This window comes from Massilia aquatica, assembly GCF_011682045.1.
In the GTDB taxonomy this organism is placed as follows: domain Bacteria; phylum Pseudomonadota; class Gammaproteobacteria; order Burkholderiales; family Burkholderiaceae_D; genus Telluria_A; species Telluria_A aquatica.
In genome coordinates this window covers 1-56,393 of the sequence record NZ_VVIW01000019.1, presented here as the reverse complement: position 1 = coordinate 56,393, position 56,393 = coordinate 1, and the positions used below count along the sequence as shown (strand labels likewise).

Sequence of the window (56,393 nt, the reverse complement as noted above, 5' to 3'; positions counted from 1 at the left end):
GGCCTCGGGCACTGACGAGGCCGCTCAGCGAGTGCATTCGTCGCGCGCAACGTCGGCCGGTCTGGCACGCAAGGCGCCCTGCCCGCACACCGATTAGCGAGGCGGCAACGACTTGGCGTCGCTCGTCAATCTCTGCGCGCGCTGCGTGTTCAGGTCGGCCACGCAAGCGAGCCGGCTGCTCTCGTGTGAATTGCCGGCAGCGCCACCGGCGAGCGAGGTCGCAAAGCCGCACTGCGCGTCACGGTAACGCGCGAACGCCGTGTTGGCTTGCTTGAGTCTCGCCCTCGCCGCCGTGACATACCCCTCATCCTCATCCCATTTGCCGAGCGCCGCGAGCGCCCCGGCTTGCGCGTTTTTCAGCAAGGTGGCGCTTTTCCACGCATGCATGCCGAGACACTCCCGTATATCGGCCTGCGAGAATTGGTCGCATGTTTCCATGGCAGTTTTGACCGACTCCGGCGCGGCGGCGCGTTCGCCCGCCTGGCATACCGGGGCCATGCCCAGCGCCATCAACAAATACGTCGTCAAGAAGCGCATTGCGCTTTCCTCTCGTTCAAATACGTTGTGCACATGGCGCGCTCTTGCGCACCCGCGTTCCACGCCAGCGCGCATCGATCAGCCGAGCTCTTCCCAAGCGTCCTGCAACGGGCTGACAAGCACATCTTCCAGCAAGGCTTGCCGCGTCAGCCAATCGCTGATCAGGGTCCGATGTTCCTCGCCCAAGGGCGCCGATCCCGCGCCCGCCGACACCCAGCCACGCAAGGCGTCGCTCAAGCCGCCACCGAAGACCAGGCCATTGCCTTCGATCGCAATGTCGATGAAATCGTCCATCATCGCGAACAGCTTGTCGCGGTCCGGTACGCCGCGAAAACGCGCTTCGACGGCAAAGGTGAACTCCTGGCATTCACCGATATAGTGTTTTTTCCCTTGGCGCTGGTTGAGGCGCTCGTTGGCACGAAGCATCTTCTGTTCTCCATCTGGGCCATTGGCATGGTTCCCGGCGCACTGCGCCCGGTCCAGGCTCGCACAGCCTTGTTTGAGGATACGCCGGTTGATGGCGTCCACACTACGGGTGTCTGGATGTTGCAATTGCAGAAATCCAGAACGGCGCTGTCCGGCGAGTTGCCCGGGCCTTGCCGCCCCTTCTCCTCGTCATGCATGAAGTTTCTTCTGAGACATCACCAAAACAACAACCCCTTGCACGCATTTTATCGGAATTGACAGAAATACCAAGATTCAATATAAAACAGCCACATCGGCGTGGCTTATTCGCTTGACACAGTGTCCGTCTCGCGCGCCAGTTCCTGCGCGCGTTGCAGGTTTTTTCGGGCCAGGCAAGTGAGCCGGGTGGTATCGCGCGCATCGCCGGCGCCGCCGCCGATGGTGGCCATGGCGAACGCGCATTGATCCACGCGGTACGCGGAGAATGCCGCGCTCGATGCCTTGAGCCTGGCCCTGGCCTGCTTGACGTTTCTGGCCTTGCCATCCGGCCGGGCGATGGCGGCGGCCGCTTTTGCCTCGGCCTTCTCCAGCGCCAGCGCGCTGCTTTTGGCCAGTTTGGCAATGCACTCGTGCTTGTCCGCCATTGAATAGGAATCGCAGTCGTCGAACGGGTCGAACCGCTCAGGCGCGGCGGCGCGCGCTGGCAGCACAAGCAGTAGCGCGCACAGAAGCATCAGGGCGATATGAGCGGCGCCATGGCGCAGCGTAATGAAATTTTGCACTATTCGAGCTCCGAGTCGGAAGGCAGATCGTGCGTATTGCGCGTCAGTTCCAGCACGCGTTCGGCATTCATGTCAGCCAGGCAAGCAAGCCGGCTGATGTCGCGGGTGTCGCCGTGCAGCGCGGCGAGATAGGCGCACCTGGCCGCGCGGTAGCGCGCAAAGGACGCGCCGGCGGCCCGCATCCTGGTCCGGGCAACATTTTTATAGCGGTCGTTTTCGAACCACTGAGCGATTTTGGCGAGTGCATCGGCCTCGGCCTTCTTCAACGATACCGTGCTCTCGGCAAGCAATTTGCGGAAGCACTGGCGCCCGCCGGTGTGCGAAAACTCACCGCATTTTTGGGCTGCAACGGCGTGTGTTGCCACTGCGGGCGGTTGGGCCGCCGTGGCTTCGATGGCGACGAGTGCCGCCGTGAAACAGGCCATGAATACAAGGGCGGATACGGTACGCATGTTCTGCTGATTCCTTTTTGTACGATTGCGTACTGATGTGATTGCGCGTGACATGCCAGCGCAAAGCAAGAATAGCACCTGCCATGACAGAAATGCCAACATTTAGAAAACTGGGAATCTCCCCGCACTATGGCAGTGTCAGCTAAAACGCCTTTACTACACATAAATGTTGTATTTTTGCATAATATTCGATGGGCCAGCGTCATAACTTAACCAAGTCTCTGCTTGTTGATTGAGCAATAAGTCCAAGCGCGTCATACTGTATGTCCGCAGCACACAAAGTTGCATTAAATTATCGGGAAAAACATGTTCATCATCTGGGGCAAACGTACGTATGGCGCGGTCGACAAAGTCGGCACGACGACGGTAAAAACCGTTTTCGGTCACCTGTATTACCTGCCGCTGATCCCGATGAGCAGCCATTACGTCGACGCCAAGAGTGGCACCTCGTACGAACTGACCAGCATGGATGGGCGCTCGATCCTGTGCGCCTACCTGCGCATCTGGATGCCGCTGGCGTTCGTGATCGCCCTGATCGCGTTCGACGTTTTCGAGACGGTCGATGGCATGTTGGGCAAGGTAATCTGCGGACTCATCATGGCCTTGTCCGCCGCCGCCGCGATCGGCTCCTATATTTACGACAAAAAAGTCGTTCGCAAAGAGAGCGCCCAGGTACGCGACATGATGCAGCGCCATTTCGGCGTGGCCCTCGATCCGTACCGCTGCCGCGCCAGTTTGCAGGCCGACATCGACGAGCGCGTCCGCGCGCAGAGCAACGACCCGCTCGACCCGTCGTGGTACACGCGCACGCTCGACGACGCCGTCAGCCAGCCCTTCCTGGTCGACCTGGCCGTGCTGCGCGCCCGCTGCGACCAGCACGATGGCACGCTGCAAACCCGTGCCCTGCAACGCCTGCCGGGCGCGCGCAAGGCCGCCTGATCGCCCTGTCGGCGGGCGCCGCCACGCGCCCCGCCTTGCCCGCATTGCCCGCATTGCCCGCCGCAGCGTTTAACCCCTTTTTGTCCGCTCCCCCGTTTACCTGACGCAAGGATGCCACGCTCCTGGCCGGCCCTGCGCCGTTTCAAACAATCACCAAGGATCACATGACTGCCCTCACCTCCGCCGCGCGCCTTGCCGGCTGCATTACCCTGCTGGCCCTGATGACAGCCTGTTCAAAAAAGGCCGAGGCCCCGGTGGAGCAAGCCGTGGAATTGCATGCGGAGGCTGCGCCTGCCGCCCCGCGAGCCAGGGAGGCGGTCTCGACCAACATGCCGGTGGGCAGCAACGAGGCCAAGCCAGCCCCGCCCGACACGCCCGACACGCCCGCCCCGAGCGTTACCACGGCCAGCGCCGCCCAGCAGCTGGCCGGCAGCGGGATTGTCTACAACGATGGCGAACGCAAGTTCATCCGCACCGCCAAAGCCAGCTTCCGCGTCAAGGATGTGTATGTCGCCGCGCTCGGCATCGAGGACACGGTCGCCAGCCATGGCGGTTTCGTGGTGAAAAACGATATCACCAGCAACACCTTGCGCATCGAGCGCCAGCCGGTCGACAAGGGCAAACTGATCGAACTGAAGGAATATGAGGTGCAGGGGCAGCTGACGGTGCGCGTGCCCAGCGCCCGAACCCAGGAATTCCTGCGCGCGATCGCCGGACACGTGGTATTCCTGAACGAGCGCAAATTCTCCGCGCACGATGCCCAGTTCGACCTGCTGCGCCAGTCGCTCGAAGCGATGCGCGGCCAGGAAACCCAGGCGGAACTGGGCGACACGCTCAAGGATGGCGGCAAGCTGGCGCAGCGCGCCGATGTCATCGCCCTGCGCGGCGAGGCCAAGGCCGCGCGCGATGCCGCCCTGCTCGCTAAAAAGGAGTCCGACGATCAGGTGGCGTTCAGCACCATCGAGCTGACGCTGAGCCAGCCGTCGCGCATGCTGCGCAGCGAGCTGGCCGATGTGGACAGCCTGTTTGAACAGTTGCAGCCGGGTTTTGCCAGCCGCCTGCAGGATAAACTGGCGCGCGGCTGGGACGGCGCGCTGGAACTGCTGCTGGCGCTGGCCGGCGTCTGGCCGCTGCTGCTGCTGGGCGTCCTGGGCGGCCTGCCACTCTGGCGCGCCTTGCGCCGCCGCAAAAACGGCAGCACGCCAGGCTGATGCCCCCGGGCCGGGTGCGGCTATTCCTGCGCGCCGCGCGGGTCCGGCGCCGGCACCGCCGGCCCCGGTATCTCGCCCATGAGCATCGGCGGCGGTGTTTCCGGCTTGGCATCCCCCTGGCTGCCGGGCATGGAGCCTGGGAATAGCACACCGACCAGCATATCCTCGGGCGCCGGTGCGCGCGCCGTACAGGCGGCCAGCGACATGGCCAGCAGCGCCGCCGTGGCCAGGCCGGGCAGCGCATGCCATGCGGGACGCGAGGCGGCCGACGGCGCGCCGCAATCGCTGGTCATCACGGTGCCATCGGCGCGCCGGTAAAAGCGCACGCACATGCCGTCCGCGCTGTGCGCGGCCACCAGCCTTGCCGCTTCCGCTTCGGGCATCGCCGACAGGTTGAAGACATGCTTGTCGCAGTCGCCGCAGTGGCGCACGCGCTCGTCCCCCTGCATGGCGTCCCACGAGGCGCTGCAGGGCGAGGCGATCGTGATGCGATGCAAGGCAATCACATTGGCGTCGTTGTTAAATTTTGGCATATCGCAATCCACATCTTGTCAGTAAGTTAATACCCACGCAAGACTGCGGGGCATGGCTGACCATGAAACGGCGCAAGCGCGACGGCGGGGTTAAACAACTGAAGAAATTTGAATCCGATCAGCACGTTGACGCGTATCTGGTGGTGCGCTCCCGCAATCCGGGTGATTTTTCATAAAAAACGAGGCCACCATGCACAACATCCCATTTACCAAACTCCTGCTTGCTTCCGCCATCGCCATGACCCTGGCCGCCTGCGGCAGCGACGACAACGACACCCCTGCCCCGCTGCCGCCGGTGGTGCAACCGGTGGTCGAAGCAGGCGACACGGTCATGCTGACCGCGGCCGGGCGCATCGTCTCGCTCAACGCCGACAACACCGTGCGCACGAATGTGGCGCTGTCCGGCCTGCAAGCGTCCGAAACCCTGCTCGGCATCGATTTCCGCCCGCTGGACGGCCTGTTGTACGGCGTGGGCAGCAGCGGACGCATTTACACGATTAATCCGAACACGGGCGCGGCGAGCATGCGTTCGATCCTGGCGGCGGACGCGGCCGACACCAGCGCGCCGTTCACGGCCCTGGCCGGGGCCGACTACGCGGTCGACTTCAACCCCGCCGCCGACCGTCTGCGCGTGGTCAGCGACAGCGGCCAGAACCTGCGCATCAACGTCGAGTCGGGTGCGACCACCACCGACGGCATTATCAACGGCGGCCCGGCAGCGGCGAAAATCACTGCGGCCGCCTACACCAACTCGTTTGCCGGCACCAGCGCCACCACCCTGTTCGTGATCGACGCCGCCGGCAGTACCCTGTACACCCAGAACCCGCCCAACAACGGCACCCTGAGCGTGCCGCTGGCGCTGGGCGTGACGGCCAGCGCGGTGGGCGGCTTCGACATCGACGCCCGCAACAACCGCGGCCTGGCGGTCCTGACCGTGGGCGGCAAGGCTGGCCTGTATGCGATCAACCTGGCCGCCAGCGCCAACCCGGCCACCCTGGTCGCCGCGCTCGACCTGAGCGATGCCGTCAAGGGCCTGGCCGTGCGCTCGCCGGCCGCGCCGGTGGTGCTGGGCCTGACCGATGGCGCCCGCCTGGTGTCGTTCAAGCCGCAAACCCCTGCCATGTTCGATACCGATGTCGCCATCACGGGCATGAACAGCGGCGAAAAACTGCTCGGCTTCGATATCCGGCCCAAGGATGGCTTGCTGTACGGAATTACTTCAAGCGCCCGCATCGTCACCATCGATGCCAAAACCGGTGTGGCGACGGTCAAGGCGACCCTGGTTGCCGACGCGGCCGATCTCACGCTGCCGTTCAGCGCGATCGCCGGCACCGCATTCGCTGTCGATTTCAACCCGCTGGCGGACCGCCTGCGCGTGATCGGCAACAGCGGCCAGAGCCTGCGCATCAATGTCGACACGGGCGCGACCACGACCGACGGCGCCATCAACCGCGCCGGGGCCGCACCGGTGGTCACGGCCGGCGCCTACACCAACAGTTTTGCCGGCACCACGGCGACCATGCTGTTCGTGCTCGATACAGCCAGCGACAACCTGGCGCTGGTCAATCCGCCCAACGACGGCACGCTGACCAATATCGGCGCGTTGGGCATGGATGTGATGGGGGACGGCAGCATGGATATCGCCGGCGGCGCCAACGGCCTGGTGCTGGCCGCCTTGCGCAGCGCGGGCACGGGGCCGGCCACGCTGTACCGGGTTGACGTTGCGACCGGCACGGCGCTGCCCTTCAATGGCACGGCCACGCCGGCGAACTCGGTGATCGGCTCGGGCAGCGCGGTAGTGGTCGATATTGCGGTTGTTTTGAAGTAAGCGCAGATGCGGCCGGGGCGCAGGCAGTTGCGAACTGTGGGAAAAGCTTAGCCCGCGCTCTTGTCGCGCTGCGGCAGGCGCCAGTCCTTGCGCACGAAGTGGCAGGTGTAACCGCCCGGGTTACGCTCCAGGTAATCCTGGTGTTCCGGCTCGGCATTCCAGAACGGACCGGCCGGCGCCAGCTCGGTCACCACTTTGCCGGGCCACATGCCGGATGCGTCGACATCGGCGATGGTGTCGAGCGCGGTCGCCTTTTGCTCCTCGCTGGCATAGTAGATGGCGGAGCGGTAGCTCATGCCGGTATCGTTGCCCTGGCGGTTCGGCGTGGACGGATCGTGGATCTGAAAGAAAAATTCCAGCAACTTACGATAGCTCATTACCTCGGGATCGAAGGTAATCTCGATCGCTTCCGCATGGGTGCCGTGGTTGCGGTAGGTGGCGTTCGGCACGTCGCCGCCCGAGTAACCGACCCGTGTCGATTTGACGCCAGGCATCTTGCGGATCAGGTCTTGCATGCCCCAAAAACATCCGCCGGCCAGGATTGCTTGTTCTGTTTTCATGTGTGCGTCCTCGTTCATCAAGTGATTGTTGCAACCAAGCATGCATTCAAGCATGCCTGTACCCGTCGTAGATGGGACGCCAGCGCGATATTGCAATAGTTAATGCCATGCTTCCGGTGCGGCGCAGTCGCCTGAGTTTGATAGAATCGGTTGCCAAGTTTCCAATCTTGCCAAGCTGCGCGCGAGACAGGCGCCGTCCCCATTCATGATGAAAGCGAGCGATGATCTCCACTGAAAAATCGACAGGTTCCGCAAGCGGCGCGCAAGCGCTGGGAAAATTGATTGCCACGTACGGCAAAAGCCGCTCGTTTCTGTTCGTCGGCTGGTTCATGGCGGCGCTGTTCGCCGGGGTCGGCTTGTTCGTGCTGTGGCTGACCACCCAAATCGGCCCCGATTTCCGTTTCACCGGCCCTGTGTCGTTACTGTACACGGTGGGATTCGGCTCGCTGGCGCTGGGCGCCGCGATCGCCATTATCTTCTGGCGCCTGGCGGCCTCGCAGCCGACATTTCATCTGCTCGAGAACGGCATTCGCGCCGGCGAAAATACCATCCTGTACCGCGACCTGGAAGACCTGTACCGCTTCTTTTACGGCGGCATTGGCTATCGCGCCGCGCCGGGTGCGCCTTGGACCTTCATCGGCAGCCGCATTCACCGCTTTGCCGAATTGAGCGAACGCTTGAGCAGCCTGCAGATCGAGCACCGCGGCGAGGCCTTGTACCAGCAGCTGCGCGCCGGAAAACCGGTGGTGTTCCGGTATTTCGAGGACAGCGTGGCGCAATCGAAAAGCATGGTCGCCACGCGCAATATGGAGTTCCCGACCTTCGACATGATCCTGAGCGCGGACCAGTTGCAGATCGGGCAAAAAAGCATCGACATCGCCCGCATCGCCGATATCAAGACCAATTTATGGACCGAGAAATCGAGCATTCTCGATGTCGATGGCAAGGTGTTTCACAAGATTCATCCGAGTTCGATTTTATCGTTCGAACTGCTGCATGCGTTGATCGCGCGGCTGCAGCAGTCGGTGCGGTAGGCGCTCAGCGCGTGCAGATGCCTTTACGATCGACCAAGACATGCGGCATCGAGTGTCCCGTCATCGGCTTGCCGATCAACTGCTGTAACCGGGCACCTTCTTCGCACTGCCGCCCGCCCTTGGCCGGCGCGGGCGCGACGACTGCGGCAGGCGGCTCGCTCGCGGGCGGCGCACCCATCAGCACCGTCGTGGGCGGCTCGGAAATTGCAGTCGCACCGGCGGTGGTCGACGCTACGGGCTGGACGTCGCCGGTGGAGCAGCCTGCGGCGGACAAGGCCAGCACCGCCACGCCGGCAAGGCCTGGCAGCCTGCGCCACGGCTGGCGCGCCGTGGCGCGCTCGCTGTCGGCGCCATCGCTGGAGACGACGCTGCCGTCGTGGCGCTTCTCCATCCGCACGCACAGCTCGCCGTTGAGGTTTTCCGCAATCAACGCCGCCCCTTCTACGGCAGGCATCGCGGACAGATTGAAAACGTTCTTGTTGCACCCCTCGCAGTGGCGGACGCGGACGTCGCCCGTCATGTCCTCCCACGACGCCGTGCACGGCACGGGAATCTCGACAAGGTGCAGGGCAATCGGCTGGTACGGCGGGCGGTCTGGTTTCATGGTCGGGTCCGTTTCGTTGAATGTACATCGGTACGCAATGAAACGGACGAGTCATGCAAACGGGGTTAAATCGCCTTCTCGCCGAGCAAAAACTTATTGCTGATGACTTTGAAGCTCACATCCGCGCTCAGGCATTTGAAAACCAGGCCTTCGCGCTCGGTGCCGGCCTTGAGCGCGCTTTTGGCTTCGGCGCTGGCCAGCAGCGATGCAACGCTCGCGCCCGCCAGATTTTGCGTGCCCAGCACGGGGCAATGCAGGAGGCCGGCACCGTCGAGGAGCGCCATCCGTTCAGGGGACGTCAGGTAGCGGCCTTGGTCGATATCATAGACGTCGAACACATGCAGCTGGGGCGCACCGACGCCATACGGATTGCCTTGGACGTTAGGCCCGATCAGCTCTCCTTGCACAGCCAGATTGCGCCCGCTAGCGCGCAGCAACTGTTCCAGCTTGTGGTCGCGTGCAAGCTTCCAGTAGGAGTTGCCTGCGGTTTCCAGCAGATCCAGATTGCGGCTGCAAACGCCAAACTCACCCTGGAAAAGATAGGCGGTCAGGCTGGAGCCGTCGAGCTTTTCCGTTACCTCCCACTCCAGGCCCGCGTCCACCCATTCCTCGAGCTCGGCCACGAGATTCTGGATGCGCTCCTGATTGGTCTTGCGCACGAATGAAGGAAACGGCCCTTTCATGATCCCTTGCAGATCGGCGGGAATGGGCGCCTCGTACTTCTGGATGCCCAGCATCCCGGTCAGGTCGTCGCCCTCGCTGGCGCCTTCCGGCACGGGCAGCAGCAGGCCCTGGCTGATCTGGCCGCGCAGCTTAATGGTGCGCAGGCGCGCGCCGGACACGCCATTGAACTCGCGCTTGTCCTTGCACAGGAAAGGCGCCAGCGCTTCCGGCACCCACGAATCGACTTCGAGATACAGGGCGTTGCCGCCGATCTGGTATTCACCCTTCTTTGATACGACCTTCCAGCCGTCGACCGTCACGCATTCGATCGCATCGGCGCCGGGAATCGGCGCGATATCGATGACCTTGCGAACGGTGGCTAATTTACGCATGGTCTACTCCTGATTGATTCATTGGATAATTCATTTGTGCAAGTATACAACGCCGTGTATCAGCAATCGTCGCTCCCGCATTCGGCATAGGCGCGCAAGGTCGTGATGCGCGCTTCGGTCATGGACGACTTGCAGGCGCTTTCTTCCACGCTGCTTGAACGGCCGTCTTCCATTGTCCCCGCCTCGTAGTCGCAGCTGGCGCCCCGGAAGATAATCCACGCCTGCTGCGCCCTGGCCAGCCTGTCGCGGTCGCGCGCATCCGGCAGGCGCTTATGCGCACGCGCATACTGGCTGCGCATCCTGATTTCGCCCGCGGCCAGTTTGACCGACATGCACTCCTCGATCGGGTTGATCCGCCCTTCGCACGTCTTTGCGGCGACGCTTTTCCTGATCTCGGACGCCGGTTTACCCATTTCTTTCGCTACTGCGGCCACCAGCCATTGATTCACCGGCGCTTCGGCGCGGGCCAGCGTGGCACAGAGCAGCGCAATTAACAGCAGCACGGTTTTCATCGCGGATCGGGTTCCTTGCGTATTATCAAAGGAACATTGTAGTGATCCGGCTATTGCCGATCCGGCATCATGAGCCAAGCCGCATGCCGCGTCCGTAAAAACTCACAGGACGGCGCAAACGCTACTTCAACGGCTAGTTCGGGTGTATGCGGAGAGCACCTTCCGATGAAGCGTCAGCGCTGTGTTTTGCATTCGTGACAGCCGTATAATTTCCATCCCACGGCACTAGTGCACTGAAGCCGGTAGTTTGCTTGTTAGCGTGCGTCATGAGGAAATCGAGCGCGTGAAATGGAGGGGCGCGCATGGGAAATTGAGCATAGGATGCATCGCGAACAAGGGAATCGCTCAGGCGTAGTCGAACAAGCGAAGCACCGCGCTGGGTATGTCTTTGGCTGCGCGGACAAAAGTCCCAGCGGGAAGCTTTTTTCGATGATAAGGCAGAACAGCATGACGTTTGAACTGGTGCTGCACCGACGATCCTGTAGATTGCGGAGTCGATGCGATTTTCAGGCCCCGATACCGACAAAAGCAAGAATGGACTGGCTGTCATAGATCGCATCTTCGGTGCCTTCGTCAGACAACAGAAGTGCTGCTGGGCCACATACACACGCAACATGCGCGCCATTCCGATCGGTGGACGAGCTGCGCCCACCACCGTTGCATAGAACGGCTCAATCAGCTCGTACAGCTTGTCCCATGGCGTTACGCTGTCGATCTTCGCGAGAAAACGGTCGTGCCGTGTCAGCTTCCTCTTGGCAGCGTATTCGAGGTCAGAAAAACTCTTTTGAACGATCGGTGGCGAGGCAGGTAGCTACCTCAATATTGTTCAGGTCGTCGCCCCCGTCAGGGGCGTCAGTGGTGGAATAGATCAGCGCTTCCTTAGAAGATTTGCTCCGCAGCTATTTAATAGGCCAGAACCAGACCGTATTCGAGGACCAGTAGCACGAATTTCCGCAAGTCGGATCTGCGTAATCACCGCCGGGGAAAACGATATCAATGTGTCCCTGGGTGTCGGTGCCTCCAAGCAGTCCGAAGAACGAGATTATTCCGGTCCGGCCACGAACTGCCATCAGGGCGGAGACGCTGGTAGTGTATATCTCTGGCTTGCCCAACACTGTGGGTCTTGCAAGAAAATCTGACAACTTAGCCTGGCCCGGCTGGAATAGTCGTCCCTTATAGCGGCCGGCGTTGACTCTCATGTGCCCCGGAACACGAACGCCTGATGCGATCAACGCAAGGCTAACCCGGACCGCGCAAGTGTTGTCCCAATTAAAGTCTTTCGCCAGTTTTTCGTGCCCAATGGACCCATACAGCTCGTCCTTCGACACATGCGTTTTAGCCGGATAATTAGCACGCAGCATTGCAAATGAAATTTTTATCATCGTTGTCGTCTATTCTTTTTCAGGGCAAGGTAGCAACGGGCGCAGGATCTCAAGAATGAGTGGCGCAGCTGCGCGCTGAAGAGATTCTGCAGAAAGTTTTCGAAGGCCCCAAATCACCTTTTCTTCGATCGTATCAGGCTTATATCGCTTGTTCGGACACCAACCAATTCCAGTAGTGGCGTCGAGCACACCGTCAATATAAGCGTCCGCGATGCGATGATTGTGCTGTTCTCGTGGACTCAACTGGGCGGTATTCAGCGTTCCAGATGGTACGGCGAGCAGATCAACAAGTTGCTGCCCTGTAAGGCGAGTAATATCTTTTGGTGTCTGCGCCAAACAAGGCAATGCGAATGAATACGCAACTAACAATGTGAGAACATATTTCAAAAAAATCTCCATCAGGTGGGCAATCCCGATACTGCGGCAGGATGCTATTATTGTCAACGATAACTTTAAGATAACACGTTATCTGGTGGATTGGTCAGTCAGAACGCACACGCTCCGCCACCTCGACATTACGCACAAGTCGATTTGTTATGCTCTGGAATGAGCTAGTTTGCTTGCTGGGGTGCCTCATGCAGAGGCACGTTTCGTCAGGCAGTGGGACCCGATTGAACAAATTGGCATTAGCCACATTGTGAAACGAATGGAGCCCGTATGCGAATGCACACGGACAAAAGCGCGCCGCCAGCCGGCGACGGACGAAAAAAAAGCTCCCGTTGGGGAGCTGTTTTTCCTGATACTGGCGGAGAGGGTGGGATTCGAACCCACGGATGGGTCGCCCCATCGCTTGATTTCGAGTCAAGTACATTCGACCACTCTGCCACCTCTCCAACTTACTGCAAAAAAAATCCCCTGGCAGTAGGGGATTCCTTCTTTATTCATGGCGGAGAGGGTGGGATTCGAACCCACGGATGGGTCGCCCCATCGCTTGATTTCGAGTCAAGTACATTCGACCACTCTGCCACCTCTCCTTTCTCACATTGCTGCGAGAAGGCAAAATTATAGCCCCCCTCCCAAAAAAAGGGAAGCCCTATTTTCAGGGCTTCAACGCGGCCAAGCCGCCCATGTACGGCCGCAGGACCTCGGGAACGGTCACGCTGCCGTCGGCCTGCTGGTAATTTTCCAGCACCGCCACCAGGGTGCGGCCCACGGCCAGGCCGGAACCGTTGAGCGTGTGCAGCAGTTCCGGCTTGCCGGCCGCGTTGCGGAAGCGTGCCTGCATGCGGCGCGCCTGGAACGCTTCGCAGTTCGACAGTGACGAAATCTCGCGGTAGGTGTTCTGCGCCGGCAGCCACACTTCCAGATCGTAGGTCTTGGTCGCGCCAAAACCCATGTCGCCGGTGCACAGCGACATCACGCGGTACGGCAGGCCCAGGCCTTTGAGAATGACTTCGGCGTGGCCGACCATGTCTTCCAGCACGTCGTAGGAGGTGTCGGGATGGACCACCTGCACCAGTTCAACCTTGTCGAACTGGTGCTGGCGGATCATGCCGCGCGTGTCGCGCCCGGCACTGCCCGCTTCCGAACGGAAGCATGGCGTGTGCGCCGTCATCTTGATCGGCAAGGTGTCGATGGCGACGATCTCGTCGCGCACGGTGTTGGTCAGCGATACTTCCGAGGTCGGGATCAGGTAGAAGGTTTCGCCCTCGCCTTCCGCGCCGCCCTTTTTGACCGAGAACAGGTCGGCTTCGAACTTCGGCAACTGGCCGGTGCCGCGCAGCGAATCGGCGTTGACCAGGTACGGGGTATAGCATTCGGTGTAGCCGTGCTCGCCGGTGTGGGTGTCGAGCATGTACTGGGCCAGCGCGCGGTGCAGGCGCGCGATGCCGCCCTTCATCACCGAAAAGCGCGAGCCGGTCAGTTTCACGGCCGTCACCAGATCGAGACCGAGTGCGCTGCCGACGTCGACGTGGTCGCGCACCTCGAAGTCGAACACGGGCGGCGTGCCGACCTTGCGCACTTCGACGTTGCCGGCTTCGTCCTCGCCGACCGGAACGGACGCATGCGGCAGATTCGGCACCGCTTCCATGAACACGGCCAGCTTGGCCTGCACTTCGCCGAGCGCGATTTCGTTGGCCTTGAGCTCGTCGCCCAGGCCGGCGACGTCCGCCATCACGGCCGAGGTATCTTCGCCCTTGCCCTTGAGCATGCCGATCTGCTTCGACAGCGAGTTGCGCTTGCTTTGCAAGTCTTCGGTACGCGTTTGGATCGCCTTGCGTTCGGCTTCGAGTGCGGTGAAGCCGGCCACGTCGAGCTGGAACTTGCGCGTCGCCAGGCGGGCGGCGACGTTGTCGATATCTTTACGGAGAAGTTGAATGTCTATCATTGTCGGAAGTGCCGGTATGTGGAGGGCGGAGCGATGCCGTCGCCGGCATCGCTGGTCCCTGAGAGCCGCGCGGGCGGATGTTCCCGCGCGCGGCTCAAGCAAAATAAAAGCTTCGTGACGAAGCCGGTTTCACAACGCTCAAATCAAGGCGATGCACTTGATGAGGCGGCCAGGCGGCAGGCCCAGGCCTGCACAACGCGCACTGGCCGGTTGTTCAATGAACAGTTTAACCGATTCCCTGCACAATGGCACCTTGTCGGCGCCGTGCCCGGGGACCGCGCAAGGGCTTACTTACCGGAGACCAGGGCGTTGAGCTTGCGCTGCGACGCCGCCACCTTCTCGTTGCCGGCGTTCAGTTCCTTCATCAGCACATTCATTTCATCGAGCACTTTTTGATCGTCGACTTCGGCAACGGCGCCGTTGAGCCTGATCTTGTCCTTATGCAGATCCAGGAACGCGGTCAGTTTTTCCGCGCTGTCGATCATGCCCTCCAGCGCCACCAGCATGTCCTTGATGCCATTGCCCGGATCCGAGACCGTACGCGCATAGGCGTTGTCGTAGACGGTTTTCAGGTCGTCGGGCTGCTTGAGCGCCACGCGCTTGACGCCGGCGGCGGCTTGCTCGGTATCGATAGTGTTACGCATTTGCACGCTGGTCTTGCGCAGGGTAACCATATTGGCGCGCCACGCCGGCAGGTCGGCCATGGTGCGCGGCATGCGCATGCCGGTGATGTCGCGCAAGGGCTTCTGGACCTTGGCATCGAGCGCCTTGTTGTAATCGGTGATGACGGCAAAATGCTTGCTGTACTCGCCGAAGGATTTTTCCTCGTCCGGGGTCAGCTTGGGCAAGTGCACGCCGGGCTTGTCGACAATGCGCGTTTGCAGGAAGGTGATGAAGGCCGCGCGCTCTTTAGGCTCGGAACTGCAACCGGCGATCGCAAGGGCCAGCAGGCCGCCCAGCATCCACAACAGGGAACGTTGCGAAAATTTCATGACTGTTTGCATTAATGACTCCTATGATAAGACTTTTATCATAGTGCAAAAATGCAAATTTGGCATCAGTAAATTGACGCCGCCGCTTGATTACTGTTGTGCGACTTTCTCGGCGGCGCTCAGGCGCTTGGCGCTGACCACGACCACGGTCATGTTGCTGTCGGCCACTGCCGAGGCGCTGGCCGGCGCGGCATTAGCGCGCACCGGAACGTCGGCCGTGGCGTAGGCGGCAAACGTAACCATGACGCTGGCGGCAAGGAAAACGGCTTCGAGGTTTTTGCGGACTTTCATCATCTTCTCCGGTGGGTCAGGCGAGTTGGTATGGTGTGACTTTACCCACTCGCCCCCTGCCCTTCCAGCGGCTTGCGATGAAGTGCCGGAAAGCCGGGACAGGAGGCACGAATTCGCGACGGCCTGTAAGCGGATGCAAGAAGGCCCGCCGTTGCGGGCCCTTCGCCGTCCTCAGTCGCCGGCGTCGGCGTCGAGCCCGCGCAGCCACGCGAGTTTTTCGGCGATCTTCGCTTCGATCCCGCGCGGCACCGGCTCGTACCAGCGCGGCTCGACCATGCCGTCGGGCAGATAGGTTTCGCCGGCTGCGTACGCATTCGGTTCGTCATGCGCGTAGCGGTACTCGTGGCCGTAGCCGAGCTCCTTCATCAGCTTGGTGGGTGCATTGCGCAGATGCACCGGCACCTCGCGCGACTTGTCCTTTTTGACGAACGCCACCGCCCGGTTGTAGGCGTTGTAGCCGGCGTTGCTCTTGGCCGCGATGGCCAGGTAAATGACGGCCTGGCCGAGCGCCAGTTCGCCCTCCGGCGAGCCCAGCCGTTCGTAGGTGGCGGCGGCATCGTTGGCGATCTGGATCGCGCGCGGGTCGGCAATGCCGATGTCTTCCCACGCCATGCGCACGATGCGGCGCAGCAGGTATTGCGGATCGGCGCCGCCGTCGAGCATGCGGCACAGCCAGTACAGCGCCGCGTCCGGGTGCGAGCCGCGCACCGATTTATGCAGCGCCGAAATCTGGTCGTAGAAATTGTCGCCGCCCTTGTCGAAGCGGCGCGAGTTGAGCGTGAGCGCATTGTCGACGAACTCGCCGGTGATGTGCGTCAGGCCCGACGTTTCGGCCGAGGTCTTGGTCTGTTCGAGCAGGTTGAGGAAGCGGCGCGCATCGCCATCGGCATAGCCGATCAGGGTGGCGATGGCGACCTCGTCGAACGTCAGGTGGCCCAGCACCTTGTCCTGGGCGCGCTTGAGCAACTGCAGCAGTTCGGCGTCGGTCAGGGCCTTGAGCACGTACACCTGGGCGCGCGAGAGCAGCGCCGAATTGACCTCGAACGAGGGGTTTTCGGTGGTGGCGCCGATCAGCGTCACCAGGCCGGACTCGACAAAAGGCAGCAAGGCATCCTGCTGCGACTTGTTGAAGCGGTGAATCTCGTCGATGAACAGGATGGTGTGCTTGCCGGTGGCCAGGTGATGCTCGGCCTGCTCGATGGCGGCGCGGATATCTTTCACGCCAGACAGCACGGCCGACAGGGCGATGAATTCGCAGCCGAAGGCGTTGGCCGTCAGGCGCGCCAGGGTGGTCTTGCCGACCCCGGGCGGGCCCCATAAAATCATCGAATGCGGCTTGCCCGACCTGAACACCAGGCGCAGGGGCTTGCCCTCGCCCAGCAAATGGCTCTGGCCGATGACCTCGTCAATCGTTGCCGGACGCAGCGCTTCAGCGAGGGGCGCGGCAGGTTCGGTCTTGAACAAATCGTCCATGCGGAGTCTTCATGAATAGGAAGCGCGTAGTCTAGCGCATGGCGCGAATCGGCGTTCAAGATAAGACCCGCGCCGCGCGCGACAGTTCCCGTGCGATGCGATTATCTTGGCACACCCGGCCCGGTAACGATGTTTTGCATGGCGCCGCCAGCCATGTCTACCTCGGTCTTGCGCCGTAGAATGGCGAACGCGGGCGGGAAAACCAGCCAGAAACCCGAGTCCGGCATCAGCAGCACTCCCAGCGCGGCCAGTCCGAGCAAGCCCCAACCGAACGACTTGGGCAGCGCCACGCCGGCTTTCTCGAGCGCATGCAGCAGCACCGCCATCAGCGCCAGCAAGAGGCCGAACAGGAAGAACCAGGTGGTCGCGGCCAAGGTCATGTTCTTGACTGTGTTAAACAGGCCGCCACGCAGCATTTCCAGCATAGGCGGTCCCATGACGACGAACGCAAACGCAGTATGCAGTAGTGCAACGCCTATCAACCAACGGCTGATCCAGTGCTTCATGATGCTCTCCCGATGATCCGGCCCGGAGTGGTCCGGCAGCCGATCATATATCGGGAAAATCAATATTGCCAGATATGCATGCCAACTTTATTTACCGGGAGCCGCCAGCAGCACGCGCCCGTACACCGCATCGGTCTTCGGTCCCGGCACGTTGGCGGCGACGAAACGGCAGCTCTGCACGTACTGCCTGATCTGCTCGGCCAGCTCGTTGTCGGTGATCCGACCTTCGAGGCGGATGTTGAACGGCTCGCCACGGCCATTGGTCAGGAAGCGCACCAGTACGCCATCGCTGGACGTCGGGGTGCGGTCGAGCGGCACGAAGCCGTGCAACTGGGCCGATGGCGCGCAGCTGTCGGCACGCAACTGGGGCCGCGCCGACGGTCCGCCGGCGGTGGCCCAGACGTAGTCGAGCGTGCGCACGGCGGTCTCGCGTGGCTGCGCAGCATCCGTTTTCAGCTTGCAGGCTTGCAAACCGCGCACGGCGGCGGCGTCCAGGATCGGCCAGCCGCTGCCTTTGCGCACCTTGACATCGGCGATGCGCCACTCCTTGATCCGGTAGTCGAGCACGGTCGTGCCCTCCAGGTCGTAGCGCTTGGCCTCGGGCGGCCAGTCGGGCCGGGTGCAGGCCGAGGGCAAGCGTTCAGTGTCGGACGGCGGCATGCGCGTTTGCGCCAGGGCGGGAGCCATCGTGGTGCCAGTCAACAAAGTCACAGCCAGTACGGTACCGATTGCTCTTGAATTCAAGTGAGCTCCACGAGGGAAGATGGATCAGTTATTGACGACGTCGGCACCTTTGGGAATGACGAATTTGAACTGGGTCGCCGTCAGGGGCGGGTTTTTCTCGAACTTCTTGAATGCGAGCACCGAGGTCTGGCCGAAGGCGTCGCGCAGTTCCATCGCTTCGGGCGTGCCGTTGCGCAAACCGATACTGATCTGCTCGAACTGCGAATCCTTGCCCTTGGGCGCGGCATTGAGCCACTCCAGGCCGTCACGCGTACCGGCTTCGGTCAGGGTGAAGTTCTTTTCCAGCTCGTTGCTGCCGAACAAGATCGCGGCTGGCGAGGAACCCAGGGCGTCACCGAGTTTTTTGGTGGTGACCTGGTTCAGGTCGTTGTCGTAGATATACAGCTGCTCGCCATCGGCCTGCAACAGTTGCTCGTACGGTTTGACGTAGGTCCAGATGAACTTGCCGGGACGGGCGAACACGAAGGTGCCGGACGATGGCGCCGCTACTTTGGCGGAGTCGGCCTTTTTCACCTGGCGCTGGGTAAATTCCCCGCGCGCGGCCTTGGTGCCGGCGACGAAGGATTTGAATTGTTCGAGGGCGCTGGCGTGGGCCATGCCGGCGCAGGCCAGGCTCAGGGCCAGCACGGCCGTGGTTTTATTCAGTAAAAATTGCATAGTGTCCTTAAGTATGGGCCGCGTGGGCAAAGAAGAGGTCGGCAGCCGCTCATCCTGTAACGGACGAGCGGCCAAGCCGGTGCACAGGCGACGGATTATTCTGCGCTGGCGGCCGGCACCAGAATGTCGCGGTTGCCATTCGATTGCATTGGAGAAACAACACCGCTGTTTTCCATCTGCTCCAGCAAGCGTGCCGCGCGGTTGTAGCCGATGCGCAAGTGACGCTGCACCAGCGAGATCGAGGCGCGCCGGTTCTTGAGCACCACCTGCACCGCCTGGTCGTACATCGGATCGGCCTCGCCGCCCGCCTCGCCGGACGCGCCGCCTTCCGCGCCGCCCTCGCCTTCGAGCGTGCCGCCTTCGAGAATGCCTTCAATATAGTTCGGCTCGCCCGACAGCTTGAGGTGGGCCACCACGCGGTGAACTTCTTCGTCGGACACAAACGCGCCGTGCACCCGCACCGGCAAACCGGTTCCCGGCGGCATGTACAGCATGTCGCCCATGCCCAGCAGCGCTTCGGCGCCCATCTGGTCGAGAATGGTGCGCGAGTCGATCTTGGACGAGACCTGGAACGCGATCCGGGTCGGAATATTTGCCTTGATCAGGCCGGTAATCACGTCCACCGACGGCCGCTGCGTCGCCAGGATCAGGTGCAAGCCGGCCGCACGGGCCTTCTGCGCGATACGGGCAATCAATTCCTCGACCTTTTTGCCGACGACCATCATCAGGTCGGCCAGCTCGTCGATGATGATGACGATGGTCGGCAGTTTTTCCAGCGGCTCCGGCGAATCCGGCGTGATGCTGAACGGATTCGGAATATGTTCCTCGCGCTTGGCCGCCTCGGCGATCTTGGCGTTGTAGCCGGCCAGGTTACGCACGCCCAGCTTGCTCATGAGCTTGTAACGGCGCTCCATCTCGTTCACCGCCCAGTTCAGCGCATGGCCGGCCTGGCGCATGTCGGTCACCACGGGCGCCAGCAAGTGCGGAATGCCTTCGTACACCGACATCTCCAGCATCTTCGGATCGATCAGGATCATGCGCACGTCGGCCGGGTCGGACTTGTACAGCAGCGACAGGATGGTCGCGTTGATGCCCACCGATTTACCGGAACCGGTGGTGCCGGCTACCAGCAAGTGAGGCATCTTGGCCAGGTCGGCAATGACCGCCTTGCCGGCAATATCCTTGCCCAGCGCCACCGTCAACTGCGAGGTGCTGTCGTTATAGATCTTGGAGCCGACGATTTCGGTCAGGCGCACGATCTGGCGTTTGGGATTTGGCAATTCCAAGGCCATGTAATTCTTGCCGGGAATCGTTTCGACCACGCGGATCGAGGTCAGCGACAGCGAGCGCGCCAGATCGCGCGCCAGGCCGACGATCTGGCTGCCCTTCACGCCCGTGGCCGGTTCGATTTCGTAGCGCGTCACCACCGGACCCGGATACGCCGCCACCACCTTGGCATCGACGCCGAAGTCGGACAATTTCTTTTCGATCAGGCGGCTGGTGAACTCCAGCGTTTCCACCGACACCGTTTCCTGCACTTCCGGCGCATCGTCGAGCAGCGACAGCGGCGGCAGCGACGAGTCGCCCGGCAAGTCGCGGAACAGCGGCGCCTGGCGTTCGGCCGGCTTCTCGATCTTGACGGTGCTGGCAACCGGCCGCGACGCGGCTTGCGACGCTTGCGCCGCTTGTGAAGGTTGCGCAGCTTGCGCCGGATGCTCGACCGGCTTGTCGAGCTGCTTTTCTTTCAGTGCGCGTTCGGACTGGACCACTTCCATCACCTGCGGTTCGATCCTGACCGGCGCGGCCACATGCTTGGCGCGCTCGTGCACCACCACTTCATCGCGCTTGACGGCCGCCACTTCACCCTGCTTGCGGTCTTCGCGGTCCTGGTAGCGCAGGCGGAACCACTCGATGGCGTTTTCGATCGCGCCGCCGATGCGCTCGGCCACGCCCATCCACGAGACGTGGAAGAACAGGCTGAAACCCAGTCCGAACAAGAGCAGCAGCAGCAAGGTGGCGCCGGTGAAGCCGAACGCCGAATGGGCCGCATGGCCGATCAGCTGGCCCAGCACCCCGCCGGGCGCGCGCGGCAATTGCACCGCCAGCGACCACATGCGCAAAAATTCCAGGCCCAGGCTGCCGATCAACAAGACCGCAAAGCCGAGCCAGCGAATCACCGCCTCCTGCTGGTGCTCGGGATCGTCTTCTGTTTCCAGTACGAATTTTTGATTGAGCGAGCGATACCCCTTCCAGAGGATGCGCAGGAAACAGATGCACCACCACCACGCCGAGAAGCCGAAAATAAACAGCAGCAAATCGGCCAGATAGGCGCCCGCGCGCCCGCCCAGGTTGCTCACCTGCGATACCTGCACCTCGTGCGACCAGCCCGGATCCCCCTTGTTATAGGTGAGCAGGATCATCACGAAATACAGGAACACCACGGCCAGCGCGATCCAGCGCGCTTCGGACAGCAGGCGCACCACGCGGTTCGGCAAGGGTTGCCGGGTGACTGGCTTTCGGGTGTAACTGGCGTTGGAAGGTTGGCTTGTCTTTGGCATTCTTTTGTTTCTTTTGTTGCTTACAGTACTGCCGCAATGATGCGACAGGTAGGACGATGTTGACGATGCGCTCATTCTAAGCCATCCAGCGGGCATCGGGCCCATGATTCATGCTAGGGCGCATCATGGACTATAATCGAGGGTGCGCAATTGAATTCCCGCGCCACTTGATCTGACCGCAATCGACCCCAGTTTCTCTTCATACACATTTCGATTAAAGCCCGCCCCATGACCACTACCAAACACGCCAAAGTTCTGATTCTCGGCTCCGGCCCAGCCGGCTACAGCGCAGCCGTTTACGCCGCGCGCGCCAACCTGCAGCCGATGCTCGTCACGGGCGTGGAACAAGGCGGCCAGCTGATGACCACCACCGACGTCGAAAACTGGCCCGGCGACCCGATGGGCGTGCAAGGCCCGGACCTCATGCAGCGCCTGCTGCAACACGCTGAGCGCTTTAACACCGACATCGTGTTTGACCACATTCACACCACAAAGTTGAATGAAAAGCCGATGCGTTTGATCGGCGACAGCCATGAGTACACCTGCGACGCCCTGATCATCGCCACCGGCGCCTCGGCCCAGTACCTCGGCCTGGAGTCGGAAACCGCGTTCATGGGCAAGGGCGTCTCGGCCTGCGCCACCTGCGACGGTTTCTTCTACCGCAACCAGGAAGTCGCGGTCGTGGGCGGCGGCAACACCGCGGTCGAAGAAGCGCTGTACCTGTCGAACATCGCCAACAAGGTCACGATCATCCACCGCCGCGACAAATTCCGCGCCGAACCGATCCTGATCGACCGCCTCAACGCCAAGGCGGCCGAAGGCAAGATCGTGATCAAGTACAACCACACCCTGGAAGAAGTCACTGGCAACGACAGCGGCGTGACCGGCGTGAACATCAAGTCGACCGTCGACGGCGCGATCACCCCATTGGCGGTGCACGGCCTGTTCGTGGCGATCGGCCACAAGCCGAACACGGCCATCTTCGAAGGCCAGCTCGACATGCACAACGGCTACATCAAGACCCGCACCGGTCTCGAAGGCATGGCCACCGCCACCAACATCCCGGGCGTATTTGCCGCCGGCGACGTGCAGGATCACATCTATCGCCAGGCGATCACCAGTTCCGGCACCGGTTGCATGGCGGCGCTCGACGCCCAGCGCTATCTGGAAAGCCTGAACGACTAATAGGTAAACAAGACGATGCCGATGAAAGACTTTTCCGATCTGAAATCCTTGCGTGAACAGCTCAAGGGCCAGGATGAAGCGCGTGCGCGCGAAAAAGCCGAGCGCGAAGAACGGGAGCGGGTGGCCGTGCAAGAGGCCAACCTGTTCAACAGCGCCATCGGCGGCGTCAAGAAGATGCCCGAGTCGAACCGCTTCGTACCCAACGCCCCGCCCGGCGTCAATCTCAAGATCAAGCCGGCCAAGGTGTTCCGCAGCCAGGCCGAGGATGACGCGGCGGTGCTGCGCGAATCGCTCTCGGACCAGTTCGAGGTCGATCACCTGCTCGAAGACGACCCCAGCCTGAGTTTTTCGCGCGCCGGGATCGGTCCGGACGTGGTGCGCAAGCTGCGCAAGGGCTACTGGCCGGTGCAGGACGAGCTCGACCTGCACGGCTTGCGCCGCGATGGCGCGCGCGAGGCCATCGGCGAGTTCCTGCACAAGGCCGGCAAACGCAAGCTGCGCTGCGTCTGCGTAATCCACGGCAAGGGCCTCGGCTCGGCCGGCGGCGAGCCGGTGCTGCGCTCGATGGTGCACAGCTGGCTCGAGCAGAAAGATGAAGTGATTGCCTTTTGCGCCGCCAACGTGGACGGGCGCAGCCACGGCGCCCTGATTGTCCTGCTCAAATCGGCCATCGGCACCTGATTCGATAGCCCGCATGCGCCCGGTATCTTGCCGGGCGCACCTCTTGCACTGTCCATCATGCCGGGCGCATGTTAGGCTAGCAATATTCGCCACAGTACAGTGCACCGTATGACCCTCATTACGCTCATCGAAATCATGGCGATCCTTGTTGGCGCTTTCTCCGGCTTCATTGAAGCGCGGCGCAAGCGCATGGATCTGGTCGGCGTATTCACCGTGGCCTTCATCACCGCGTTCGGCGGCGGCACCCTGCGCGACATCCTGCTCGACCGGCGCCCGCTGTTCTGGGTCACGCACCAGGAATACGCGATTCTCATTTTTGTCCTCGCGCTCATGGCCGCGCCCCTGATCCGCACCTTGCGCCAGATCGTGTCGGAACGCCTCATCGTAGTGGCCGACGCCGTGGGGCTGGGATTGTTCTCGATCGCCGGCGTGGCCTCGGCGCTGGAAGCGCACATGCCGATTTTCATCGCCTCGATGATGGGCGTGATTACCGGGATTTTTGGTGGGGTACTGCGCGATATTGTCTGCAACGAAGTGCCGATGGTGTTCCGCGACGGGAAACCTTACGCCATTTGCGCGTTTATCGGCAGCTGGATGTATTTGATAATGAAAAAATTCGGGGCCGATCCCGACCTGGCGCTGTGGACGAGTGCGACGACGATCAGCGCGCTGCGGCTGCTGACGTGGAAATTCGACATGCGCATGGGGCGCTCTTAGCTTTTGCATACCGAGTCCTGCCTGACCGCAGCCACCTCGGATTCCGGTTAAACAACATTGCAAAACCGGGGTCTGTCCCCGGTTTTGCAACTAGTTGCCGAGTGAAATTAAACCGCTTCCGGCCCCGTTTCGCCGGTACGAATCCGTATCACCTGCTCCACATCCTGCACGAAAATCTTGCCGTCGCCGATCTTGCCGGTACGCGCCGCCTTGATGATGGCGTCCACCACCTGGTCGGCCATGGCGTCGTCCACTACCACTTCAATCTTGACCTTCGGCAGGAAATCGACCACGTACTCGGCGCCACGGTACAGCTCGGTGTGGCCCTTCTGGCGGCCGAAACCCTTGACTTCGGTGACCGTCAGGCCAGTCACGTTCACGTCGGCCAGCGCTTCGCGCACTTCGTCCAGCTTGAACGGTTTGATCACACAAGTAATTTGTTTCATGGCTACTCCTCAATGGTTGTTCGTCATGCGATAGATTGACTGTTGCCGCTATTGTAAACGACCGACTGTTCTATTTCCCGACTTCATCCGGAATCCTTGCCAGATCGGCTTGCCACACGACCGCCTCGGCGTCGCTCGGGGCGCGCCAGTCGCCGCGCGGCGAGAGCGATCCGCCATTGCCGACCTTCGGCCCGTTGGGCACGCACGAGCGCTTGAACTGGCTGATCTTGAAGAAGCGGTACACGAAGGTGCCCAGGTGCTTTTTGATGTCCGCCAGCGCATACTGGTTGCGGCTGGCGTGCACGGCGTCCGGCCATGCGCCCTGCTCGCGGTCCTTCCAGGCCGACCACGCCAAAAACGCCACCTTCGACGGCGCAAAGCCATAACGCAGGATGTAATACAGGTTGAAATCCTGCAGCTCGTACGGTCCGATCGAACTCTCCGTGCTCTGCGCCGGCTTGTCTTCGCCCGCCTTGCCCGGCACCAGTTCGGGGCTGATGTCGGTCGCCAGCACCTGCAGCAGCACGTCCGAGCCGTGGGTACCGATCACGCCCGACTCGGCCACCCAGCGCACCAGGTGGCTGATGAGCGTCTTGGGCACGCTGGCGTTGACGTTGTAGTGCGACATATGGTCGCCCACGCCGTACGTACACCAGCCCAGCGCCAGCTCGCTCAGGTCGCCCGTGCCGATCACGATCCCGTTATGGAAATTCGCCAGCCGGAACAGATGGCTGGTGCGCTCGCCCGCCTGCACGTTTTCGAACGTGATGTCGTAAGTCTCCTGCCCTTGCGCATACGGATGGCCCAAATCCTTGAGCATCTGGATGCAGCTCGGACGAATGTCGATCTCGTGCGCCTCGCAGCCAACCGCCTCCATCAGCGCACGCGCCTGGCGCAGGGTGCGCTCGCTGGTGGCAAACCCCGGCATCGTGTAAGCGAGGATATTCGTGCGCGGCAGCTTCAGGCGATCCATCGCCTTGGCGCACACCAGCAGCGCGTGGGTCGAATCGAGCCCGCCCGAGACGCCAATGACGACTTTTTTCATGCCGCTCTGGGACAATCGCTGCACCAGCGCCTGCACCTGGATGTGATACACCTCGGTGCAGCGCTCGTCGCGACGTTGCGGGTCCGAAGGCACGTACGGAAAGCGCTCGACCGCGCGGTTCAAGGCCAGCGTTTTGCCGCCGCCCGGCGCGCCGCCCAGGGAAAAGCGCACCACGCGGAACGCCGCCACCTGCTGCGCATGGTGACGTACCTGCTGCGCGAAGGTGGTGGTGTGCATGCGCTCGCGCGAGAGGCGCTCCAGGTCGACGTCGCCGTAAATGATGTGCGAGTCGTCCTGGAAGCGCTCGGCCTCGGCCAGCAGATCGCCTTTTTCGTAGATCAGGGTCTGGCCGTCCCACGCCATGTCGGTCGACGATTCGCCGTTCCCGGCCGAGGTGTACAGATACGCCGCCAGGCAGCGCGCCGACTGCTGCGACACCAGCTGGTGCCGGTAGCCGCTTTTACCGACCAACACGTTCGACGCCGACAGGTTGACCAGCACCGTGGCCCCGGCCAGCGCCGCGAACGACGATGGCGGAATCGGCACCCACACATCTTCGCAGATCTCCACATGGAAGCGCAGCAGCGCGATGCCCTCGACTTCGAACAGCAGGCCGGCGCCGAACGGCACGTCCTGCCCCAGCAGGCTGACCTGGCTGCACGGCGCGCTGTCGGCGGGGCTGAACTGGCGCGCTTCGTAAAACTCGCCGTAGTTCGGCAGATAGCTTTTCGGGACCACGCCGAGGATTCTCCCGCCGGCGACCACCACGCCGCAGTTGAACAACTGATGCCCGACCCGCAGCGGCAGCCCGACCACCAGCGCCAGCGGCAGGTGCGCGGTCGCATCGATGACCGTGCGCAGGCTGGCCTCGCAGGCGTCCAGCAGCGCCCCCTGGTGAAACAGGTCGTCGCAGCTGTAGGCCGACAAGCCCAGCTCCGGGAACGCCACCAGCGCCGCGCCCTGCCGCGCAGCCGCTTCGGCCAGCGCGATGGTCTGGGCCGCGTTGAAGACTGGATCGGCGATCTTGCAGCGTGGCGTGGCCACCGCGACCCGGGCGAAGCCGTGCGAATAGAGGTTGAAGAAGTCGTTCTGCATGCAGTGTCTTTCGTAGGGTGGCGGCGCGCGCGGCAGGGCATCCGACCGCTTCGGGCCTCCTTACGCTAATGTGCGTAGAATGCAATGGACCGACCCGAACCTCAGCCGGCGTCGCCCGCCAAAATAATGGAATAGCCGATTCGACAAGAATGAATTATCGCACGCATATCGTATCCTCTCTTTCCGAGATCGGCCAGCCGGCCTGGGACGCCCTGGCGTCATCCCAGCCATCGGCCAATCCCTTCCTCTCGTTCGCCTTTCTCGACGCCCTGCACGAATCGGGCAGCGCCTGCGCGGACACCGGCTGGCAGCCCCAGTTCCTGGCGCTGTACGACGGCGCCGAACTGGTCGCCGCCATGCCGCTGTATGTCAAGATGCACTCGTACGGCGAGTACGTGTTCGACTGGGCCTGGGCCGACGCCTACCAGCGCAACGGGGTCGATTACTACCCCAAGCTGCTGTCGGCGATTCCGTTCACGCCGGTGACCGGGCCGCGCCTGCTGGCGCGCGACGCCGACGCCAGGGGCGCGCTGCTGGCGGCGCTGGTATCGACCCAGAAAGCATCCGATGTCTCGTCGACCCATATCCTGTACCCACCCGAAGACCAGGTCAAGCAGCTGGAGGCGGCCGGCTTCATGCTCCGGAGCGGCGTGCAGTTCCATTGGCTCAACGCCGGCTACACGGACTTTGACGGCTTCCTGGCCACGCTGGAGCAAAAGAAGCGCAAGAACATCCGCGCCGAGCGGCGCAAGGTGCGCGACGCCGGGGTGACGCTGCGGCGCGTGCGCGGGCTTGATGCGCTTGATGCCGACTGGCGCCTGTTCAACCGCTGCTACCAGCGCACCTACCAGGCGCACCGCTCCTCGCCGTATCTGAACCTGGATTTCTTCCAGCGCATCGGGCGCAGCATGCCGGAGAATATTTTGCTGGTGATCGCCGAACGCGAAGGCCGCCCGGTCGCCGCCTCGCTCGTGATCCACAGCGCCGACACCCTGTTCGGCCGCTACTGGGGCGAACTCGAACACGTGCCCTGCCTGCATTTCGAAACGGCCTACTACCAGCCGCTCGAATTCTGCATCGAGCAAAAGATCGGCGTGTTCGAAGGCGGAGCACAGGGCGAACACAAGATGGCGCGCGGCTTCCTGCCGACCCGCACCTGGTCGGCCCACTGGCTGGCGCACCCGGCGTTTTCGGATGCGATCGAGCGTTTTTTAGAGCGCGAAAGCGGCGGCATCGACGAGTACATCGATGAACTGAGCGACCGCAATCCCTTCAAGGACCCCACATGATCTCGCACGTGTTCATCGGCGTGACCGACTTTGCGCGCGCGGTCGACTTTTACGCGGCATTGATGGCGCAACTCGGCCTGACGCTCAAGTTCAGCGATCCGGCCAAACCGTGGGCCGGCTGGATGCAGCCCGGCCACCCGCGCCCCCTGCTCCTGGTCGGCGCCCCGTTCGCCGGCCCGCACGGCGCCGGCAACGGCCAGATGACAGCCCTGCTGGCGCCGTCGCGCGCGGCGGTCGACAGCGCCCATGCCACCGCCCTCGCCCACGGCGCGGTCTGCGAAGGGGCGCCGGGACTGCGTCCGGAATATCATGCAAGCTATTACGGCGCGTACTTCCGCGATCCTGATGGCAACAAACTATGCGTCTGCTGCCACGATTGAATCAATTTAGCGGTGCCATCGACAAATAGGGGCCATAATCGACTGTGTAGCTACTTCGAACACGGAAGGTTCAGCATGGACATCTCCCAGATCACCGCGCCCGCGGCACGCGCCGCCAGCCTGGTCGCCCCGGTCGCCACGAGCCGTACCGTCGCCATCGAGCAAGCCCAAAACCTGAGTTTCCTCGGCGTCGCGCCCACCACGGTAGACCTGTCGAGCTCCGGACGGTTCCTGTCGCTGGCCTCGCTATTCCAGAAAAAGACGCTCGACTTGCAAACCTCGGTCGCTGCCAACACCGATACCTCGAAGGCCTTTGCCGACGCGGCCGTATCGGCGGCCGCCATGGCCGGCGCATTCACCGAATTGCAGACCAGCGCGGTCGACAGCAACGGCCTGCCGACCGACAGCCTGGACGGCCAATCGCTGCAATCGCAATTTTTCCAGCAACTTGGCGGCACGCCGGACGATGCCGAAGCAAGCCTGGCCGCCATCGGCCTGACGTTCTCGCCGGCGACAGGCACTGCCCCCGGCGCGCTGAGCGTGGACGAGACCTTGCTTGAGGACGCGTTCGGCCAGGACCCGGGGGCCACGTCGGCACTGCTGGAACGCGCCGCCGGCGCCTTCTTGAACGTGGTCGGCACGCAAATCCAGGCACAAGTTGCCAACCTCTCTTTCCTGGACGACGATAGCGTGTTCGGCGCCGCCTTGCCGCTTCCTGGCGCTGCTTCTCAAGACATTGCCGCCGCCCCAAGCTATCCCATGGCGCAGCCGGCCAGCTATACGGACAATATGTTCCTCCAGAACCTGGTGAGCGAAAGTTTGCGCACTGAAGATCCGTTGCCTGTTCCTGTGGCCGACCTGATCGGCGATGATGTATTTCCCATGCAGGCCAATCCGATTGCCTCGCCGCAAGCGGAGGCCGTGGCTGCGGGTGTGCGCGGCGCAGCGCTGGCGGAAGCGCCAGTGGCAGCGGCCATCGCCGCGAGCAGCGCCAACGTGGTCCCGGCCGACGTGCGCCAGCCCGCTACGCCGGCTGCAACGGTAGCGCCCCCGGCAGCGGCGGCGACGCCGGCTGCGCAAGACCGGCTCGAGCCCCTGCCGCCAGGTACCACGCCGGCAGCGGCCACGGCGGCCGAACCCGACACCACGGCAGGCAACGCCGCCGGCGTCGCCCAACAGGCGCGCGTTCTGGCGCAACAGTTGCAGGCGGAACGCGAAGCGGCGCGGGAGCTCGACGAGAAAATCGCCGGCGCCAGCGACGCCGTGCGCGCCGCGCTGGCCGACGACATCGCCCGGCGCGACGCCAGCAGGGTCGGCCTGCTCAATGCGGAAAGTGCCAGGGCACAGCAACGCGTGGACCAGCCGCAGCCAGCCATCAGCGCCCCGCTGGCGCCGGAGCGGTTTGCGCGGCCCGCGGACACCGTGCGCACGGCCACGGCCGCGCAGTCAGCCACGGCCCCCCCGGATGCGGACCGGCCAACCACGCCACAGCCACCGCTTGTGCCGGCGCCGGAGCAGGCGCTGCTGGCCGCGCGCGACCCGGCAATTGCGGCCGCCATCGCTGCCTACCACATCAACACCGGTCCATTTGCGGCGCAAAACGGCAGGCCCGAAACGCCACCGCCCAAGGCCAGGCCGGTTGCACCGGTTGCCGCCGTCACCAGGGTGGACGCCGCCGAGGCGCTCGGCACGCCAGGCGACGCCTCGGCACCGTTGCGGTAACACCAGACACGCCGGTCATGGATGGTCGAAAGCACAAAAAAGACACCGATAGGTTACTTTTTATCCCAATCATGGTACATTTTACGCATCCCAACCATGATCCGGAGCCAGCATGAACGCCACCAAACCGACCATTGACGACTGCGTGCAACAAGGCCGCACCGTGCTTGCTGTCATTTTTGCCGCCTTGCTGACGGTAGCCGCGCTGGCGCTGGCGTCGGCCTTCGGCGTGCTCGGCGCGTGGAGCGAACGCCTGCAAGATGCCGCGCCAATGGTGCCTCTGGCCATCATCCTGTTCTGCGCATGGGTGCGCCATCAGCACAGCCACCCCGGCGGCAGCGCGGCACGCAAGTTACTCTGGCAAGCCATGTTCCAGGACGAATTCAGGCAGCAAAGCATGGCCCGCGCCCTGCGCTTTGCCCTGGTCTTCCTGGTGCTCGTTCAACTGCCCCTGGCCTTGTTGCTGGAGAGCCAGACCGCGCAGCCGCAACTGGTCCTCATGGCCTGCCTGAGCATGCTCACCGGCGCCACCGCCTTCCTCGGCGCCTTCCTTTATATTGGACGCGGCGCGGCATGAGCGATGTTCCCGTACTGCGCAACGCGCTCAAGGTCCAGCGCGCCATGCACGACCTGACCCAGGCCGCACTGGCCGAGCGCATCAAGGTCAGCCGCAAGAGCATCAACGCCATCGAAACCGGCAACATGGTCCCATCGGTGGTGCTCGCATTGAAACTGGCAGCCACTTTTAATGTCCCGCTCGAAACCTTGTTCCAGCTGGAACCGGAAAACCCCTGACACTTGCAGCGCGACATTCCAAACAGCCCGCGAGTTGAGCCAGGTCGGTTTTAACACTGATGCAGGCGGAACTCCGGGGCGCCATCCCGGCCGATGATGACCCTTCACCTTCATCACCGGGAGATATCATGACGCAAGCTACCGCCAATGCCGAGGAACTGTTCCGCTTCGCCACCACCAGGGCGCCCAACCCGACGCCGGCGCAAGCAGGACTCCTCGAACTGCCGGACCAATCGAACGTCGCCGCATGGATCGGCTCCGCCGCCGAGCTGGACTTCACCGCTGAGCTGGACATCCTGAGCGCGCACTGGAGCGCGCTGGTCAAGCGCACGCCCGAGGCCATCGCGGCCGACCTGGAGGCCGCGCGCCAGGGCCAGCTGACCCTGGCCGCCGAGACCCTGTTCCCGATCGCCCAAAACGTGGTGGGCGACGTCCCCGCCTTGCAAACCGCCTTGTGGCGTTACTACCTGCAAGGGATCGCCTCCGGCAAAGCCAGCAGCGCCCAGTTGCAGCGTGCCCAGCAGTTGCTGGGGCAAGTCACCCTGCTGCAAAAAATCCTCGCTGGCGACCAGGCCGCCCTGTCGCCGGAATCGGTGCAGGCCGCCCTCAATCCCGCCATCGCCCTGCCGGCCGCATTCGAAGAACAGATGCGCCTGCGCCGCGAACAGCAAGGCGCCGAGCAAAACGCGGCCGGCGACAACACCGCCGACGAGCAGGACCGGATCCTCGCCGACCTGCTCAAGCAGATCGACACCCTGGTCCAGCTGGAACGGCGCCTCGTCGCCGCACTCGATCAGATGACCGCCGGCGGCCCGCACGCGCCCGGCATGCCCGGCACCGGCGGCCCCTCGGAACTGCAAAAAGTGTTCCGCACCCAGCCAGCGGCCGACATCGACCAGCAGTTCCGCGCCGACAACGCCAACCTGATGCAGGAGCTGGCCGACGCCAGCGTCCCCACCACCAACCAGAGCACCTTCGACCTGCTCGACGAGGTGCGGCGCCGGATTGCCAGCGGCGTCGCGAGCGCCGCCGCCACACCCGCGGGCGGCCCCGCCTCGGCAGCCGTGCTAGCCGCCATTCCGGAACTCGGCGCGCTGATTCCCGCCGTTCCCGCGTTCAAGCCGGGCGCCATCCCGACCATGAAGTTCGGCATCCGTCCGGTCGGCGTGGCCGACCTGCGCGTGGTGCGCCAGGTACTGGTAGGCTACGAAAAAGGCGAGCTGGCCAACATCCACAACGTCCTGCAAGGTGAAGAGCACGAGCACTTTCACTCGCGCCTGAGCCGCGCCGACGAAAGCACCGGCAACTACGACGACGGCGACGCCGAAGTCTCGCAGGAACAAACCGGCTTCGAGCGCTTCGACATGGGCCAGTCGGCCTTCGAGACGGCGCGCAAGCAGCAGGACCGCAACGCCAGCATCAACCTGACCTCCAACTACGGTACCGTCAACGCCCAGGCCTCGACCTTCATGAACAACTCGAACGGCGGCGACCAGTCGCGCGGCGCCGACCTGCGCCAGGCGCGCGAGATCATCGACCGCGCCGTCGCCCTGGTGCGCCAACGGGTCGGACGGCAGCGCTTCCGCACCCGCAGCGCCGAAGTCTACGAAAGCGACGTGGTGCGCCACAGCGCGCCGGCGGCCACCGTGCGCGCCCAGTACCGCTGGGTCGACAAGGTGTACCAGGCGCAGGTGTTCACCTACGGTGCGCGCGCCATGTACGAAGTGATGGTGCCGGCGCCGGCTGCCATGTTCCGCCACCTGCTGGCCCAGCAGCCCGGCTTTGGCGGGCACGCCGGCCCGGCCCCGGTCAAGCCGGTCCTGCGTCCGGCCGACATCACCGACGCCACCTGGCTGGCCATCGCCGACCGCTTCAACGTGACCCTGCCGCCGCCGCCGACGGCCGCCATCACCGAATACGCCAGCCTGACCTATCCGGGCGGCGGCGCCGGCGGCACCGCCCTGAGCGGCGTGTTCAACTCGCCGCGCGCGCTGGAACAGGGCTATGCGGCGGCGGCGGCCGGCGTGTCGATGACCTGGTACGGCGTCGACAACCAGTCCGGCATTACCGCCAGCGTCGGCACCAGGCTGTTTTCGAGCAGCCCGGCCGGCGCCACGCCGATTGCGGCGCAGGCCATCGGCACCAACAGCGGCGCGGTCAGCTACAACGCCAGCGGCTGGGGCCAGCTCGACCAGTTCACGGTCAACTTCTACCTGGTCTGGGCCCGCACCAAGATCGCGCTCGAGAAGTGGCAGCTGGAATGCCTCCAGATCATCAACGACCAATACGAGGCCGACCTGAAACAGCACCGCGCCCTGCTGGCGGCGCGCGTTGAAGAAGACGATGCGTCCGCAGCGCTGAGCGAAGAACAGATGCGCACCATCGAACGCACCGAACTCAAACGCGCGGTGCTGGAAATCGTACGCAGCGGCAGTGGACAGGCCGCGCCGCCTTCGGCCATCGTGATCGGCAGCGCACCGGCCATCGCGCCGGAGCGCCTGGAGCAGGCGGCGCGCGAAGTGCGCTTCTTCGAGTACGCTTTCGAGTGGGATCAGGTGACGTACACCTTCTTCCCGTACTTCTGGAGCGAGGGTGCGCAGCAGTGGGCCGCGTCGCGCTTCGAGCCGCAGGGAGACAGCGTGTTCACGGCGTTCCTGAACGCCGGGTTCGCGTCGGTGATCCTGCCGGTGCGCCAGGGGTATGAAGACGCGGCCGCGCTGTACCTGCAGACCGGGATCGTGTCGGACATCGCCGTGGTGCCGGCCGACCGCGTGCTGGCCGATCTGAACCGCGAAGTGCGGCTGGTCAACCAGAATACGCCGATGGAAGGTTCGCCCGAAGGCGCCGCCTGGACCTATCGCGTGCCGACCATGCTGACGGTGCTCGATGACGGGACCGACATCGCGTTTCCCAAGCTGGCGCAGCCGGCCGACCAGGCGGAATACATCCTGGTGCCACCGGTGTTGATTGACGATAGCCCGGAGGCCTGAGTCCAGTAGTGCGTTCTCTTAGCTGATACAACCCGTCGTTTCTGCCGGTGGCAGGAACGACGGGCATAAAGTCAGCAGCAAGCAATCTCACGCTTCCCCGCCTGCTGGGCATTTTTCCTGATCATGCTTCCCTCCTAAAGATCACCGCCGCTCCTCCCGCCCATGCACAAACAAGGACGGCTGCCGGTCCGAATACTCCCTGAGCAAATTCCACACCGCCCTGACCCGCTGCAAGCGGTACAAATCGGTCGGCGCAGCCAGCCAGAACGAGCGCTCCGCGAAAAACTGGTCCAGCACCGGCACCAGCCGCCCGTCGTCCGGCACCGCATACGGCGGCGCCATGATCAAGCCCATTCCCAGCGCCGCCGCCTCCACCTGCGCGGTCATCCCGGTGCAGCACAGCCTGCGCCTCGGCGTGAACCCCAATTCGTTGAGATAACTGAGCTCGCGGCTGGCCAGCCGGTCCTGCACATAATCGACAAAATCGTGGCGCGCCAGATCGGCGTGCTCGCGGATCGGCGGATGGCGCGCCAGGTACGCGGGCGACGCGTACAGATAGAAACGGAACGACGCCAGCCGCGTGATCATGTAGCGCCCGGTGCTGGGCGGATCGAGCATCACGCCCAGATCGGCCTCGCGGTTGGCCAGGTTGGCAAAGCGCGGCAGTACCAGCAGGTCGATGCTCAGGTCCGGATGCGTCTGCAGCAGCCCCACCAGCAGCGGCGCCACCACGCGCACGCCGAACACTTCCGGCACGCCCAGCCGCACCACGCCGTGCGCCGCCACTTCGGTGCCGCCCAGCTGCTCGGTGGCGGCCAGCGCCGCGCTTTCCATCGCTTCGGCATGCGGCAACAGCGCCTGGCCCATCTCGGTCAGCTCGTATCCCTCGCGGCTGCGGTCGAACAAGGTGGTGCCGAGCTGGATTTCGAGCCGGTCGATGCGGCGCGCCACGGTCGTGTGTTCGACCCCCAGCCGGCGCGACGCACCGGACAAGGTACCGGCGCGCGCCAGCTCCAGGAAGAAACGCAGGTCTGTCCACTCAGGCAAGGTATTCATGGAAACAATGTCTGTTATTCACCGTGAATATTGTGCACCAGTGCACACCGCGCGCGCAATCTTTTGATTTTTATGTATTGATAAAACGCAAACTCGCGCTGGAACGCGCTGCTGCGAAAACGATAAGTTGCAAAAATCACTACTGTGCATTTTTGCACAGTGCTTGGGCGTTTCGTTATCTTTCGCGCAAATTCGAATCGGGGCACACTGCAAGGCTTCATTTCCGGCTTACCGCATTGTCCAAAAAAATTCCAGGAGACAAACACCATGCGCATGACCACCGTTCGACACTTTCCCCTACATCGTATAGCCTGCGCCGTGCTGGTACTGTCCGGTGGCGCGCTGGGCCCGGCGCAGGCGCAGACCGCGTCGGGCGCTCCGGCCGCCGACACCATCCAGGATGCCGGCGTGGTCACCGTCAGCGCCCGCCGCCGCCCCGAAAACCTGCAGGACGTGCCAGTTTCCGTCACCGCGTTCGGCGGCGACCAGCTCTCCAAGCAGGGCACGCCCGACATTACCGCCCTCGCCCTGTCGATTCCGAACACCACCCTGAAAGCCTCGCGCGCCACCAATTCGACCCTGACCGCCTTCATTCGCGGCGTCGGCCAGCAAGACCCGCTGGCCGGCTTCGAAGCCGGCGTCGGCATCTACCTCGACGATATTTACCTGGCCCGCCCGCAGGCAGCCGTGACCGACATCTACGACGTCGAGCGCATCGAAGTGCTGCGCGGCCCGCAAGGCACCCTGTACGGCCGCAACACCATCGGCGGCGCGGTCAAGTACGTTACGCGCAAACTCGGCTCCAGGACCGATATCCGCGGCCGCGTCACGCTGGGCGACTACAAGCAGCGCGAAGCGGTGCTCACGGCCAGCACGCCCTTGTCTGAAACGGTACGCGTGGGCGGCTCGGTGGCCCGCTTCAAGCGCGACGGCTACGGGCGCAACCTGGTTACCGGCGCCCCCAACTACGACAAGGACATGACCGCCGGGCGCCTGTCGGCGGAATTGACGCCCACACCCGAACTGTTCATCCGCCTCGCGGCCGACGCCACCCAAGACGATTCGAGCCCGCGCAACGGCCACCGGGTGACGGTCGGGCGCACCAGCGGCGCGCCGATCCTGGAGAACGTGTTCGACACGCGCGCCAACCTGACCCGCGCGCTCGGGCAGGAGCAGGAGGTCAGCGCCCATGGCTGGTCGGCGCTGCTGGAATACACCCTCAGCCCGCAACTGAGCGTCAAGTCGGTCACCGCCTCGCGCCGCGACAAGTCGTACGCGCCGATCGACTTCGACTCGCTGCCGGTGGTCGACTTCGAAGTGCCCGCGCTGTACAAGAACAAACAGTTCAGCCAGGAATTCCAGCTCACCTACACCGGCGACAAGGTCCAGGGCGTGGCCGGCGTGTACTACATCGACGCCAACGCCTTCAACATCTTCGACACCGTGCTGGCCGGTGCGTTCCCCAGTTCGACCTACACCCTGGGCGATATCGACACCAAGGCCTGGGCCGTGTTCGCCGACGCCAACTATAAATACAACGAGGCGCTCAGCTTCTCGCTGGGCGGGCGCTACACGGTCGACAAGCGCGAAGCGAGCATCCTGCGCCAGATCTACCTGGGCCTGAACGGCTCGCCGGGAATGGGCAACGCCAACGCCGTGCTGTTCCGCACCGACACCGACTTCACCCATGGCGAACTGGAACGCGAAGACAAGAAGTTCACGCCCAAGGTCGGCATGGCCTACAAGGCCAGCGCCAACCAGAACATCTACGCCAGCTGGGCGCGCGGCTTCAAGGGCGGCGGTTTCGATCCGCGCATGAACGTGGTCGGCACCAAAATCAGCGACGCCACCGCGCGCGCCGGCTACCTGCCCGAAACCATCGACACGCTCGAACTCGGCCTCAAGTCGTCTTATAACAACAACCGCATCCTGACCAACATCGCCCTGTTCGACAGCAAGTACAAGGATGTGCAGATTCCCGGTTCGGTGGAGGTCGACACCAACAACGACGGCCGCCCCGACAGCTTCGCCGGCGTGACCACCAACGCCGGCAAGGCCAAGATCCGCGGCGTCGAAATCGAGGCGAGCGCGAAGCTGAGCAATGCCCTGAGCGTGACCGGCATGCTTAGCCACATCAAGGCCGAATACACCCAGTTCCTGACCTCGCAACTGGTGGGCGGCGTGCCGGCGCTGGTCAACGTGGCCGGCGAGCGCTTTTTCCAGAACACGCCGAAGAACTCGGCCAACCTGCGCGCCACTTACGACATTGCCCTGCCGATGATGGGCCGCAGCGGCACCGCCAGCATCAGCGGCAGCGCCTCCTACAAGGACGACACCAGCCAGTTCGAATACGTCTCGGTGCTCGACCAGCCGGGCTACACCCTGTACGACCTGAGCCTGACCTGGACCAGCGCAGACAGCAAGATCCGCGCCGGCCTGCACGGCAAGAACCTGGGCGACAAACGCTATCGCACCGGGGGCTACGTCTTTCCGAACCTCGGCAGGGAAGGCGTGCTGACGGCCTTTTACGGCGCCCCGCGCACCGTCTCGGCCACCCTCGAATACCGGTTCTGAACATGGGAGTTTCGGTGCATGAACACGATGGCGTCCACGCCGCCCACTTTCCCCCGGCCGCCAACGAAGCGCAAGTGGCCCGGCAATTCAACGATGTCAGCTACCTCAGCGACGATGGCCTGACCCTGTACGCGCGCGACTATCCCGGCCACGGCGGGCGCGCGCGCCTGCCCGTCATCTGCATCCACGGGCTGACGCGCAACTCGGGCGACTTCGACGAACTGGCGCCATGGATCGCCAGCCTGGGGCGGCGCGTGCTGGCGCTCGACGTGCGCGGGCGCGGCCACTCGGCGCGCGACCCCGACCCGGCCCACTACAACCCGGCGGTGTACGCCGGCGACGTGATCAAGCTGGCGCACGACCTGGGCATCGAGCGCGCCGTGTTCGTCGGCACCTCGATGGGCGGCATCATCACCATGACCCTGGCGCTACGGCGCCTGAAACTCATCGCCGCCGCCATCCTCAACGACGTCGGCCCGGTGATCTCGCAAAAAGGCCTGTCGCGCATCGCCACCTACGCCGGCAAGGGCGCCACCATGCTGACCTGGGAACAGGCGGCCGAGTACATGCGCGACATCAACCAGCCGGCCTTTCCATCGAACGACATGGCCGAATGGAACAAGTGGGCGCGCCGCGCCTTCAGCGAAAACGATGCCGGCCACCTGGTGCTGCGCTACGACCCGAACATCGCCCTGCCCCTGCAAAACGGCAAGCTCAAACCGTCGTCGTTGACTTCGCGCATGGCGTTCCGGCGCCTGGCGCGCAACCGCCCCACCTTGCTGGTGCGCGGCAGCCTGTCGGACCTGGTCGAGCCGGAACAGGCCAGTTACATGCAGCGCGCCGCCCCAGGCATGCAGTACGCCGAAGTGCCCGGCGTGGGCCACGCGCCGATGCTGACCGAAGCGCCGGCGCGGCAGGCGATCGAACGCTTCCTGGCGCAGGTCGACTGAAGCAATTCAAGCCGCACCATATAAATACATAAAACAGCCATCCCAAGAGGAGACACGATGTACAAATTCAACACCCTGGCAGCCGCCGTCCTGGCCACCTTGGCGACCACCCTGGCAACGCCCGCGCTGGCCGCGGCCGACCTGAAAATCGCCCTCATCGCCGGCAAGACCGGCATTCTGGAAACCTATGCCAAGGAAACCGAAACCGGCTTCATGATGGGCCTTGAGTACCTCACTGGCGGCAAGATGGAAATCAACGGCCGTAAGCTCAAGGTGATCGTCAAGGACGACCAGAGCAAGCCCGACCTGGGCCGCACCCTGCTGGCCGAAGCCTACGGCGACGACAAGGCCGACATTGCGGTCGGCACCACTTCGTCGGGCTCGGCCATCGCCATGCTGCCGGTGGCGCAGGAATACAAGAAAATCCTGATCATCGAACCGGCCGTAGCCGACGCCATCACCGGCGACAAATGGAATCGCTATATCTTCCGCACCGCGCGCAGTTCGATGCAGGATGCGCTGGCCGCCGCCAGCACGCTCAAGGCCGGCAGTGTGGCCTTCCTGGCGCAGGATTACGCCTTCGGCAAGGATGCGGTCAAGGCCGGCCGCGAAGCGCTGACGGCTACCGGCAGCAAGGCCCAGGTGGTGCACGAGGAATACGCGCCCCAGAGCACCAGCGACTTCACGGCCCCGGCCCAGCGCATCTTCGACGCCCTGAAAAACAAGCCCGAACCGCGCCTCTTGCAAATCGTCTGGGCCGGCCCGAATCCGATGAACAAGCTGGCCGACATGAAGCCCGAGCGCTACGGCGTCATCCTGTCGCCGGGCGGGAACATCCTGCCGGTGATGAAAACCTGGAAGAACTTCGCCGGCACCCAGGGCACCATCTACTACTACCACGGTTTTCCGAAGAACAAAATGAACGACTGGTTCGTGGCCGAACACAGCAAGCGTTTCAAGGGCCCGCCCGACATGTTCACCGCCGGCGGCTTCGCGGCGGCCAGCGCGGTCGTCACCGCGTTGACCCGCGCCAACTCGGGCGACACCGAAAAACTGATCGCCGCCATGGAAGGCATGGATTTCGAGACGCCCAAGGGCAAGATGACCTTCCGCAAGGAAGACCACCAGGCGCTGCAGTCGATGTACCACTTCAAGATCAAGAAGGATCAAAAGAACGAGTGGGACTTGCTGGAACTGGTGCGCGAAATCCCGGCCAGCGAATTGCCGCTGCCGGTGAGGAACAAGCGATGACGCCGGCGGCCATGCCGTCGCTGTCCACGCGCAAGCTGAGCATTCGCTTCGGCGGGCACGTGGCGGTCAACCAGGTCAGCGCCGACTTCTATCCCGGCACCCTGACCGTGATCGTCGGCCCCAACGGCGCCGGCAAGACGACCTACTTCAACCTGATGTCGGGCCAGTTGCCGGCCACCTCGGGCACGGTGCTGCTCGACGGCGCCGACATCACCCGCTTCGGTGCGGCCAAACGCACCGCGCTCGGCATCGGGCGCGCCTTCCAGCTGACCAACCTGTTTCCGCTGCTCACGGTGGCCGAAAACGTGCGCCTGGCGGTGCAAAGCCGCGCAGGCACCGGCATGAACATGTTTTCAAGATGGTCCAGCCACCAGGACCTGATCGTGCGCGCCGACTATTACCTCGAACGCGTCTCCATGGCCAGCCGGCGCGATACGCGCGTGGCGGCCCTCTCGCACGGCGACAAGCGCAAGCTGGAAGTGGCGATCCTGCTGGCCCTGGAGCCGGCCGTGATGATGTTCGACGAACCGACCGCCGGCATGAGCGTGGACGAAGTGCCGGTCGTGCTCGACCTGATCCACCAGGTCAAGGCCGAGCGCAACAAGACGATTTTGCTGGTCGAACACAAGATGGACGTGGTGCGCTCGCTGGCCGACCGCATCATCGTCTTGCACAACGGTACCCTGGTGGCCGACGGCAATCCGGCCGAGGTGATGGCCTCGGCCATCGTGCAAGAAGCTTACCTTGGGACGCCCGAGCATGTCTGATCCAATCCTTCAACTCAGCGGGGTCCACACCCACATCGGGGAATACCACATCCTGCAAGGGGTCGACCTGACCGTGCCGCGCGGCGGCCTGTCGGTGCTGCTGGGCCGCAACGGAGCCGGCAAGACTACCACCTTGCGCACCATCATGGGGCTATGGAAAGCCTCCGCCGGCACGGTGCGCTTCGACGGCCACGACATCACCGCCCTGCCCACGCCCGACATCGCCCAGCTCGGCATTGCCTACGTGCCCGAATCGATGGCCGTGTTTTCCGACCTGACCGTGCGCGAAAACCTGTATCTGGCCGCGCGCAACGGGCCGCTCAGCGAAGCGCGCGTGGAATGGATCTTCGGCTTCTTTCCGGCGCTGCGCAAATTCTGGCACTACCCGGCCGGCAATTTGTCTGGCGGGCAAAAGCAGATGGTGGCGATCGCCCGCGCCATCGTCGAGCCGCGCAAGCTGATCCTGATCGACGAGCCGACCAAGGGCCTGGCCCCGGCCATTATCCAGAGCCTGATCGCCGCCTTCCGCGAACTCAAGCAGACCGACACCACCATTTTGCTGGTCGAGCAGAACTTCAGCTTCGTCAAGCACCTGGGCGACACGGTCTCGGTGATGGACGACGGCAAGGTGGTGCACGCCGGCGCCATGCGCGAACTGGTCGAGGACGACAACTTGCAGCAACGCCTGCTCGGGCTTTCGCTGAGCGCACATCAATAATGAACACGGAGACCAAGCACGTGACCACCAAATCGCCTCCGGTGAGCGCGGCCACGGCCCTGCCCGCCAACCCGGCCGCACCGAACGACACGCCCTTGCCGGCAGCTGAGCGCGACCTCGCGCCGCTGCTGCTGGTGCCGGCCCTGATCCTGCTCATGCTGCCGCTGGTCGGCAGCTTTCCCACCTGGGTCACCTTGAGCATCGCCGGCCTGGCGATGGGCATGATGATCTTTATCATGGCCAGCGGCCTGACGCTCGTGTTCGGGCTGATGGACGTGCTCAACTTCGGCCATGGCGCCTTCGTGTCGGTCGGCGCCTACGCCGCCACCATGGTCCTCATTCCCATGCGCGGCTGGCTCGAGGTCGATTCCCTGCTGATCAACCTGGGCGTGCTGGCCCTGGCGATCACGGTGGCCATGCTTGCCACGGCGCTGCTCGGCTGGGCCTTTGAGCGCATCATCATTGCGCCCGTGTACGGCCAGCATCTCAAGCAGATCCTGATCACCATGGGCGGCATGATCGTGGCCGAGCAACTGATCAGCGTGATCTGGGGCGCCGAGCAGATTCCCCTGCCGCTGCCGGCCAGCCTGCGCGGCGCGGTGCTGCTGGGCGACGCGGCGGTCGAAAAATACCGGCTGGTGGCGGTCGTGATCGGCCTCGTGGTGTTCGTCGCCATGTTCCTCGTACTCAACCGCACCAAGGTCGGCCTCTTGATCCGCGCCGGCGTCGAAAACCGCGAAATGGTGGAAGCCATGGGCTACCGCATCCGGCGCCTGTTCGTGGCCGTGTTCGCGGCCGGCTCGGCGCTGGCAGGCCTGGGCGGCGTGCTCTGGGGCCTGTACAAGGAAACCCTGAACGCGGCCATGGGCGGCGAGATGATGGTGATGATCTTTATCGTCATCATCATCGGCGGCCTGGGCTCGGTCGGCGGCTGCTTCATCGGCGCGCTGCTGATGGCGCTGGTGGCCAATTACGCCGGCTTCCTGCTGCCCAAGTTCGCGCTGGTGTCGAACATCGTCCTGATGATCGCCATCCTGCTGTGGCGCCCGGCCGGCCTGTATTCCAACCTGCGCCGCTAAGGAAACTCATGCTCAATCAATTGCTATCCGGCGACATGCCGCGCAGCCGGGCCTTGTCGGCCACCCTGCTGCTGATCCTGCTGGGACTGGCGCTGGCGCCTTTCATCACCAGCGGCGCGCGTCCGCTCAACACCGCCGCCACCATCTGCGTCTACATCGTGCTGGTGGCCTCCTACGACTTGCTGCTCGGTTACACCGGCATCGTCTCCTTCGCCCACACCATGTTTTTCGGCATCGGCGCCTATGGCGTCGGGCTCGGACTGTCGCATGGCGAACCGAGCTGGGGCGCGATGGCGATCGGCGTCGCCCTGGCCCTGCTGCTGACCCTGGCGCTGGCGCTGGTGGTAGGCCTGTTCGCGCTGCGCGTGCGCGCCATCTTCTACGCCATGATCACGCTTGCGGTGGCGGCCTCGTTCGCCGTGCTGGCCTCGCAACTGTCCGACCTGACCGGCGGCGAAGACGGCAAGACCTTCAGCGTGCCGGCATTGCTCACGCCGGGCTTTCGCCTGTTTGAAAGCGAGGTGTTGGGGCGCGCCATCGACGGCAAGCTGATCACGTACTACATCGTGTTCGGCGGCTGCCTGCTGCTGTTCCTGTTCCTGCTGCGGCTGGTCAATTCGCCGTTCGGGCGGGTGCTGCAAGCCATCCGCGAAAACGAGTTCCGCGCCGAGGCGCTCGGCTACCGCACCGTGCTGTACCGCATCTGGGCGAATGTGCTGGCGGCGCTGGTGGCGGCGCTGGCCGGCGCGCTGATGGCGCTGTGGCTGCGCTACGTCGGCCCCAAGACCATGCTCGGCTTCGAGGTCATGACCGACATCCTGCTGATCGTGGTGATCGGCGGCATGGGCACCATGTACGGCGCGGTGGTGGGCGCGACCTTGTTCATCATTGCCCAGAACTACCTCAAGTCGCTGATGGCGCAAGGCTCGTCGGCGCTGGAAGGGGTGCCGCTGCTGGCCGAGGCCCTGCATCCGGACCGCTGGATGCTGTGGCTCGGCGTGCTGTTCGTGTTGTCGATCTATTTCTTCCCGATCGGCATCGTCGGCAAACTGCGTTTGCGCAGGATCGCCGCGCGCCCCGGCGCCCACTGATCGTTCCTTGCGGCGTCCCTGTGCCCGCAGGGACGCCTTTTTCGTACGCCTCTTTCGCTCCATCAAGCTTCGCCGCGCTTCGTCAGATAAGTTCCCCGGAATAGCCCGCAAACGCCCCCTGTTCATTAAGCGCACATCAATGCCGGCGCTTCGTCCACTCCTATGATGGGGTCAACAGTGGCCTCGCGCCTGCCAGCGCGAGTGGACATGCCATCCTTCTGGCAATTGCTGAAAGAGCGACCATGAAACTCCATCACAAACTGATTGCCATGGCCAGTATCGCCATCGCCGCCGCGCTGCCCGCCGCCGCGCAGACAAGCGTCCCCATCGTCGTCCTCAACGAAGAATTCAACGACATCGGCAGCCTCAACAACTGGTCTCTCGTCAACAACAGCGTGCCGCCGGGCCTGGCCTGGTCGCAGGGCAACCCCGGCGTCTTCCCCGCCCCGTCCGGCCCGGCCGCGTCCTACATCGCCGCCAATTACCTGAGCGCGCAAAACGGCATGGGCAGCGTCGACAACTGGCTGATCACGCCGGTGGTGAGCCTGATCGGTCCCAGCGAACTGTCGTTCTTCACGCGCTCGGCCAGCGCCAGCGGCTTCGGCGATACGCTCGAAGTGCGCTTCTCCCCCGGTACGGGCAGCGAAACCGGCGGCTTCAACACGGTGCTCGGCGTGCTGGGCGGCATCTCGGACTATCCCACTGTCTGGCAGCAGGTTATTTCCAGCATCGACTACAACGGCCAGGGGCGATTCGCATTTCGTTACGTCGGCGATGCATCGGCGGCGAACTATATCGGCATCGACGCTGTCTTAGTTACTACGGTGCCCGAACCGGGCACGTATTTGATGCTGCTGGCCGGCCTGGGCGCCCTGGTATTGCTTCGCCGCAGGCAGCTAACGTGAACCAACCCAGGAGAATCCCGATATGTTGAGTAAAACCCTGATCAGCTGTTGCGCGCTGGCCGTCATCTCGACGGCTGCCGTGGCGGCAGAGCAATCCGCCGGCATGGCCGTGGTGCGCGACAAGCAAACCGGGCAACTGCGTCCGGCCACCGCCGCCGAACTGCGCGCCATGCAGGGCAAGCTGCCGCAACCGCACATGGTGCGCCCGCAGCCGCAAGTGTCGGTGCGTGCCGACGGCACCCACGGCGCGCTGCTCGGCGAGCGCGGCATGGTGTATTCCGTGGTCTCGCGCACGCCGGACGGCAAGCTGGTGCAGCGCTGCGTGGAAGGCGAAGACGCCGCGCAGCATGCTGCCCATCAAGATGTCGCCACGCCAGCCGGGGGGCGCCAGAATGAGCAATAAGCCCACCTTCCTGCGGCGCGCCGCCGCCGCCCTCGCCCTCGCCTGCTGCACCATCGGCGTCGCCCACGCGGCGGCGACGATCACGATCGTCAACCTCAACACGCCCAATGTCGGCTTCAACGATCGCACGCCGGCGCAGCCGGTCGGCGGCAACAACGGCCGCACGCTCGGCGAGCAACGCCTCATTGCGTTCCAGCACGCGGCGGACATCTGGGCCCGCACGCTCACGAGCCCGGTTCCGATCAGGGTGGAAGCCGTGTTCGAGCCGCTCGCCTGCACGGCCGATGGCGCGGTGCTCGGCTCGGCCGGCGCAATCGAAATCTTCCGCGACTTTCCCAAGGCGCCCAAGGCCAACACCTGGTATCCGGGTGCGCTGGCCAGCAAACTGACGAGAACCGACATGGCCTCGGAAGGCAGGGGGCATATCCGGGCGCGCTTCAACTCGCGCCTCGGCCTGTTCCCCGACTGCCTGCCCGGCTCCGGCTTCTACCTCGGGCTCGACCGCAAGGCGGGCGAACAGATCGACCTGGTGGCCGTGCTGCTGCACGAACTGGGGCACGGGCTCGGCTTCCAGAACTTCACCGACGAAGGCACCGGCGAATTCTTTGACGAAAAGCCGTCGATCTGGGATCACTTCCTGGTCGACATCCGCAACAACAAAGCCTGGGTCAACATGAAAAATGAAGAGCGGCGCCTGTCGGCCATCGGCGGCGCCACCCTGTCGTGGAACGGCGAGCGCGTCTACAAAGCCGCCGCGCGCATCCTCGCGCCCGAGCCGCAACTGCTCATCAGCGGCATGGCGGCGGGTACAAGCGGCGGCAAGCACCTGGTGGGCGATGCCTCGTTCGGCCCGCAACTCGGGCAAAACGCGGTGACGGGCGAACTCATGCCGCTGATCGACCAGGCCAACGGCGGCGGCCTGGCCTGCACTCCGCTCAGTCCGGCCAACGCGATGGCGGTGCGCGGCAATATCGCCCTGGTCGACCGCGGCGCCTGCGCCTTCGTGACCAAGGCGCGCATCTTGCAGAATGCGGGAGCGCGCGGCATGGTGGTGGTGGAAAACACCGACGATCCGGTCAGCCCGCTGGGCGGCAGCGACCCGGCCGTGCGCATTCCGGCGGTCCGTATCGACAAGGCCACCGGCGAGCGGCTCAAGACGGCGATGTACCGGCGCTCGCGCACCTCGTCGGGCGTGGTCGCCAGCCTGGGCGTCGATCCCGACAAACTGGCGGGCACCGACTGGGTGCGGCGCGTGCGCATGTACAGTCCGGAAGAATATTCGCCGGGCTCGTCGGTGTCGCACTACTCGGTCGACACCAAGCCGAACCAGTTGATGGAGCCGTCCATCAACCCCGACCTGACCCACGATGTGCTGCCGCCGCATGACCTGACCTTTCCCTTGTTGCAGGATATTGGCTGGTAAGACGGCGCTGTAAACGCACAACGCGCTCCTTGGGGAGCGCGTTGTGTACTACCAGAACCCGCCCTTGCCAATGGCAGCGGCGGATGCAGGCTTACGCCTTGGCGGCGATGTCTTTATCGTAAGCGGCGATGCCGCCCATGATTTCCGCCTTGGCATCCTCGGGACCGCCCCAGCCTTCGATCTTGACCCACTTGCCTGGCTCCAGGTCTTTGTAGTGCTCGAAGAAGTGCTGGATCTGCTGCAGGCGCAGTTCGTTCATGTCTTCCGGCTTCTGCCAGTGCTTGTAGATCGGCAGGATCTTATCGACAGGAACGGCCAGTACCTTGGCGTCGCCGCCGGCTTCGTCGGTCATTTTCAGCACGCCGATGGCGCGGCAACGGACCACGACACCAGGAATCAGCGGGAACGGGGTAATGACCAGCACATCGCACGGGTCGCCATCATCGGCGATGGTGTTCGGCACATAGCCGTAGTTGCACGGGTAGTGCATGGCGGTACCCATGAAACGGTCAACGAAAATCGCGCCCGATTCCTTGTCCACTTCGTACTTGATCGGATCGGCATTCATCGGGATTTCGATAATCACGTTGAAATCGTTCGGCACGTCGCGGCCGGAGGAGACTTTATTCAAACTCATGGGATATCCTTAGATTGCTGAGGGGTCGATGGCCGACATTATAACGAAATTTCACGTAGGCTTGTGCATTGCAGCAAGCGGGGACCGCGTAAGGATGTTGGTGAATGAGGGTGATACGACGGAAGAGATCGGCTAGCGGGTAATATGCGGCGGACTACGCAGCACCACTCACCTCAAGACGTCGTCCCCGCGCCAAGGCGGCCCTCGACGGGGAGTCGGGTTCCGCAGTGCCGGAGACGACGGTTTCCAGGCTAGCGGTAGAAGGTCGTCGTGCCCGATTGCCGAATCACAAAATACTCGCCAGCGCACACTGCCTGAAATGCGCGTTCGCTTCTTCCTGCTGGCCGAGCGCCTCATGCATCTGCGCCAGCTTCAAGTGCGCCTCGCGCACCATGCGCGGCTCGGTCGCGTCCGACAAGGCCTGTTCCAGGTAACGCTGCGCCTTGCCCCACAGTTTCTGTTTCAGGCACAGCGAACCGAGGGTCAGCGCCAGTTCCGCGTCGGTCGGACGCTGTTTCATCCACGCTTCGCAATGCTCGATCTGGGCCAGCAGCGCGGGCGAGCCCGACTGCGCGGCCGACTCGCGGTAGGCGCGCACCACGCGGTCGTCCCAGTCGGCGCGCAGCGCTTCCTCGGCGCTGGCGCGCGCTTCATCGTGCAAGCCGCGCGCATTCAAGGCCGCAGCGGCGCGCGCCGCCACGTACGGTTTGACCCGGTCGGCGGTGGGCACGGTCGACCATACGCGCAGGATCGATTCGGCGTCGTGCGAAGTGTCGGACAGCAAGGCATCGTACGCCAGCTCGCGCAGCCGTGCCGACAAGGCCGGATGCAGCGCCTTGTGCTTGTCGAGCGAACGCACCAGGCGCAGCACTTCCGGCCAGTTCTTGGCTTGCTGGTGCGCTTTCATCGACCATTGCAGCGCGTGGATGTGGCGCGTGCCGCTGGCATTGAGTTCGGCCACGGCGTCGAGCGCCGCGTGCGGCTGGTGGTCGTCGACCAGCAGTTCGGTCATGGTCATCAGGCGCGCGGTTTTCAGCGCGTTGTCGTGCACCACGCCGGCCAGCCAGTTGTCGCGCCGCGCGCCCTGGCGCATGCGGTGCGCGGCGCGGGCGCCGATCAGGGCCGCGATACCGGCATTTTCGGGCAGTTCGGCGGCGCGCATGGCGGCTTTTTCGGCGTGCCCGAAGCGGCCTTCGAACAAGGCCTTGAGCGCATCGCGCAAGCCCTTGTTGCCATCGCGTTCGCGTTTGCTCTTGCGGTACGCGGCGACCTTGGCCGGCATGCCGAAGGTGGCGCGTGAAGCGCGCAGCAGCGCGTACACCACCAAAAACAGCAGCGCCACGACCACCACGAAGAAATTGAGCGACATGTCGATCCGGTGCGGCGGGTAGAAAAACACCACGTTGCCGGGATTGAAGCGTGCCGTCACGGCAATGCCGATGGCCGCTGCCATCAGCGCGACTAACCAGAGAAGAAGACGCATGTTATGGCTTCGCCTTGTAGTTGCGCACGGCGTTCAGGCTGTCGGACAGGGATGGCATCTCGATCGCGAGATTGCTGGCCTGGACCTGGCGCAGCAGCGCTTGCGCGGTCTGGGTGCTGCCGGCGCGCGTGTCGAAATACTTGGTGAGCGCTTCCTGCGCCGCCACCAGGTCGTTGCGGAATGCCACTTCGTTCCTCGCCAGCAGCGCCATGCGCGCGTTCAACAGGCGCAGCTTGACGTTTTCGCGCACAAAATAGGTTTCCGAAGGCGAGAGCATCAGCGCTTCCGGCGTGTCGACGCGGCGCACGCGGATCAGCTGGCGCATTTCATCCCACATTTCGCCAGTCCAGCTCTGCCACACGTCCTGCACCTTGTCGAGCATGGTATCCCTGGCCACGACCGGGACCACGAGCGCATCGGCCGCACTGGCAGCACCGGCAGCACCGGCGACGCGCGCTTTGACGGTCACCGGCGCAGCCACCGGCGCGGCCGCCACCTTGGCCGCCCTGGCCGGCAGCGCCGGTTGTTCGTCGGCCAGCATCGGCAGGGTATTGACCTGGGTAATCACGTTGTCAAGGCGCAGCGCCACGCCGGTCAGGTCCAGCGCCGGCAGGGCCTTGAGCTTGTCGATATCGCCCGCGATGGCGCGCCGGATCGTGATGAATTGCGGTTTGTCCGAGCGCGACAGCGAACGGTCGGCGTTTTGCAGCGCGATCAGCGCGCCCTGCACATTGCCGGCCAGTTGCAACTGCTGGCTGGCGGTCGAGAGCACCTGTTCGATTTCGGCCAGCGCCCATTCATCGCGATTCTTCGACAGATCCTGGTACAGCTGTTCCAGCGCCAGTTGCTGGCTCTGGGCTTCGACCTGGCGGTTTTCGAGCTGGCCCACCTTGGCCTGCAAATCCTTGGTCTGGTCTTGCACGGTGCGCGCCAGCACGCTCGTTTCGGTATTGACCACTTCGCCCTTTTGCAGGCGATTGGCCATTTCCATGCGCAATTTGAGCAGATTGCTGCGCGTCGACCAGGCGTGCGCAGCCAGCAGCAGCGCCAGCAGGATCACCACCACCGTCATCGGACGCTGCAGGATTTCGCCCATGCTCTCGCCACGCGAGGCGCGCGCCTGCGGCGCACTGTACTGGTCCGCGGGAGCCGGCTGGGGTGCAGCGCCGGGCGCTGCGTTGTGTTCAGGTAATGTAGGCAATTCGTTCATGCTCGTGATTGTAACGCGGCAAGCAAACGTTCGTCGCCTGATCCGCACAGCGTCAATCGCACCAGGCCCAGCGAGCTTGCCGTTTCGGCAATACGGGCGTGCGGCACGATCACGTGCTGTTGTTGCATTTTTTCCACAAGGGCCGGTTCGCCCAGTTGCGCCACCAGCGCCACCAGTCCGCGCAGGGCTTCGGAACTGGTGATGATCCAGTCGTTCTCACCCTGCAAAAGCGTACGCAGCTGCTGCGCCAGCGCCTCCGTCAGCAGCGGCACGCTGCGCCGGTAGGCCGGCACGGTGGCGACGATCACGCCGGCCGCGCGCAGGCCGTCGGCCATCAGCTCGCGCCCGCTTTCGCCACGCACGATCAGCACTTTCTGGCCGGCCAGGGCCGCCAGGTCGAGCGTCTCGAGCAGGTTTTCCGAGTCGCTGCGGGTCGGGTCGCGCGGGCTGACGATGGTTGCCGTGTTGTTGTTGATGCCGTGCCGTTCCAGCGCCGCGCGGCTGCCCTCGCCCAGCACCGCCAGCGTGACCCAGGTCGGCCACACGGTGATGTGGGCGAACGCCGCATCGATCGCATTGGGCGAGACGAAGGCCACCATGGCGCAGTCGTGCATGCCGGCCAGCGCCGCCTTGAGCGGGCCCTGGTCGTCCAGCGGCGCAATCTCCAGCAGCGGCAACAGCACCGCCTCGCGCCCGAGCGCCGTCACCTGCTCGGCCAGCGCGCCGGCTTGCGCCAGCGGACGGGTGATGATGACGGGATCAGGCATCGGCGGCTGGTACGGCGGGTGCTGCCGGCGCGGCGGCGGCGCCGGCGGCGTCATCGGCGGCGGCGGCATCGGCCTTGCACTCGGCCAGGATCGCGCGCGCGTCCTGGGTGTCGAGCAGGTCCGACACTTGCTGGCCGAGCAGTTCAGGATCATCGGCCGGGCCGCGCAGTTCGGCGTGCGCGCTGCGCTTGCCGTCCGGCGTGGCCACCATGGCGCGCAGGTGCATCACGCCGCCGTCGATGGTGGCGAACGCGGCCAGGGGAATCTGGCAGCTGCCGCCGAATACCTTCGACACCTTGCGCTCGGCCGCCACCCGCTGCGCCGTCGGCACGTGGTTCAGGGGCGCCAGCACCTCGCGCAGGTCGATGCCGTTGGTGCGGCCCGAAACAATTTCGATCGCCATCGCGCCCTGCCCGGCCGCCGGCAGCGAGTGCGCCGGGTCCATCAGCGAACGGATGCGCTGCGGCAGCCCCAGGCGCTTGAGCCCGGCCGCAGCCAGGATGATGGCCGCATAATCGCCGCGATCGAGCTTGCCCAGGCGCGTATCGAGATTGCCGCGCAGCGGCTTGATGACCAGGTGCGGGTAGCGCGCCGCGATCAGCGACTGGCGGCGCAGGCTGCTGGTGCCCACCACCGCGCCCGGCGGCAGCTCGTCCAGGCTGCCGAAATCGTTCGACACGAAGGCGTCGCGCGGATCTTCCCGTTCCAGCACGGCGGCCAGTTCAAAGCCTTCCGGCAAGTCCATCGGCACGTCCTTGAGCGAATGCACGGCCAGGTCGGCGCGTCCTTCGGCCATGGCCACCTCGAGTTCCTTGACGAACAGACCCTTGCCGCCGACCTTTGATAAAGTACGGTCCAGGATCTGATCGCCGCGGGTGGTCATTCCCAGAATCTCGATGCTGCACTGCGGATATAATAAAGATAATTGCGCGCGAACATGCTCGGCCTGCCACATGGCAAGCCGGCTTTCACGCGAAGCGATAATGAGCTTGGAGGGCTGCTGCGGACGCGAAGGCGTACCAGTCAATTCAGTTGCTTTCAAAACGGATTCTTTCACTGTCGTAAAACCTCAAACCGGTTATGGCAGTCATCGGCACATGCATAAGATCACAAATTTTATCATGCGTCCCCTTTGCAGAACCTGGCCAGAAGCCTTTGCACCAACTTTAACTCTGTGGTCCAACATGGTAAATTCATCCGCTGCACAAGAAAACCCGCCAGTCCTCGACAAGGACGCCCCGCTGAAAGAAGATATCCGCCTGCTCGGCCGCCTGCTCGGCGACGTGCTGCGCGACCAGGAAGGGGAAGCCGTCTTCGATGTCGTCGAGACCATCCGCCAGACGGCGGTGCGCTTCCGGCGCGAAGACGACGCCCAGGCCGGCGAAGACCTGACCGCCCTGCTGCACAAGCTCTCGCGCGAGCAGACCATTTCGGTGGTGCGCGCATTTTCGTATTTTTCGCACCTGGCCAACATCGCCGAAGACCAGCACCACATCCGCCGCCGCCGCGCCCACCTGCTGGCCGGCTCGGCGCCGCAACAGGGCAGCGTGAGCTTCGCGCTGTCCAAGCTGAAAGCTGCCGGCGTGGCCAGCGACACCGTGCGCACCTTTTTCGGCGAGGCCCTGATCGCGCCGGTCCTCACGGCCCACCCGACCGAAGTGCAGCGCAAGAGCATTCTCGACGCCGAGCATGACATCGCGCGCCTCCTGGCCGAACGCGACCTGCCGCTCACCCCGCGCGAACGGGTGGCCAACATGGCGCTGCTGCACTCACGCATCGCCACCCTGTGGCAGACGCGCATGCTGCGCTACTCCAAGCTGACCGTGGCCGACGAAATCGACAACGCCCTGTCGTACTACCGCATCACCTTCCTGCACGAGCTGCCCGGCCTGTACGACGACATCGAAGAAGAAATCGCCGCGCACTATCCGGATGGCGGCAGTCCCGACACAGCGCTTACCCACAACTCCTACGTCCAGATGGGCAGCTGGATCGGCGGCGACCGCGATGGCAACCCGAACGTCAACGCCGGCACCATGCAGCAGGCGCTGGTGCGCCACGCCACCACCATCCTCGACTTCTACCTCGACGAAGTGCACGCGCTCGGCGCCGAGCTGTCGATTTCGACGCTGATGGTCGGCGCCAGCGGCGCCCTGCAAGCGCTGGCTGACGCCTCGCCCGACCAGTCGCCGCACCGCAGCGACGAGCCATACCGGCGCGCCCTGATCGGCATCTACGCGCGCCTGGCCGCCACCGCCCGTGCGCTGGGCGCGACCAACATCCTGCGTAAGGAAGTCGGCCATGCCGCGCCGTACCTTGACGCCTTTCACTTCTGCGCCGACCTGGCCGTGCTGGCCGACTCGCTGCGCGCCAATCACGGCCAGCTGCTGGTCAAGCCGCGCCTGGCCACGCTGCAGCGCGCCGCCGCCATCTTCGGTTTTCACCTGGCCTCGCTCGACATGCGCCAGACCTCGGATGTGCACGAACGGGTGCTGGCCGAACTGTTCGCCGGCGCCGGCGTCGAAGCCGACTACACCAGGCTGACCGAAGAACAGAAAGTGCAACTGCTGCTGGCCGAACTGGCGCAACCGCGCCTGCTGTATTCGCCGTACGCGGAACTGAGCGAGGAGACCGCATCCGAACTGGCGATCCTGCGCGCGGCCAAGGATATCCGCCAGCGCTACGGCAAGCGCGCGATCCGCAACTACATCATCTCGCACACCGAGACCGTGTCCGACCTGCTCGAAGTACTGCTGCTGCAAAAGGAAACGGGCCTGCTGCGCGCGCGCGACAAGCAGCTCGACGCCATGGTCATTCCTCTTTTTGAGACGATTCCCGACCTGCAGCGCGCGGCCGGCATCATGCACGAGTGGATGGCGCTGCCGCTGGTCAAAGAACTGATCGCGCACCAGGGCCAGCTGCAGGAAGTCATGCTCGGCTACTCCGACTCGAACAAGGACGGCGGCTTCCTCACCTCCAACTGGGAGCTGTACAAGGCCGAAATCCACCTGGTCAAGGTGTTCGCGGATGCCGGCGTCAAGCTGCGCCTGTTCCACGGCCGCGGCGGCACGGTCGGGCGCGGCGGCGGGCCGTCGTACGAGGCGATCCTGGCGCAGCCGCCGGGTACCGTCAATGGCCAGATCCGCCTGACCGAACAGGGCGAAATCATCGCCTCCAAGTTTTCGAACGCCGAAATCGGCCGCCGCAACCTGGAACTGCTGGTCGCCGCCACGCTTGAGGCGAGCCTGATGCCGCATGCGCCCGAAGGCGCCAAGGCCCAGCGCCTGGGTGGCTTCGAAGCCATCATGGCCGACCTGTCCGAACGCGCCTACAAGGCTTACCGCAACCTGGTCTACGAAACGCCGGGCTTCACCGACTACTTTTTCTCGGCCACGCCGATCGCCGAAATCGCCGAACTCAATCTCGGTTCGCGTCCGGCCTCGCGCAAGTCGACCAAGCGCATCGAAGACCTGCGCGCCATTCCGTGGGGCTTTTCGTGGGGCCAGTGCCGCCTGCTGCTGCCGGGCTGGTACGGCTTCGGCTCGGCCATCACGCAGTGGGTCGAGGAAGGCAAGCGCGACGAAAAAATCGCGACCCTGCAAGCCATGTTCAAGGAGTGGCCGTTCTTCGCCACCCTGCTCTCGAACATGGACATGGTGCTGGCCAAGACCGACCTGGCGATCGCCTCGCGCTACGCCGGACTGGTGGCCGACGTGGAACTGCGCGAGCGCATCTTCAAGCGCATTGCAGCGGAACACGGCACCACCCTGCGCTGCCTGGAAATGATCACCGGCGCGCACGAACGCCTGGCCGGCAATCCGCTGCTGGCGCGCTCGATCCAGAACCGCTTCGCCTACCTCGATCCGCTGAACCACTTGCAGGTCGAGCTGATCCACCGCCACCGCGCGCTGTCGGGCGAACCGGGCAAGGTCGACGAGCGGGTCCACCGCGGCATCCACCTGTCGATCAACGGCGTGGCGGCCGGCCTGCGCAACACGGGTTAAGCGCTACCGGGCGGCGCGCCTGCACGCGGCGCCGCCTGTCATTTGCAGGTGTCTGCGACTCTTTTCTCGGCCTGGGCGATTTCGCTTGCCCGGCGCGCCGGGTCCGCCTTCACAATCCCATTGCCACTTCCGTTCGGCACCAGCATGGTGTCGGACTCCTTCAAGCGCTTGAGCGAGATGCGGTGTACTTCGCACATCCGCACGCGCATCCTGTCGTTAAAGGCATCCATCTCGGCCGGTGGCGCCGGCGCTGCCGGGGCTGGCGCACTGCCGGACTTCTGCGCAGGCGTGGCCATTTTCTGCTCGCGGGCGCCCTGGGCTGCGGCGCAGGGGGTGCTCTGGTACGTGGTACGACCGCTTGCATCGGTGCATTTGGTCACCTGGGCGACAGCGCCACCATGCGCGGCAGCGAGCAACAGGGCGAGGTAAAACGGATGAATCGGCATGGGACCCTGGCATTGTGGTTGTGGTCCACCGAGTGTGGCAGCAAAGTGTTCCCTGAGCAACAACAACCCACATGCGTCGAATTTCCAACACCCCCATGCGATGGGCATACGCCGGATTCGTTGTCCTGTACACATTGCACTGTTTCCAAAAAGTTGGCATAGAATGAACTGACCAACAACCTGTCTGAAACACGAGGGGTGTGCGCATGAAAACGTGGAGCGTGGAGTCGCTTTGCCTGACCGTAGCCGCCATCGTCCTGGTGCTGGCGTTCCTGGTGGCGCTGATCGCGCTGGGCGACGCCCACGCGGTGCCGCGCTGGCTGCTCTCCCTCATCATTGCGCTGGCCGGCGCCGCGCTGGTGGCCAGCCTGCGCATCCGCGCCCTGGCCATGGCGCGCAACAGTGCCCAGAGCCGCTACCGGCACTTCATCGACACCGCCCACGAAGGCGTCTGGACGCTCGACTGCGCGGCCCGCACCACCTTCGCCAACGCGCGCCTGGCCCAGATGTTCGGCGCCACCCCCGGCATCCTGCTGGGGCGCCCGATCCACGACTTCCTGGGCGACAATCCGCACCGCGACCTGGCCGAAATGACCAGCGCCGACGCCGCCCATGTCGGCTGCACCCACGACCTGTCGTACCGCCGGGTGGACGGCACGATCGGCTGGGCCATCGTGAGCGGGCGCCCGATGCTGGGCGACGACGGCGTAGCCGAGGGTACCCTGCTGATGCTGACCGACATCAGCGGACGCAAGGCGGCCGAGCTGGAACTGGCGGCGGTGCAGATCGGCCTGGAAGTGCGCATCCGCATGCGCACTGCCGAGCTGGAGCGCAGCAACGCCCAGCTGCGCATCGAAGTGGCCGAGCGCCAGATGGCCGAGCACGCGCTGGCCGAATCGTTCCGCGAGCTGCGCCAGCTCAGTTCTCATCTGGAAACGATCAAGGAAGAAGAGCGCAAGCGCATCGCCAAGGGCATCCACGACGAGCTGGGGCAGAACCTGATGGCGCTCAAGATCGACGTCGAAATGCTGTACGCGCGCGCAGGCCTGCGCCATCCGCTGCTCCAGCGCAAGGTGGGCGACGTGCTCGACACCATCGACCTGACCATCCGCTCGGTGCGCGCGATCATGAACGACCTGCATCCGAGCACCCTGGACCTGGGCTTGCCGGCGGCGGCCGAGTGGCTGGTGCAGCAATTCGAAAAGCGCAGCGGCATCGCCACCTCGCTGACGGTGGCCGAAGGCGACGGCCCGCTGCCGGACAGTCACCGCACCGATGTCATTTTCCGCATCATCCAGGAGTGCCTGCTCAACATTTTGCGGCACGCCAAGGCCACCCGGGTCGAGGTGGGGCTCGATATCGGCATGGAATACCTGACCATCACCATTGTCGACAACGGGGTCGGCATGGGGCCGGGCGACGCGGCCAAGGTGGCCTCGTTCGGCCTGCGCGGGATCCGCGAACGGGTCGATGTGTTCGGCGGGCAGATGGTGATCGACAGCCGGCCGGGCGGCGGGACCACGCTGGCGATGATGATTCCGCTGGAAAGCCAGGCGACGGCGCTGGAAGATTAGCGCGGATACAACAATACAAAAAATGTAAGTGGCGGCAGCCGCGATGTATGTACAATGTGCCGCAATAGAACAGGCGCGACCCGGTCGGCCTGGTTTATTGACTACCCCCTGTTTGCGCGTCCGGAATTTCCGGATGCGCATTTTTTTTGCCTGCCGCTCCCGTCACGGGTGAACAATACCGTTGACCGACAATCCGTCTCCCCCGCGCAGGCGCTATGCTATGCCCACATTTTTGCAAGTTTCCAGCCGTGCACCATGCTGTCGAAGCGCTGTAGCCCATGCAGCATGGTGATCGGTCCCGGTTTTGCTTCGCTGGCATAGCCGGT

Annotated in this window: 53 protein-coding genes, 2 tRNA genes and 1 pseudogene; 25 read left to right on the top strand and 31 right to left on the bottom strand. The window is 63.9% G+C overall.

Translation table 11 applies throughout. From position 1 onward, the window contains the following. Positions 1–93: 93 nt before the first annotated feature. The 4 genes from F1609_RS25080 to F1609_RS25065 all read right to left on the bottom strand — a co-directional run bounded on the left by F1609_RS25080 (position 94) and on the right by F1609_RS25065 (position 2,176). Positions 94–537, bottom strand: a complete 444-nt coding sequence (locus F1609_RS25080; RefSeq protein ID WP_167079430.1) for a lysozyme inhibitor LprI family protein — start codon at positions 535–537, stop codon at positions 94–96. Between the two features lie 78 nt (positions 538–615). Next, positions 616–1,065, bottom strand: coding sequence for a 50S ribosome-binding protein YggL (locus F1609_RS25075; RefSeq protein ID WP_167079377.1), 450 nt, complete (start codon positions 1,063–1,065; stop codon positions 616–618). Between the two features lie 200 nt (positions 1,066–1,265). Continuing rightward, entirely contained in the window at positions 1,266–1,724 is a 459-nt protein-coding gene (locus F1609_RS25070) for a lysozyme inhibitor LprI family protein (RefSeq protein WP_167079376.1), read from the bottom strand. Next, entirely contained in the window at positions 1,724–2,176 is a 453-nt protein-coding gene (locus tag F1609_RS25065; protein ID WP_167079375.1) for a lysozyme inhibitor LprI family protein, read from the bottom strand. Before F1609_RS25065 ends, F1609_RS25070 begins: the two co-directional genes overlap by 1 nt. A 306-nt stretch (positions 2,177–2,482) precedes the next feature. Here F1609_RS25065 and F1609_RS25060 point away from each other — a divergent pair, with 306 nt between their 5' ends. Continuing rightward, positions 2,483–3,115 carry a hypothetical protein gene (locus tag F1609_RS25060; RefSeq protein ID WP_167079374.1) on the top strand — a complete coding sequence of 211 codons (633 nt, stop codon included), beginning with the start codon at positions 2,483–2,485 and terminating at the stop codon, positions 3,113–3,115. A gap of 164 nt (positions 3,116–3,279) precedes the next feature. Further along, positions 3,280–4,326: a DUF4349 domain-containing protein gene (locus tag F1609_RS25055; protein WP_167079373.1), complete on the top strand. Its 1,047-nt coding sequence runs from the start codon at positions 3,280–3,282 to the stop codon at positions 4,324–4,326. Between the two features lie 20 nt (positions 4,327–4,346). Here F1609_RS25055 and F1609_RS25050 read toward each other — a convergent pair whose 3' ends face one another. Continuing rightward, on the bottom strand, positions 4,347–4,859 hold the full coding sequence (locus F1609_RS25050; RefSeq protein ID WP_167079372.1) for a hypothetical protein: 513 nt from the start codon (positions 4,857–4,859) through the stop codon (positions 4,347–4,349). Positions 4,860–5,049: 190 nt separating this feature from the next. Here F1609_RS25050 and F1609_RS25045 point away from each other — a divergent pair, with 190 nt between their 5' ends. Further along, positions 5,050–6,687, top strand: coding sequence for a DUF4394 domain-containing protein (locus F1609_RS25045; protein WP_167079371.1), 1,638 nt, complete (start codon positions 5,050–5,052; stop codon positions 6,685–6,687). 47 nt (positions 6,688–6,734) lie between these two features. Here the strand turns inward: F1609_RS25045 and msrA are convergent, their stop codons facing one another. Next, positions 6,735–7,247 carry a peptide-methionine (S)-S-oxide reductase MsrA gene (gene msrA, locus F1609_RS25040; protein WP_167079370.1) on the bottom strand — a complete coding sequence of 171 codons (513 nt, stop codon included), beginning with the start codon at positions 7,245–7,247 and terminating at the stop codon, positions 6,735–6,737. Between the two features lie 221 nt (positions 7,248–7,468). Between msrA and F1609_RS25035 the strand changes: the two genes are divergently transcribed. Further along, complete coding sequence (locus tag F1609_RS25035) at positions 7,469–8,281, top strand: hypothetical protein (RefSeq protein ID WP_167079369.1); 813 nt, start codon at positions 7,469–7,471, stop codon at positions 8,279–8,281. A gap of 4 nt (positions 8,282–8,285) precedes the next feature. Here the strand turns inward: F1609_RS25035 and F1609_RS25030 are convergent, their stop codons facing one another. The 16 genes and pseudogenes from F1609_RS25030 to F1609_RS24960 all read right to left on the bottom strand — a co-directional run bounded on the left by F1609_RS25030 (position 8,286) and on the right by F1609_RS24960 (position 21,384). After that, positions 8,286–8,885 (bottom strand): hypothetical protein, encoded by a 600-nt coding sequence (locus F1609_RS25030; RefSeq protein WP_167079368.1) that lies wholly within the window; start codon positions 8,883–8,885, stop codon positions 8,286–8,288. A gap of 65 nt (positions 8,886–8,950) precedes the next feature. Next, positions 8,951–9,940: an RNA ligase (ATP) gene (locus F1609_RS25025; protein WP_167079367.1), complete on the bottom strand. Its 990-nt coding sequence runs from the start codon at positions 9,938–9,940 to the stop codon at positions 8,951–8,953. A gap of 59 nt (positions 9,941–9,999) precedes the next feature. Continuing rightward, positions 10,000–10,452, bottom strand: coding sequence for a lysozyme inhibitor LprI family protein (locus tag F1609_RS25020; protein ID WP_167079366.1), 453 nt, complete (start codon positions 10,450–10,452; stop codon positions 10,000–10,002). A gap of 515 nt (positions 10,453–10,967) precedes the next feature. After that, a pseudogene (locus F1609_RS34115) lies at positions 10,968–11,245 on the bottom strand (transposase); the annotation flags it as partial. 106 nt (positions 11,246–11,351) lie between these two features. Beyond that, positions 11,352–11,813: a T6SS effector amidase Tae4 family protein gene (locus F1609_RS35420; protein WP_370661676.1), complete on the bottom strand. Its 462-nt coding sequence runs from the start codon at positions 11,811–11,813 to the stop codon at positions 11,352–11,354. Positions 11,814–11,843: 30 nt separating this feature from the next. Continuing rightward, positions 11,844–12,221 carry a Rap1a/Tai family immunity protein gene (locus F1609_RS25010; protein WP_167079364.1) on the bottom strand — a complete coding sequence of 126 codons (378 nt, stop codon included), beginning with the start codon at positions 12,219–12,221 and terminating at the stop codon, positions 11,844–11,846. Between the two features lie 356 nt (positions 12,222–12,577). Then, positions 12,578–12,667 (bottom strand) — tRNA-Ser (locus tag F1609_RS25005). A gap of 51 nt (positions 12,668–12,718) precedes the next feature. After that, positions 12,719–12,808: transfer RNA gene (locus tag F1609_RS25000), tRNA-Ser, on the bottom strand. A gap of 65 nt (positions 12,809–12,873) precedes the next feature. Further along, complete coding sequence (gene serS, locus F1609_RS24995) at positions 12,874–14,163, bottom strand: serine--tRNA ligase (RefSeq protein WP_167079363.1); 1,290 nt, start codon at positions 14,161–14,163, stop codon at positions 12,874–12,876. A 287-nt stretch (positions 14,164–14,450) separates the two neighbouring features. After that, positions 14,451–15,155, bottom strand: a complete 705-nt coding sequence (locus F1609_RS24990; RefSeq protein WP_167079362.1) for a DUF3053 family protein — start codon at positions 15,153–15,155, stop codon at positions 14,451–14,453. A gap of 90 nt (positions 15,156–15,245) precedes the next feature. Next, a complete protein-coding gene (locus tag F1609_RS24985) occupies positions 15,246–15,446 on the bottom strand; it encodes a hypothetical protein (protein ID WP_167079361.1) in 201 nt (66 codons plus the stop codon). Positions 15,447–15,617: 171 nt separating this feature from the next. Continuing rightward, on the bottom strand, positions 15,618–16,919 hold the full coding sequence (locus F1609_RS24980; RefSeq protein WP_167079360.1) for a replication-associated recombination protein A: 1,302 nt from the start codon (positions 16,917–16,919) through the stop codon (positions 15,618–15,620). 101 nt (positions 16,920–17,020) lie between these two features. Beyond that, a complete protein-coding gene (locus tag F1609_RS24975; RefSeq protein WP_187363128.1) occupies positions 17,021–17,425 on the bottom strand; it encodes a DUF6463 family protein in 405 nt (134 codons plus the stop codon). An 87-nt stretch (positions 17,426–17,512) separates the two neighbouring features. Continuing rightward, the gene (locus tag F1609_RS24970) at positions 17,513–18,112 is read right to left on the bottom strand and encodes an energy transducer TonB (protein ID WP_167079359.1); all 600 of its coding nucleotides are present in this window, start codon (positions 18,110–18,112) and stop codon (positions 17,513–17,515) included. A gap of 81 nt (positions 18,113–18,193) precedes the next feature. Next, entirely contained in the window at positions 18,194–18,826 is a 633-nt protein-coding gene (gene lolA, locus F1609_RS24965; protein WP_167079358.1) for an outer membrane lipoprotein chaperone LolA, read from the bottom strand. Between the two features lie 95 nt (positions 18,827–18,921). Beyond that, positions 18,922–21,384, bottom strand: coding sequence for a DNA translocase FtsK (locus tag F1609_RS24960; RefSeq protein WP_167079357.1), 2,463 nt, complete (start codon positions 21,382–21,384; stop codon positions 18,922–18,924). A gap of 228 nt (positions 21,385–21,612) precedes the next feature. Between F1609_RS24960 and trxB the strand changes: the two genes are divergently transcribed. From trxB to F1609_RS24945, 3 genes are all read left to right on the top strand, one after another. Continuing rightward, entirely contained in the window at positions 21,613–22,569 is a 957-nt protein-coding gene (trxB, locus tag F1609_RS24955; RefSeq protein WP_167079356.1) for a thioredoxin-disulfide reductase, read from the top strand. Between the two features lie 15 nt (positions 22,570–22,584). After that, a complete protein-coding gene (locus tag F1609_RS24950) occupies positions 22,585–23,250 on the top strand; it encodes a Smr/MutS family protein (RefSeq protein WP_167079355.1) in 666 nt (221 codons plus the stop codon). A gap of 108 nt (positions 23,251–23,358) precedes the next feature. Next, positions 23,359–23,967 (top strand): trimeric intracellular cation channel family protein, encoded by a 609-nt coding sequence (locus F1609_RS24945; protein WP_167079354.1) that lies wholly within the window; start codon positions 23,359–23,361, stop codon positions 23,965–23,967. Positions 23,968–24,074: 107 nt separating this feature from the next. On the opposite strand, the gene F1609_RS24940 is transcribed toward F1609_RS24945, so the two are convergent. Then, entirely contained in the window at positions 24,075–24,413 is a 339-nt protein-coding gene (locus tag F1609_RS24940; RefSeq protein WP_166882158.1) for a P-II family nitrogen regulator, read from the bottom strand. Between the two features lie 70 nt (positions 24,414–24,483). Continuing rightward, complete coding sequence (locus tag F1609_RS24935; RefSeq protein ID WP_167079353.1) at positions 24,484–26,553, bottom strand: NAD(+) synthase; 2,070 nt, start codon at positions 26,551–26,553, stop codon at positions 24,484–24,486. 149 nt (positions 26,554–26,702) lie between these two features. Between F1609_RS24935 and F1609_RS24930 the strand changes: the two genes are divergently transcribed. From F1609_RS24930 to F1609_RS24905, 6 genes are all read left to right on the top strand, one after another. Then, the gene (locus F1609_RS24930; RefSeq protein WP_167079352.1) at positions 26,703–27,842 is read left to right on the top strand and encodes a GNAT family N-acetyltransferase; all 1,140 of its coding nucleotides are present in this window, start codon (positions 26,703–26,705) and stop codon (positions 27,840–27,842) included. Continuing rightward, positions 27,839–28,222 (top strand): VOC family protein, encoded by a 384-nt coding sequence (locus F1609_RS24925; protein ID WP_167079351.1) that lies wholly within the window; start codon positions 27,839–27,841, stop codon positions 28,220–28,222. Before F1609_RS24930 ends, F1609_RS24925 begins: the two co-directional genes overlap by 4 nt. Before the next feature lie 75 nt (positions 28,223–28,297). Then, a complete protein-coding gene (locus tag F1609_RS24920) occupies positions 28,298–29,944 on the top strand; it encodes a hypothetical protein (protein WP_167079350.1) in 1,647 nt (548 codons plus the stop codon). Between the two features lie 112 nt (positions 29,945–30,056). Next, entirely contained in the window at positions 30,057–30,521 is a 465-nt protein-coding gene (locus F1609_RS24915) for a hypothetical protein (protein ID WP_167079349.1), read from the top strand. After that, positions 30,518–30,739: a helix-turn-helix transcriptional regulator gene (locus F1609_RS24910; RefSeq protein WP_196785488.1), complete on the top strand. Its 222-nt coding sequence runs from the start codon at positions 30,518–30,520 to the stop codon at positions 30,737–30,739. The genes F1609_RS24915 and F1609_RS24910 overlap by 4 nt, the downstream gene beginning before the upstream one ends. A gap of 128 nt (positions 30,740–30,867) precedes the next feature. Then, complete coding sequence (locus F1609_RS24905; RefSeq protein ID WP_167079348.1) at positions 30,868–33,729, top strand: hypothetical protein; 2,862 nt, start codon at positions 30,868–30,870, stop codon at positions 33,727–33,729. 141 nt (positions 33,730–33,870) lie between these two features. Here F1609_RS24905 and F1609_RS24900 read toward each other — a convergent pair whose 3' ends face one another. Then, positions 33,871–34,785 carry a LysR family transcriptional regulator gene (locus tag F1609_RS24900; RefSeq protein ID WP_167079347.1) on the bottom strand — a complete coding sequence of 305 codons (915 nt, stop codon included), beginning with the start codon at positions 34,783–34,785 and terminating at the stop codon, positions 33,871–33,873. Positions 34,786–35,103: 318 nt separating this feature from the next. On the opposite strand from F1609_RS24900, the gene F1609_RS24895 reads away from it, so the two are divergent. From F1609_RS24895 to F1609_RS24850, 10 genes are all read left to right on the top strand, one after another. Continuing rightward, the gene (locus tag F1609_RS24895) at positions 35,104–37,359 is read left to right on the top strand and encodes a TonB-dependent receptor (protein ID WP_370661674.1); all 2,256 of its coding nucleotides are present in this window, start codon (positions 35,104–35,106) and stop codon (positions 37,357–37,359) included. Positions 37,360–37,373: 14 nt separating this feature from the next. Then, the gene (locus F1609_RS24890) at positions 37,374–38,309 is read left to right on the top strand and encodes an alpha/beta fold hydrolase (RefSeq protein WP_370661673.1); all 936 of its coding nucleotides are present in this window, start codon (positions 37,374–37,376) and stop codon (positions 38,307–38,309) included. 57 nt (positions 38,310–38,366) lie between these two features. After that, positions 38,367–39,560 (top strand): substrate-binding domain-containing protein, encoded by a 1,194-nt coding sequence (locus tag F1609_RS24885; protein ID WP_167079344.1) that lies wholly within the window; start codon positions 38,367–38,369, stop codon positions 39,558–39,560. Next, positions 39,557–40,327, top strand: coding sequence for an ABC transporter ATP-binding protein (locus tag F1609_RS24880; protein WP_167079343.1), 771 nt, complete (start codon positions 39,557–39,559; stop codon positions 40,325–40,327). Before F1609_RS24885 ends, F1609_RS24880 begins: the two co-directional genes overlap by 4 nt. Further along, positions 40,320–41,045 carry an ABC transporter ATP-binding protein gene (locus F1609_RS24875; protein ID WP_167079342.1) on the top strand — a complete coding sequence of 242 codons (726 nt, stop codon included), beginning with the start codon at positions 40,320–40,322 and terminating at the stop codon, positions 41,043–41,045. The genes F1609_RS24880 and F1609_RS24875 overlap by 8 nt, the downstream gene beginning before the upstream one ends. 41 nt (positions 41,046–41,086) lie before the next feature. Further along, the gene (locus tag F1609_RS24870; protein ID WP_167079428.1) at positions 41,087–42,124 is read left to right on the top strand and encodes a branched-chain amino acid ABC transporter permease; all 1,038 of its coding nucleotides are present in this window, start codon (positions 41,087–41,089) and stop codon (positions 42,122–42,124) included. A gap of 8 nt (positions 42,125–42,132) precedes the next feature. After that, entirely contained in the window at positions 42,133–43,215 is a 1,083-nt protein-coding gene (locus F1609_RS24865) for a branched-chain amino acid ABC transporter permease (protein WP_167079341.1), read from the top strand. A 242-nt stretch (positions 43,216–43,457) separates the two neighbouring features. Beyond that, entirely contained in the window at positions 43,458–44,120 is a 663-nt protein-coding gene (locus F1609_RS24860) for a choice-of-anchor J family PEP-CTERM protein (protein ID WP_167079340.1), read from the top strand. Positions 44,121–44,142: 22 nt separating this feature from the next. Continuing rightward, the gene (locus F1609_RS24855) at positions 44,143–44,523 is read left to right on the top strand and encodes a post-PEP-CTERM-1 domain-containing protein (RefSeq protein WP_167079339.1); all 381 of its coding nucleotides are present in this window, start codon (positions 44,143–44,145) and stop codon (positions 44,521–44,523) included. After that, positions 44,513–45,946 carry a PA domain-containing protein gene (locus tag F1609_RS24850; protein WP_167079338.1) on the top strand — a complete coding sequence of 478 codons (1,434 nt, stop codon included), beginning with the start codon at positions 44,513–44,515 and terminating at the stop codon, positions 45,944–45,946. Before F1609_RS24855 ends, F1609_RS24850 begins: the two co-directional genes overlap by 11 nt. 91 nt (positions 45,947–46,037) lie before the next feature. Here F1609_RS24850 and ppa read toward each other — a convergent pair whose 3' ends face one another. From ppa to hemC, 5 genes are all read right to left on the bottom strand, one after another. Next, entirely contained in the window at positions 46,038–46,583 is a 546-nt protein-coding gene (gene ppa, locus F1609_RS24845) for an inorganic diphosphatase (protein ID WP_166880862.1), read from the bottom strand. Between the two features lie 286 nt (positions 46,584–46,869). Then, a complete protein-coding gene (locus tag F1609_RS24840; protein ID WP_167079337.1) occupies positions 46,870–48,066 on the bottom strand; it encodes a heme biosynthesis protein HemY in 1,197 nt (398 codons plus the stop codon). A 1-nt stretch (position 48,067) separates the two neighbouring features. Further along, entirely contained in the window at positions 48,068–49,276 is a 1,209-nt protein-coding gene (locus F1609_RS24835) for a uroporphyrinogen-III C-methyltransferase (protein WP_167079336.1), read from the bottom strand. Further along, positions 49,273–50,043 carry a uroporphyrinogen-III synthase gene (locus F1609_RS24830; RefSeq protein ID WP_167079335.1) on the bottom strand — a complete coding sequence of 257 codons (771 nt, stop codon included), beginning with the start codon at positions 50,041–50,043 and terminating at the stop codon, positions 49,273–49,275. The genes F1609_RS24835 and F1609_RS24830 overlap by 4 nt, the downstream gene beginning before the upstream one ends. Then, positions 50,036–51,085 carry a hydroxymethylbilane synthase gene (gene hemC, locus F1609_RS24825; protein WP_370661672.1) on the bottom strand — a complete coding sequence of 350 codons (1,050 nt, stop codon included), beginning with the start codon at positions 51,083–51,085 and terminating at the stop codon, positions 50,036–50,038. Before hemC ends, F1609_RS24830 begins: the two co-directional genes overlap by 8 nt. 142 nt (positions 51,086–51,227) lie before the next feature. Between hemC and ppc the strand changes: the two genes are divergently transcribed. Further along, positions 51,228–54,047, top strand: coding sequence for a phosphoenolpyruvate carboxylase (gene ppc / locus F1609_RS24820; protein WP_167079334.1), 2,820 nt, complete (start codon positions 51,228–51,230; stop codon positions 54,045–54,047). A 38-nt stretch (positions 54,048–54,085) separates the two neighbouring features. Here the strand turns inward: ppc and F1609_RS24815 are convergent, their stop codons facing one another. After that, positions 54,086–54,493 (bottom strand): DUF4124 domain-containing protein, encoded by a 408-nt coding sequence (locus F1609_RS24815; protein WP_167079333.1) that lies wholly within the window; start codon positions 54,491–54,493, stop codon positions 54,086–54,088. Positions 54,494–54,699: 206 nt separating this feature from the next. Here F1609_RS24815 and F1609_RS24810 point away from each other — a divergent pair, with 206 nt between their 5' ends. Continuing rightward, positions 54,700–56,067, top strand: coding sequence for a PAS domain-containing sensor histidine kinase (locus F1609_RS24810; RefSeq protein WP_167079332.1), 1,368 nt, complete (start codon positions 54,700–54,702; stop codon positions 56,065–56,067). Positions 56,068–56,393 lie beyond the last annotated feature (326 nt).

Excerpts from the sequence above, each read along its gene's own strand:
- F1609_RS25080 (WP_167079430.1), bottom strand. The coding sequence starts at position 537 with ATGCGCTTCTTGACGACGTATTTGTTGATGGCGCTGGGCATGGCCCCG.
- F1609_RS25065 (WP_167079375.1), bottom strand. The coding sequence starts at position 2,176 with ATGCGTACCGTATCCGCCCTTGTATTCATGGCCTGTTTCACGGCGGCA.
- F1609_RS25060 (WP_167079374.1), top strand. The coding sequence starts at position 2,483 with ATGTTCATCATCTGGGGCAAACGTACGTATGGCGCGGTCGACAAAGTC.
- F1609_RS25055 (WP_167079373.1), top strand. The coding sequence starts at position 3,280 with ATGACTGCCCTCACCTCCGCCGCGCGCCTTGCCGGCTGCATTACCCTG.
- F1609_RS25050 (WP_167079372.1), bottom strand. The coding sequence starts at position 4,859 with ATGCCAAAATTTAACAACGACGCCAATGTGATTGCCTTGCATCGCATC.
- F1609_RS25045 (WP_167079371.1), top strand. The coding sequence starts at position 5,050 with ATGCACAACATCCCATTTACCAAACTCCTGCTTGCTTCCGCCATCGCC.
- msrA (WP_167079370.1), bottom strand. The coding sequence starts at position 7,247 with ATGAAAACAGAACAAGCAATCCTGGCCGGCGGATGTTTTTGGGGCATG.
- F1609_RS25035 (WP_167079369.1), top strand. The coding sequence starts at position 7,469 with ATGATCTCCACTGAAAAATCGACAGGTTCCGCAAGCGGCGCGCAAGCG.
- F1609_RS25030 (WP_167079368.1), bottom strand. The coding sequence starts at position 8,885 with ATGAAACCAGACCGCCCGCCGTACCAGCCGATTGCCCTGCACCTTGTC.
- F1609_RS25025 (WP_167079367.1), bottom strand. The coding sequence starts at position 9,940 with ATGCGTAAATTAGCCACCGTTCGCAAGGTCATCGATATCGCGCCGATT.
- F1609_RS25020 (WP_167079366.1), bottom strand. The coding sequence starts at position 10,452 with ATGAAAACCGTGCTGCTGTTAATTGCGCTGCTCTGTGCCACGCTGGCC.
- F1609_RS35420 (WP_370661676.1), bottom strand. The coding sequence starts at position 11,813 with ATGCTGCGTGCTAATTATCCGGCTAAAACGCATGTGTCGAAGGACGAG.
- serS (WP_167079363.1), bottom strand. The coding sequence starts at position 14,163 with ATGATAGACATTCAACTTCTCCGTAAAGATATCGACAACGTCGCCGCC.
- F1609_RS24990 (WP_167079362.1), bottom strand. The coding sequence starts at position 15,155 with ATGAAATTTTCGCAACGTTCCCTGTTGTGGATGCTGGGCGGCCTGCTG.
- F1609_RS24985 (WP_167079361.1), bottom strand. The coding sequence starts at position 15,446 with ATGAAAGTCCGCAAAAACCTCGAAGCCGTTTTCCTTGCCGCCAGCGTC.
- F1609_RS24980 (WP_167079360.1), bottom strand. The coding sequence starts at position 16,919 with ATGGACGATTTGTTCAAGACCGAACCTGCCGCGCCCCTCGCTGAAGCG.
- F1609_RS24975 (WP_187363128.1), bottom strand. The coding sequence starts at position 17,425 with ATGAAGCACTGGATCAGCCGTTGGTTGATAGGCGTTGCACTACTGCAT.
- F1609_RS24970 (WP_167079359.1), bottom strand. The coding sequence starts at position 18,112 with ATGGCTCCCGCCCTGGCGCAAACGCGCATGCCGCCGTCCGACACTGAA.
- lolA (WP_167079358.1), bottom strand. The coding sequence starts at position 18,826 with ATGCAATTTTTACTGAATAAAACCACGGCCGTGCTGGCCCTGAGCCTG.
- F1609_RS24960 (WP_167079357.1), bottom strand. The coding sequence starts at position 21,384 with ATGCCAAAGACAAGCCAACCTTCCAACGCCAGTTACACCCGAAAGCCA.
- trxB (WP_167079356.1), top strand. The coding sequence starts at position 21,613 with ATGACCACTACCAAACACGCCAAAGTTCTGATTCTCGGCTCCGGCCCA.
- F1609_RS24950 (WP_167079355.1), top strand. The coding sequence starts at position 22,585 with ATGCCGATGAAAGACTTTTCCGATCTGAAATCCTTGCGTGAACAGCTC.
- F1609_RS24945 (WP_167079354.1), top strand. The coding sequence starts at position 23,359 with ATGACCCTCATTACGCTCATCGAAATCATGGCGATCCTTGTTGGCGCT.
- F1609_RS24940 (WP_166882158.1), bottom strand. The coding sequence starts at position 24,413 with ATGAAACAAATTACTTGTGTGATCAAACCGTTCAAGCTGGACGAAGTG.
- F1609_RS24935 (WP_167079353.1), bottom strand. The coding sequence starts at position 26,553 with ATGCAGAACGACTTCTTCAACCTCTATTCGCACGGCTTCGCCCGGGTC.
- F1609_RS24930 (WP_167079352.1), top strand. The coding sequence starts at position 26,703 with ATGAATTATCGCACGCATATCGTATCCTCTCTTTCCGAGATCGGCCAG.
- F1609_RS24925 (WP_167079351.1), top strand. The coding sequence starts at position 27,839 with ATGATCTCGCACGTGTTCATCGGCGTGACCGACTTTGCGCGCGCGGTC.
- F1609_RS24920 (WP_167079350.1), top strand. The coding sequence starts at position 28,298 with ATGGACATCTCCCAGATCACCGCGCCCGCGGCACGCGCCGCCAGCCTG.
- F1609_RS24915 (WP_167079349.1), top strand. The coding sequence starts at position 30,057 with ATGAACGCCACCAAACCGACCATTGACGACTGCGTGCAACAAGGCCGC.
- F1609_RS24910 (WP_196785488.1), top strand. The coding sequence starts at position 30,518 with ATGAGCGATGTTCCCGTACTGCGCAACGCGCTCAAGGTCCAGCGCGCC.
- F1609_RS24905 (WP_167079348.1), top strand. The coding sequence starts at position 30,868 with ATGACGCAAGCTACCGCCAATGCCGAGGAACTGTTCCGCTTCGCCACC.
- F1609_RS24900 (WP_167079347.1), bottom strand. The coding sequence starts at position 34,785 with ATGAATACCTTGCCTGAGTGGACAGACCTGCGTTTCTTCCTGGAGCTG.
- F1609_RS24885 (WP_167079344.1), top strand. The coding sequence starts at position 38,367 with ATGTACAAATTCAACACCCTGGCAGCCGCCGTCCTGGCCACCTTGGCG.
- F1609_RS24880 (WP_167079343.1), top strand. The coding sequence starts at position 39,557 with ATGACGCCGGCGGCCATGCCGTCGCTGTCCACGCGCAAGCTGAGCATT.
- F1609_RS24875 (WP_167079342.1), top strand. The coding sequence starts at position 40,320 with ATGTCTGATCCAATCCTTCAACTCAGCGGGGTCCACACCCACATCGGG.
- F1609_RS24865 (WP_167079341.1), top strand. The coding sequence starts at position 42,133 with ATGCTCAATCAATTGCTATCCGGCGACATGCCGCGCAGCCGGGCCTTG.
- F1609_RS24860 (WP_167079340.1), top strand. The coding sequence starts at position 43,458 with ATGAAACTCCATCACAAACTGATTGCCATGGCCAGTATCGCCATCGCC.
- F1609_RS24855 (WP_167079339.1), top strand. The coding sequence starts at position 44,143 with ATGTTGAGTAAAACCCTGATCAGCTGTTGCGCGCTGGCCGTCATCTCG.
- F1609_RS24850 (WP_167079338.1), top strand. The coding sequence starts at position 44,513 with ATGAGCAATAAGCCCACCTTCCTGCGGCGCGCCGCCGCCGCCCTCGCC.
- ppa (WP_166880862.1), bottom strand. The coding sequence starts at position 46,583 with ATGAGTTTGAATAAAGTCTCCTCCGGCCGCGACGTGCCGAACGATTTC.
- F1609_RS24840 (WP_167079337.1), bottom strand. The coding sequence starts at position 48,066 with ATGCGTCTTCTTCTCTGGTTAGTCGCGCTGATGGCAGCGGCCATCGGC.
- F1609_RS24835 (WP_167079336.1), bottom strand. The coding sequence starts at position 49,276 with ATGAACGAATTGCCTACATTACCTGAACACAACGCAGCGCCCGGCGCT.
- F1609_RS24830 (WP_167079335.1), bottom strand. The coding sequence starts at position 50,043 with ATGCCTGATCCCGTCATCATCACCCGTCCGCTGGCGCAAGCCGGCGCG.
- ppc (WP_167079334.1), top strand. The coding sequence starts at position 51,228 with ATGGTAAATTCATCCGCTGCACAAGAAAACCCGCCAGTCCTCGACAAG.
- F1609_RS24815 (WP_167079333.1), bottom strand. The coding sequence starts at position 54,493 with ATGCCGATTCATCCGTTTTACCTCGCCCTGTTGCTCGCTGCCGCGCAT.
- F1609_RS24810 (WP_167079332.1), top strand. The coding sequence starts at position 54,700 with ATGAAAACGTGGAGCGTGGAGTCGCTTTGCCTGACCGTAGCCGCCATC.